The sequence below is a fragment of the Endozoicomonas sp. genome, assembly GCF_965196975.1.
GTDB lineage: Bacteria > Pseudomonadota > Gammaproteobacteria > Pseudomonadales > Endozoicomonadaceae > Endozoicomonas.
In genome coordinates this window covers 4218935-4276605 of the sequence record NZ_OZ239981.1, presented here as the reverse complement: position 1 = coordinate 4276605, position 57671 = coordinate 4218935, and the positions used below count along the sequence as shown (strand labels likewise).

Below are 57671 nucleotides of genomic sequence, written 5' to 3'. Positions count from 1 at the left end.
GTCACCGGAGGTCTGGACGATACTCAGCTGAGAACGCTGGAAGAACGTCTCCGCTATCTAAGAGAACTGGAAGAGCGTCGTGAAGCCATTCTGAAGAGCATTACAGAGCAGGATAAGCTGACGCCTGAACTGGAAAAAGATATCCGTTCTGCAGATACCAAAACCCGTCTGGAAGACCTTTACCTCCCCTATAAGCCCAAGCGTCGTACAAAGGCTCAGATTGCCCGTGAGGCGGGTTTGGAGCCTCTGGCAGATATGCTTTTCAATACGCCAGAAAAAGACCCTGAAGTAGAAGCCGCTGCTTTTGTGGATGCTGATAAGGGTGTTGAGGATACCAAGGCCGCTCTGGAAGGTGCCCGCTATATCCTGATGGAACGTTTCAGTGAGGATGCAGAACTTCTGGGACAGCTGCGTGAGTTGCTCTGGAATGAAGGTATTCTGAGCAGTCGCGGAGTTGAGGGTAAAGAAGAGGAAGGAGCCAAGTTCCGGGATTACTTTGAACATGATGAGCCACTGAAAAGTGCTCCATCTCATCGTGCGCTGGCCATCTTCCGTGGTCGAAATGAAGGCGTATTGCAGGCTAACATCCGCCTTGTCAATGAACCGGAAGACCGTCGTGAAACCCACCCCTGTGAGAAGCTGGTTGCTGATTTCTGGAAGGTTGAACAGAAAGGCCGAGCAGCAGATGACTGGTTGAAGGATGTGGTTCGCTGGACCTGGCGGGTTAAGCTGCTGTCGCAGCTGGAAACAGAGCTAATGACCCGCATTCGCGAAAACTCTGAAGATGAGGCTATCAAGGTCTTTGCCAAGAATCTGAAAGATTTGCTGCTGGCTGCTCCGGCTGGCCTCAGGCCAACCCTGGGTCTGGACCCGGGCTTGAGAACCGGCGTAAAGGTTGCCGTGGTCGATGGCACAGGCAAGCTGGTTGAACATACGACCATCTATCCTCATGCTCCCCAGAAGAAATGGAAGGAAGCGCTTGGTACTCTGGCGACCCTCTGTCTGACTCATCAGGTAGAGCTGGTCAGTATCGGTAATGGAACGGCATCCCGTGAGACAGACCGTCTGGCCGCTGAACTGATGCGCAGTTATCCAAAACTTGGCCTGACAAAAATTGTTGTCAGTGAAGCAGGTGCATCCGTGTACTCGGCATCTGAACTGGCTGCCCGTGAATTCCCGGACCTGGATGTTTCTATCCGTGGGGCCGTATCCATTGCCCGTCGTTTGCAGGATCCTCTGGCAGAACTGGTTAAGATTGAGCCGAAATCCATCGGTGTTGGCCAATACCAGCATGATGTCAGCCAAGTCAATCTATCCCGCTCTCTGGAAGCGGTCGTTGAGGACTGTGTAAACGCCGTAGGTGTTGATCTTAATACGGCTTCCAGCGCTCTGCTGGCTCGCGTATCGGGTCTTAACCGTACTCTGGCAGACAATATTGTTGCCTATCGTAATGAAAACGGTGCATTCAGAAGTCGCCAGGACCTGCAGAAGGTCGCCCGTTTTGGTGCTAAAACCTTCGAACAGGCCGCAGGCTTCCTAAGGGTTATGAATGGTGATAATCCTCTGGACAGTTCTGCTGTGCACCCTGAGGCGTATCCTGTGGTTGAGAAAATTGCCAATCAGTCCAGCCGCGATGTGCGAGCTTTGATCGGTGACTCTGCCTTCTTAAAGGGCCTGAATGCTGCGGACTTTACCGACGAAACATTTGGTCTGCCAACCGTTACTGACATTATCAGCGAGTTGGATAAGCCTGGTCGTGACCCACGTCCGGATTTCAAAGCGGCTGAGTTCAAGGATGGTATTGAAGATATCCGCGATCTGAAGCTGAATATGGAGCTGGAAGGTGTGGTAACCAACGTCACCAACTTTGGTGCGTTTGTTGATGTTGGTGTCCATCAGGATGGCTTGGTGCATATCTCGGCTTTATCGGAAAACTTCGTTAAGGACCCCCGTGAAGTTGTCAAAGCCGGTGATATCGTTAAGGTCAAAGTCATGGAGGTGGATGTTGCGCGTAAACGTGTTGGGCTTTCCATGCGGATGTCGGATAAGGCTGAAGAGCGTGCAGAAGCTCGCCAGCAACCACGGCAAGCCAGAACTGAAAAGCCTGCAGGCCGCAGCAAACCACAGAAAGCCAATCAGTCAGGTAATCGTGGCAAGAAGCAGGACTCAGGCGGCACTTTTGCAGATCTGTTTGCCAATGCGAAACAACTTCGCAAGTAAGCTCTTCTGTGAAAAGTCAATTCTGACAGAGTCAGCAAAGACATCGTTAACGACGATGGTTGCCCGATAAAGAAAAAGCCAGACAACTACTTGTCTGGCTTTTTTAGGGGATTTAGAAAATTCAGGCTGGTATCATACGAATCGCAGGATGTAATCAGATGCTAAGCTGGTTGCTATTTTATCAGGCTCTTTGAAGCTTTCTTGCTCGGTGTGAAGCCGAGTATTCATGAGAGTTCGTTTATATTGTCGATGTTCCTGGCATCAGTATTGCCAGTAAGAATCACCGCTTCGAACGAATGTTAGACCTGTACCTAATTATTATTGGATCTGTACCTTGGCTACTGAGTATCAGGATCGTCTGGAGCTTTTCCAGTCCCGTGCTAACCATTCAGTTCTCAATGGCATTTGTCATGGCATTGAACGTGAAACTCTCAGGATTACCTCAGATGCTCGTCTTTCCCAAAAGCGCCATCCTGAGAAACTGGGGCGTTCATTAACTCACCCTTACATCACCACAGACTATTCTGAGGCACTGCTTGAATTCATAACGCCAGTACATTGTCGAATTGGTGATACGCTCTCTTTTCTTGAGCAGCTTCATCAGTACACTAATCAGCATATTGATGGGGAACTGCTCTGGGCGGGTAGCATGCCTCCTTTGCTGGAAGGAGACGCCAGTATTCCCATTGCTCAGTATGGCAGCTCCAATATTGGCTTAATGAAAACGGTTTATAGAGAAGGACTCTGGCATCGTTATGGTAAGCCAATGCAGACCATTGCTGGTATTCACTATAACTTCTCCCTGCCAGAAGAGTTCTGGGCGTTGTTACAGCAATACTCTGGGCAAGAGGGCATCAAAGCTCAGAGCTTCAGGTCGGCCGGTTACTTTTCTCTGATCCGGAATTTTTTGCGTTACTCGTGGCTGTTAATGTATCTTTTTGGAGCTTCTCCAGTTGTTAGTCGAAGTTTCTTTGCCGACGGAGGAGAGCATTCAGGCCTTAAGGCGCTGGATAAAGACACGCTTTTTCTTCCTTATGCGACATCGTTACGCATGAGTGATATGGGTTACAGTAATCATGCTCAGTCTTCACTGAATATTTGCTACAACACACTGGACGATTATGTGGACAGCCTTTCCAAGGCTATTCGAACACCATACCCTGCCTATGAAGCCATTGGTCTGAAAAAAGAGGGTAAATACCTTCAGTTGAATACCAATCTTCTGCAAATAGAGAATGAGTATTACAGCACTATCCGCCCTAAGCGGATTGCTCGCTCCGGTGAAAAACCAGTGACGGCTTTGCGCAATGAAGGCGTTGAGTACGTTGAGGTGCGCTGCCTTGATATCAACCCCTTTGAGCCACTGGGGCTGAGTGAGTTAGATGCCCATTTTCTGGACGTTTTCCTGGTCTATTGTTCATTGCAGAGCAGCAACCCTATTCATGCAGATGAGTGTGCTGAGGTCAGCAATAATTTCAAAACAGCGGTTACGGAAGGTCGCCGCCCGGGCGTCGAGTTGAGACAGAGAGGTCAATCAGTCGTACTCCAAAACTGGGGGCTTCAGCTTCTGGATGACATGACTCCAATTGCTGAGATTCTTGATCAGGCAAATGAGTCTTCAGCGTTTGTTAAGAGCTTGTGCACCCAAAGAGAAAAGCTGAGAGATGTCTCTTTAACGCCTTCTGCTCAGTTGCTTAGTACCCTTGAAACTAAGGGTTCCGGTTATGTTGAACTGATGATGTCGTTATCGGAAAAACACTCCAAAAGCTTCTCTGAGCATGATCTGAGTGATGAGCGAATATCCTACTTTGAACAAGTTGCTCAGCGCTCTATTGCCGACCAGCTGGCAAGGGAAAGTAATGATCAAATAAGCTTTGATCAGTTTCTTCAGGAATATATGGAAGCAGAGTAATGCGGGTTTAGCGTTATTTATTTCGTAGCCGGAAAAGGAGCTTCTGGCGATTCTGCCTAGAATTATGGCTTTTTATTATTTATCTTGGGTTTTGTTCATTGATTTTAATATCGATTCCTGACCTAAAATGCGCGGTATTTCCGAAAATCATATGACTATTCATAGGTGTGGTTTCTGCCTCTCTAATATTTTGGCGGATTGGTTATGATTGTTCATAGCCAAAATAAGAGCTCACTAGTATCTGGAATGGCAAATTAAAATAATTTTTTTAAATTAAATATATTTTTTTTAGTTAAAAAAGTTGTTGTTCTGTTGAGGTCCTTCGCTGAAACCATTGAATTCATGAACTTCTTTGAAAGCTTGCATTTTAAATCAGGTTGTGTTTTAAAAAAATAAACGCTTGCCGCAAAAAATTCACTGTCATAACCTAGCATCTAAGCTGCCTGACTCAGGCACTTGAGAGGTCCCATTCACGCAGAAGAGATCTAATTGTTAAAGAGGAACTGTCTATCATGCTGGAGGGTTGCCAAACGGCCAGAGAACGTTGGGGAGGTGTGTCAGAAATTATTGATCGCTGGCTCAACGAACGTCAGGAGCTAATTGTCCTTTACTGCTCCATCAATGGAATGGATCAATTTGATGATGACAAGCGCCCAGTGGCAAGTAAGTTGAAAGAGCTGTGTCAAATTTTAGTTGATTATGCCTCAGCTGGTCATTTTGAGGTCTATGAACAATTGATTCAGGAGGCCCGTGAGTTTGATGACGGTGGAGTTGAGCTGGCTCATGCCATGCTGCCAAAGCTCGAAGGAAATACTTCAAGGTGCCTTAATTTCAATGATCGTTGTGAATCAATCAGCTCGCTTCAAAAGCTTCAGGAAGCGGTATCTGAACTGGGAGAAACTCTGGAAGAGCGGTTTAGTCTTGAAGATAAGATGATTGAGACTCTTCATGAGTCTCATAGAGAAAAGTTGACCGCTCAAGATATTTGAATCATAAGATGACAGACTGCACAATTAGCCAATGTTGTAGTCTGCCACCTTGTTGAAGTTAACTACTCTTGCTTACATCTTTAAGCTCTACCTTGAAAATAACAGCCTCATTAGGACCTATTATTCCCGGAATACCATTTGAGCCGTAGGCCATTGTTGGTGGAACGAATAACTCCCATGTTGAGCCTTCAGGCATCTGCTGTATCCCCTCTGTCCAACCTGAAATAACACGATTCAATTGAAAAGTTGCTGGTTGGTTTCGGGTATATGAGCTCTCGAATAAGGTTCCGTCGATTAACCGGCCTTCATAGTGAACAGTTATGTGATCGGTGGCAGAAGGCCTGATGCCGTTACCTTGGGTCAGAATTCGGTATTGAAGGCCACTCTCCAGCACAACTATCCCAGGCCTTTTGCTATTTTTAGCAAGGAAAATCTGACTTTTTTCCAAGCTCATTTTTGCTTCTAGTTGGCGCTCTGTCTGTTGCTTGGTTTCCTTTTTTAACTGAGCCTGACCAATAAAGTATGAGATTTCATCTTGTGACAGCTGCAAGGTATAACTGCCAAGAGAATCTTGTATGCCTTGGTTAACAGCCCTGATATCAATGCCTTCAAATTGTTTAAGCTGCTCTGCCAGAGATACTCCAAGGCTATAGCTCAATTTCTCATCCTCTGTTTCCAAGGCAGCAAACGAGCAGAGGGAGTAAGTTAGCAGGGTAACGCTAATCAGCGTTCTAAATCTCATATAAATACTCTTTCTGATGATTTTTTATGCTGTTTCCAGCATATTAAGCTCCGAGGCCTATCATTTAGTAATCCTGTTTTCTTGGCAACCCTGGTTTATCGTTTTGACATACAAAAAGTGCCTTATTTAAAGTGATTTCACTCAAAATAAACGGCTTATTGTTTCTATCTATTAAGATAATTGGAAATAAAACATTAAAAAAAATAGAAAGAAAGCTAAAAAAAAATTTGCAGATGACGAATAAGCACTCTATGTTGGAATTAAAACTGGGTATAAATTATTCAGTTTTTATTACGATGTACTAACTACTAGTAGATTGGTTAAATTAGAACGAGGGACGACCCAATGCCTGCAACAAGGAAGACTGCAGCTAAAAAAAGCACAGCCAGGAAGGCTCCTGCTAAAAAAGCGACTGCCAAGAAGACTGTTAAAAAAGTCGACATGGTGAAAAAGTGGGAAAAAGAAATTGATGCGCTGAAGAAAAAGCTTGAGAAAGCTAAGGAAGCGCTGAAAAAAGCCAAGGCCAGTGCGAAGAAGGCTGCTGCTAAAAAAACTACTGCCAAGAAAAAGGTAGCTGCTAAGAAGAAAACTACGGCTAAGAAAACTACCGTCAAAAAAACGGCAGCTAAGAAAAAGACAGTAGCTAAGAAAAAAGTTGCAGCTAAAAAGAAGGCTCCAGCTAAAAAGGCGGTAGCTAAAAAGAAACCAGCAGCTAAGAAAAAAGTAGCAGCTAAGAAGAAGCCCGCTGCTAAGAAAAAAGTTGCTGCTAAGAAGCCAGCAGCCAAGAAAAAAGTAGCTGCCAAGAAGAAAGCACCTGCCAGAAAAGCAGTGGCTAAGAAAAAGCCAACAGCTAAGAAAACCGTAGCTAAGAAAAAGGCACCAGCCAGAAAGGCCGCTCCTAAAAAGAAAGCTCCAGCCAGGAAGGCAGTAGCTAAGAAAAGAGCTCCAGCCAGAAAGGCAGCTGCAAGAAAGTCTCCTGCTAAGAAGAAGTAAAGTAGCTGGCAACTTGATGTTTTAAAGGGGGAATTCTATTCCCCCTCATTATTTTTGATAATTCACAACTTTCTCCTCTAAAGATATTCGATTTCATCGGGCTCGCTACATATAATGCCCGCCATGATCACATTGAATTCCATCAGCCTTTTAAGGTCTGGCAAGCTCCTGCTGGAGAATGCATCAACAATAATCCATTCTGGTCAGCACGTTGGCCTTGTGGGTGCTAATGGGTGTGGCAAATCAAGCCTGCTTGCGTTGCTTACAGGGGATTTGCAGCCTGATAAAGGTGAACTCGCGTTTGATAAGGGGCGTGGACTGGCGCATATGGCTCAGGAAATTGATGTCCTGGACCGGAATGCTGTGGACTATGTATTGGATGGTGATGCTGAACTACGTCGGATAGAGCACGCAATTGCTGATGCAGAAACATTAGGAAAACACGATAAGCTGGCAGATCTACATGAGCAACTGCTGAGTGCTGATGGCTACACGGCCCGCTCTCGAGCAGAGCAACTGTTGCATGGATTGGGCTTTAATCATGATGTACTGAAAAAAAATGTCCGCGACTTTTCCGGTGGGTGGCGGATGCGACTGAATCTGGCAAAAACATTGATGTGCCCATCAGACATCATGTTACTGGACGAACCAACCAATCATTTGGATCTTGATGCCATAGTCTGGCTTGAAAACTTTCTGAAGCGATACCCGGGAACATTGCTGGTTATTTCCCATGACCGGGATTTTCTCGATGCCATTACCGATTACACACTCCACATAGAGCATCAAACGCTGTTTCAGTACCGTGGAAACTATTCGGCTTTTGAGCATCTTAGAGCGCAGAGACTTCAACAGCAGCAGGCTGCTTTCGAGAAACAGCAGAAGCTGCGGGCTCATATGGAAAAATTTGTTGAGCGCTTCAGGGCAAAGGCGACAAAGGCCAAGCAGGCTCAAAGTCGCTTGAAGGCTTTAGCAAGGCTTGAAGATATTTCAGCAGCCCATGTAGATTCACCATTCTCTTTTACTTTTCCAGAAGCCGATAAGATGTCTGCACCATTATTGGTTCTGGATACGGCTGAACTTGGCTATGGCGATAAGCCCTTATTAAAACTTGGCATCAACATTCAACCTGGCAGCCGCATTGGGCTGCTTGGAGCAAATGGTGCTGGTAAATCGACCCTGATCAGAACACTTGCCGGGGAATTGCCACTGATTTCAGGAAAGGTTCACCTGGGAGAGCACTTAAGCATTGGCTACTTTGCACAGCACCAGCTGGAGAGTCTGGATTTTAGTGCAAGCCCTTTGCTTCACTTGCAAAGGCTTTCTCCTGAGGCTAGAGAGCAAGAGTTGAGAAACTTTCTTGGCGGGTTTGGTTTTCATGGAGATAAGGCTCTGGAGTCGATCCAAGGGTTTTCCGGCGGTGAGAAAGCGAGACTGGCTCTGGCAATCATTGGTTGGCAGAAGCCAAACCTGTTGTTACTTGATGAGCCAACCAACCATCTTGATCTTGATATGCGTCTGGCCCTGACCATGGCCTTACAGTCATTTGAGGGGGCCGTGATTCTGGTCTCGCACGATCGTAACCTGATTCGAAGTACGACCGATGAGCTTTATCTGGTTCATGATGGTCGAATGGAAGAGTATTCAGGTGACCTTGACGATTACAGTCAATGGCTGGTTCAGCTTCGATCTAAGGAACGTAATGAATCCCGTAGTGTCAGGAGTGTAGAGAATACCGGTGAAGTAGTTGGCTCTTCACAACAGAAGAAAGACATGCGACGCCAGGAGGCTGAAAGGCGTAAGGCACTACGGCCTTTAAAACAAAAAGCGGAGAAACTTGAAAGTCAGTTGGAGAGCCTGCAATCCTCTCTTGCGAATGTGGAAGAACTGCTCTCGGATCCTTTGGTATATGAAGAGAAGGCCAAAGAAAAACTAAAAGAACTGCTAGCTCAACAAACAGGACTTAAACGTCAGATTTCAGAAGCTGAAGAAACCTGGATGGAAGCTCTGGAGGCCATTGAGAACGCTGAAATTGATCTATGAAATGTGGGGCAGGGATGCCCCGCAATCATATGCCAACAGAGCTTAAGCGACAGCTTCCTGCTCGCTGGTTTCTTCCTCTGTTATGATATCCAGTTTACCCAAAAGGGCGGTCACACGTTCACCCCATGCGGTAAGCTCCTGCTTAAGCTGGATATTCTCTTCTTCAAGGCGGGTATTAGCAGACCTTAGGTCTTCTACTTCCATTCTTGATAGTTCCAGTTTATCAATCAGGTTCTGGAGTCTTGATTCAAGCTGGCCTAGGGATTCAATAGACATAACGACATTTGCACCGAGAGGTCTGTGAAAAGTATTTAATAGTTTGCACTATTGCGGGAAGTTACGATAGCACGTTTTTATCTGAACAGTTTGCTACCAGTAAGAATACTTCAGTAAAGCCTGACTATACTAGGTTTAATTCAAGATAATCGTTGAATTTATCTGTATCGGTACGATGCATTCTCAAGCAGAGTAATCTGTTGCCTTGCGGGCTCATTCCGAATGAAGCTTCATTGCAGGATGGTCCTTCATAGGAAGACAAGTACCCAGAAGCCAATTGCTTCGGGAGTTCCAAATGAGCAAGACTTTTCAGCCATGTGCCAGAATTATTTCAGCCTTGAATGTTGAAGATGAGGCGATTCGGGCTTTCTATATTTCCCTGATCAACAATCAAAGTGTTGATGAATACATTAATGATCGACACCTGCACTTTTGCTCGCGACAGGTTGAAGGCTACTTTTTGAGTCATGTCCTCGCATTGACCGAACTGGCTTTGGAGTTACCTGTAGTCAGGACATAATTGCCTGAGGTTAGCCAGGTCATCGTCAGAGAATCAACTCCGGATAAGCTGACAAAAAAAAATGAAGAAGATAAACTGCCTGCAATTTTCGCTGCTCTCGTTGTTTCTGTGAGAGAGTTCTTTATTGATTAATAACAAGCCTGAAGAGCCATAGTGAATAACCTTCAGTAAAGTTGAGATAACTTTACTCCGGATCGAGAATGTAGAAAAGCACTTCCGGAGAGGTGTACTGTGGCTAAGAAAGAGAAACAGGAAGTTTATGCCTGAAGTGATTCCTGCCGATTCGGTCGGGCTCGTAAAGCCCAGAGCGATACAGTTTAATCAGTCTCTGTCGTTGAACTGTGGAGAGCTGCTGGATGGATTTCAGCTGATGGTTGAAACCTATGGTGAACTGAATCAGTCTCGCTCCAATGCGGTACTGATCTGCCATGCCCTCAGTGGACACCATCATGCGGCGGGTTATCACAGTATGGACGATCGTAAGCCTGGATGGTGGGATAACTTTATTGGCCCGGGAAAGCCCATCGACACCAATCGGTTCTTTGTAGTTTCTCTTAATAATCTGGGGGGCTGCCATGGCAGTACAGGCCCAACCAGTATTCATCCCAAAACTGGCAAAGCTTATGGGCCAGACTTTCCGGTGGTCACTGTAGCAGACTGGGTAAACAGTCAGGTCATGCTGGCTGACCATTTGGGTATTCAGCAATGGGCTGCGGTTATCGGAGGGAGCCTTGGCGGGATGCAAGCCCTGCAATGGAGCATTGCTTATCCTGAAAGACTTCGACATGCCGTCATCATTGCTTCAGCCGCCAGGCTTTCTGCCCAGAATATTGCCTTTAACGAAGTAGCCCGACAGGCCATTATGTCGGATGAACAGTTTTTGGATGGCCGTTACCTAGAAGAGAACAGCATACCCCGCAAGGGTTTAGGGCTTGCCCGTATGATTGGGCATATCACTTATCTGTCTGATGATGCCATGGGAGCCAAATTCGGCCGTGAGCTGAAAAATAAAGGCTTCAGTTACGATTACAATGTTGAGTTCCAGATAGAAAGTTATCTTCGTTATCAGGGCGAGAGTTTTTCCGGAAGCTTTGATGCTAATACTTACCTGTTAATGACTCGTGCACTGGATTACTTTGATCCAGCCAGTAATTATGAAAACAGCCTGCCAGATGCGCTAAGCAGAGCAACAGCCAGATTCTTTCTTGCTTCATTCTCAACAGACTGGCGCTTCTCACCCGAACGCTCAAGGGAGATTGTCGATGCACTGATGAGGGTGGATAAGGATGTGACTTATCTAGAAGTGGATGCTCCTCAGGGCCACGATGCTTTTCTGATGAATATTCCCCGCTACGTGCGTGGTTTGTCGGCCTATTTGAACCGGGTGGCGGAGGAGTGCTTATGAGCCGGGGGGACTTTGAGATTATCAGGAACTGGGTTGCACCGGACAGCCGGATTCTCGATCTGGCCTGTGGTGATGGGCAGCTGTTGCATGAGCTGCAGCGAGAGAAGCGGGTCAGTGGCTATGGTCTGGAAATTAATTCCCAGAATATTGAAGCCTGTATTGAGCGGGGAGTAAACGTCATCGAACAGAACCTGGATCGCGGTCTGGGGAACTTCAAGGATGGTAGTTTCGATACCGTTATTATGACGCAGGCACTTCAGGTTATGCACTTCCCACACCTTGTGCTGGAGGAGATGCTCAGGGTTGGGCGGGAATGCATTGTTACTTTTCCTAACTTCGGGCACTGGCGTTGCCGCCTTTATCTTGCTGCTCATGGCCGCATGCCGGTCTCGAAGTTTATGCCTTATACCTGGTATGACACACCCAATATTCACTTTTGTACCTTCAGGGACTTTGAAGCTCTTTGTCAGGAGAAAAATTACCGGGTATTGAACCGAATGGTCGTGGATCAATCGTATAACAGTGGGTTGGCAGGTAGAGTCTGGCCAAATCTGATGGGTGAAGTGGCCATTTATCACTTAACAAGCGGGAAGGGGGAGGCTGCATAATGTCGATACTGCACAGTATAATGTCCATGACTCAGCGTTTGATGGCATGCCTGGCCTTGCTGGTGCTGGGCGTTATTGGGGTAGTGAGTCCCGTGATCGCTGAAAGCCAGATTCCGGAAGCCCGGGTGATGAACCAGGAACCCATCCAGATGGGCAACTATCAGGTTCATTTCAGCGCATTCAATAGTACATTTGTACCGCCCGGTGTTGCAGAGCTATATAACCTCCGCCGAGGTAGCCGCTACGGTATCGTCAATATTGCGATTCGTGATGTTTCATCTGATGAGCTGGGCACGGCAGTAACCGGTGTTGTCAGTGGCCATACGATGAACCTGCTCACTCAGAAAAGTAGCTTGAAATTTTCTGAGGTCAAAGACGGCAGTGCGATTTACTATCTGGCCGACTTTAAGTTTTCAGATGAAGAGCTGCTAAAATTTGCCATAGATGTTAAGCCCCAGGGAAGCTCGCAAAGTGAGACGCTTCGCTTTGAGCAGACCTTTTACCAGTGATTGATGAACAGTGTTATGACCAAGGATATTCGTCAGGTAGTACTTGCCAGTGGCAATAAAGGCAAGCTGGCTGAATTCCAGCAGCTGCTGGAACCCCTGAACATCAGGATGATGCCACAAAGTGAGTTTGGCATCGGTACTGCTCTTCCGGAAGCGGAGGAGACGGGCCTGACCTTTATTGAAAATGCCATTATCAAAGCCCGTTATGCTGCCAGGGTATCGGGCCTCCCGGTTATTGCCGATGATTCAGGCCTTGAAGTTGATTCTCTCAATGGTGAGCCTGGTATCTATTCTGCCCGCTATGCGGGACCAGAGGCTTCCTCTGCAGATAATAACCAGAAGCTGTTGAATCGGCTGCAGGGGATCAAGTCTGCTGAGAGAACCGCACGATTTCACTGTGTGCTGGTTTACCTTCGTCATGAGCACGACCCTACTCCGATCATTGCTCATGGCCAGTGGGAAGGTTATATCATTGAAGAGGCTCTGGGAGATCATGGATTTGGCTATGACCCACTGTTTCTGGTACCCGCGGAGCACCGTACAGCGGCAGAACTGCCCTCTGAGTTAAAGAATCGGCTGAGTCATCGAGCTCAGGCGCTACAGCAGCTGTTAGCCCGCCTCAAGGAGATAAAACACTGAAGCCAGGCAGGCTGCTTCCGTGTTGTTAATATGCTCAAACTTCCTCCTCTTAGTCTTTATATTCATGTTCCATGGTGCGTGAAGAAGTGTCCTTATTGTGATTTCAACTCGCACAGGATCACTGGCGATATACCTGAAGATGCCTACATCAAAGCATTGCTGCATGATTTTGAAAACGAACTGCCAAGCGTCCAAGGACGTCCAATACACTCGATTTTTATTGGCGGTGGGACACCCAGCCTGCTGACAGCAAAAGCTTACCAGAACCTGTTTAAAGGCCTTCAGGCGCGGGTGGTGTTCTCGGATGATATCGAGATCACCATGGAAGCTAACCCAGGCACCTATGAGCACGATCGTTTTCAGGCTTACCTGGATGCTGGGGTGAACCGTTTGTCATTAGGCGTGCAAAGCTTTCAGGATGAAAAGTTAGCGGCTCTGGGGCGTATTCACTGTGCCGATGAAGCCCGAGAAGCCATTGCTTCAATCACCAGCCATGGCTTCAGCAATATCAATATCGACCTGATGCACGGTTTGCCTGGTCAATCTTCTGACGACGCCCTTTATGACCTGAAGCAGGCCATTGACCTTAAGCCAGCACATATCTCCTGGTATCAGCTGACCATTGAGCCAAATACGGTCTTCTACTCTAAAACACCGGCATTACCACCTGATGATACGCTCTGGGATATTCAGGAAGCAGGACAAGCCTTGCTGGCATCAGCGGGGTTTCAACAGTATGAAATATCGGCCTACAGTCAGCCTGGTCGACGTTCAAAACATAACCTGAACTATTGGCAGTTTGGTGATTATATTGGCATTGGCGCGGGAGCCCATGGCAAGTTAACAGATACATCGACGGGACAGATTTATCGAAACTGGAAAACCCGGATGCCGGCTGATTACCTCGCCGCTGATCGTTATATTTCCCATGCCTTTGAGGCAGGGCGACGAGTGCTGGAAGCTGATGAACTGCCCATCGAGTTTATGATGAATGTATTGCGACTTCATGAGGGTGTTGATGCCCGACTCTATCCAGAGCGAACTGGACTGGAGCTGGATGGAATTATTAAGCAATTGGTGTTGGCTCAGCAAAAAGGGTTGCTTGAGTGCATGGGGCCTGGAACAAACAGGCTTCAGCCTACCTCAACAGGCAGGCTATTCTTAAATGACCTTCTGGAGTTTTTTGCGTAGGGTTGAGTTTAATAGTGAGTTTGCTTCTAAACAGGAGTGGTGGATTTCTTAGGCGAAAAACCACCAAGTTTCGCGATTTCTAATGCTACCAAAGCCTTGGTCTTACCGGCTATTGGGAGCTCCATGAAAGTACAAACTCCCATTAATTTTTCGGAGAACGCTTGAGGGTTTCGTGGTGGATTCGCTTTAAAATGAAGTGTCCACTGGTCAATGTTGCATAGAACTCTAGACATCTCGCTCTGTGAACCGTGGTCATTCACACCGACAGTAAAACACTGTCTCAGTTTTGGGAGGAGGTTCTCACACCAATTTGTAATGAAGACATCTTGACCATTATTGTTAATAAAGAGCGAAAGGGCGAATAAGTTAATCATTGACCTGACGGTGTCTTTAATATGGAGAGGGGAATCCTCTCTGGAAAAAAAATCGTCTGTTTTACTCTCATCCCATTCAAGAATTGATTGTTCTAATTTACAAAATCTTTCATGGGCTGTAAGACCATTATTGGGGCTGTCATTTTTTTGTTCTACGCCAATGTTTTTATAATGCCAGGAAGCTTTATTTACTCTAGATCTGAAGTAGTGGATCGGGGCTTCGGTTTCTATGGTAGTAATTCGCTTCAAAAGTTCTTTGGTCTCAGGTATTTCATGAGGCGGGCGTGTTGCACAATAGCTACTAACCATCTTATCAGCGACCCACATAAGATCCTGATTTTCTAGATTTGCTATCTCTTTGTTAGCTGTAGGTAACAGCCTTTCATCACTCACACTACTCTCCTGATGAAATGTTGAATGAAAGCCGGATTGATCAAAATAGCCCGAAGCGTCTGTGCGATGAACAACTTCCCTGTTTTTGTTATAGGTGCCAATAGTGGTTGTAGTCGTCCATGTCGTTTCACACCTTCCATGAATTACTTGACAGCCTTGTTGGGTATAACCGGAATTATGGAAGAAGTTAGCCCAAACTTGTTGGTTATCAGGAACAATAATTGGAAATATTGGTGGGTGGCCCCCAGCATTTCTCATCTGGGGTAGCAGGGTTTTCATGTCTTCTAGCATGTTAAGATCACGGGATAGAGTACCTTTTTCTGGAGTCCACGTCTCCAATGCTGTTGTGATAAGTTTTGCCTTTGCCTGACAGGAAAGGTTTGGTAGGTCATTGCGCAAAAAAGATTTAAGATCAAACGGGGTTGCTCTTTGAGGTTGGGTTACTTCACTTGTTTCGCTTATATCGCGGTCATAAAGAAGAGGGCCAGAGAATGGTTGCTCTCCTGTATGAGCCGTTTTTTGTAATTCCATACTAGGCGGGACTTGCCTCCAGGGGGAGGTTGTTGGAGTGCTGGGGATAGAATTCTCCTTGGATGAATGTGCAGGAGAGACGGGTGGTGAGTTAGCAAAAGAGCCATATTTCTCGAGGTCAATATTCAATGGTGGAGAAGGATATTGATATCCACTGGTTAAACTACTGTGACCGTTACCATCCATAATCGATATACTCACTTAAAATAATTCGACCCGTATATAGATGGCGATTTAAAAGAATAGTTTCATTCCGAGTAGCAGATATTACTCGAAATGAAACAGTCATGAGTGTAATCAGTGATCTAATTGCTTCGTGGGTTCTACTTTTTTTTCTTTAAATATTAAATTTGATGGCTATCAATCAATTCGTTCGCTTGAACAGCAAGTCCCAAACTCCATGTCCTAATCGATGACCACGCTTTTCAAATTTGGTTAGTGGCCGGAAATCTGGCCTTGGTGAATAACTATGGTCGGAGGCCAGATTCTCGAAACCTTCTGCTGAACTCATTACTTCCAGCATCTGTTCGGCATAATTTTCCCAGTCAGTTGCCAGATGAATAATGCCGCCAATTTCCAGCTTGGGACGAATAGACTCAATAAAAGCGGGCTGAATCAAGCGGCGTTTATGGTGACGCTTCTTGTGCCATGGATCCGGGAAGTAAATCTGTACCCGCGCCAGGCCGCCATCAGGCACGCATTGTTTCAGCACTTCAACAGCGTCGTCGCAGTAAGTTCTCAGATTGTTGATACCCGCCAGACGAGCTTCGTTAAGCAGGCTACCTACACCCGGACGATGTACTTCAATACCAATAAAGTGCTTGTCGCTCTCCTGGCTAGCCATGGTGACCAGGGAATGTCCCATGCCATAGCCAATCTCCAGAACCCGTGGTGCTTCATCAGTAAAGGTATTCAGGAAACCCTCTGTGCCCTGCTCCAGAGTCAGTCCCCAGTCTTGCCAGCATTCGTCCCAGCCTCTCTGCTGGCCCGTAGTCATACGGCCAGCACGGAGCACAAAGCTCTTGATCTGACGCTTGTGGGGGATTTCCTGTTGTGGGTCGTCAGTCTCGTCGACCGGTTTCACAGTATCGTTCATGGACATCTGAGTTCGTAGAAAATGATCGGCGTAAGATACTGCTCAGGGCGTAAAATGCAAATTTCAGCTTTATGAATAATCTCTGACAGCAAAAAAGGCCAACATCAACCAGCCAAGAATAAATGAAACACCACCAAAGGGGGTCACCACCCCCAACCAGCGAATACCGCTCAAACTCAGCAGATATAGGCTTCCTGAAAACAGGACAATGCCTGCAGTAAAGAGACAAGTACTCCACTTCAGCTTTTTAGAAGCGGGGTAACTTATTCCCAGCAAGGCGACGAATACGAGTGCCAGGCTGTGGTAGAACTGATAATCAGCGGCGGTTTGAAACACTTTCATCGCTCGTTCAGTGAGCGTTCCCTCTAGTGCATGGGCGCCAAAGGCGCTCAGTGCTACCGCAGTCATACCACTGATGGCACCAACAAACAGGGCGTTCATTGTTTATGTATCCTTGGCAGATTAGTGGCACTGTCGGCAGCTAACAACAGGCCTTCCTGGAAATAGCGTGAGCTGTTTTCAAACTCATCCAGGTGTGCGAGAAGGTGGCCAAGTTCGTTATAAACATCAACGCTTTTACGGAGTCTGAGGCTGGCTTCAAGATATTCTCGAGCTTTGCCCCAGAGTTCATTACGAAGTGACAGGCGACCCAGAGCCAGTAAAAGCTCAGGATCGTTAGTACGCTGATTAAGGAGTGATTCAGCAAACAGGAGTTGCTTTTTCAGATCCCTGGCTGGCGTCTTACCGTAAAGACGGATTAACTTCTCACTGTAGCAATGGTTCAAATTTTCTCGCAGCAGAAGTTCTGTTTTTTCTTCGGCGCCCAGCCGAACCAGACAGTCACAGTAACGGTAGAGAATAACCGGGTCCTTTCTCTGGCTGTGGCTCAGGCCTGACCAGATATCATCAGCCGGTTTGGTTTTCTCTTCAGTAGAAAAGCGGTTCCGGCCATAGTTATAAGCTTGTTCGAAGAGGGCTTTGAATGCCTGTTGTTCCAGCTGGTGGTATTCGTCGTCCTTAATCACTTTTTGCTTACGCAGTCTGGGCAGCAGTTTCTCCAGCGATTGCCAGTCATTCAGACGAATATAGACCTGCTTGAGCATTTTCAGAATGTAGCCATGACGTGGGTATTTCTTATGCAGGTGTTTCAGCGTCGCGAGGGCCTGCTCCAGGTGGTTACTGGCCAGCTGAAGCTGGGCCTGGGTAATGCCAATTGCCATTTCTGCACCAGGCGCTTTACTGTCAGCCTGCCTCAGCCAGTTAGCACTGGCCTCATAATTTCCTGCTTCGTGGGCCGCTCTGGCGGCAGCCAGGTAGTTAATCAAGGGGGACTCACCACTTTTTGCTGCCTGGCCAAGGAGTCGCTCTGCTTTACGCCAATGACCTTTGGTAAACTCAGCCAGACCTCGATCAAACAGCTTTCTAGCTTTTGCTTTTCTGGCGTTAGATGAGAGCGGATAAATAAAGCTAAATGTGCCCAGTAGTAATCGAAAAGCAATGACTGTCAGCCATATCAGGCCTAAAGAAATGGCAATCAGGAGCAGCAGCCCCCAGAGGCTGCTTTCAAAGGTCATCTGATCATAAGCAATCAGAACATAGCCATGGTCATTCACCATGATATTGGCAAGTAGAAAACAGGCGGAAACAATAACCAGAAATAGTGCAAACCCTTTCATGAAATTTGCACTCCCCGTTCTTGCTCTGCTGACCGATCTGGATCAGTCACTGGTTTACTGTTTTTTTCATCGCCTTTTCCCGGAGCGGCTGGCTCGGCCTTTTTTTCGGACTTGGTTGGTGCAGATTCCTCCCTTTGAATTGTGGGAGACATGCTGGACTGATGCTCTTTCAGCGCCTCCAGAGCACGATGAATACTTGGTACTTTAGGGGTTACTGAAAGCCCCTCTAAATCTGCAAGTTCTGTAACCAGCTGATTACTTACCTCACCACCTAACATAAAATAGCGATTAAGCCAGTCACGGGTTTGTTTGAGACTGTTCTGATAAATCGACTGCTGCCCTGTGATCAGTGCCAGTTTACTCTGTTCTATCAACAGCAATATCTTCTGACGGATTAACTGATCCTGCTCCGGTGCCAGTAATACTTCAATGGGTTGTTCGCGCTGGGTGTTGATACGGAAGAGGCTGGTGAACCGATGCCAGGTGTCCAGCAACATCGCCTGAATAGTTTCCTGCCAGGTTCTTTCAGCAGGTGGGTTGGTTCCATCCGTGACAGTTGATCCGGGTTTCAAGGCAGTGGCCACATTCGCAATATGGCTATCATCCAGGATAACAAGGTCAGGGATCAGATCTGAAATTGCCTGGAGTCTTAGCCAGATGCTTTCCTGGTTCAATATAGCGGTAGATTTCAGAACCGCCATATCTTCTGCCAGGGCTTCTCTGACAGGAAATAGAGTGTAGTCGTCCAATTGCCCCAGTATCTGCTCTGCACTGGCCATAAGCTCGAGGGCGCCGGTGACGTCATTGACCGTCAGTAGCCGCTGATTGGCAAGACGTATGAGGTATTCGATCTCAGCAACACGCCATTGGTTACGTGTAGAGCCTTCAAGCTCTCTGACTTTGGTAGAAAGCGTATCAATTCGGGACAAAAGCCTGGCTTCGCGTTGTTGCAGAGCTTGCAACTGTTCTTTTTGTCTCTCAATGTCAGTTGAGGTGTTTTGTGCCACCGTCGTCAGCCTGGCTTGTTGACGTGCAATCTGAGTCTGCAGCTGGTCCATTCCCTCGCGAAGAACCGGTTGGCTCTGTTCCAGCGGCATGGCACGCCAGCCAATGTAGCCACTAAGGCCCAGGGCACAGGCGGATATCAACAGGGCAAATCCTGCCAAGCCTTTACCTGAACCGCTGGTTTTTTTCTTTTTGTTAGCTTGCTTTTCTGAATTGGACGCGGTCGCTGAAGTGATGTCTGTTTTCTGCTGAACATCTTCAGGTGTATTTTCTGGTAAACGGTTGTTCTGGTCTGTATCGCTCACGCTTGGGCCTTCCGATCGTTCTAGAGGATGGTCCGAGAAAGTGTCGCGATCATTTTCTGCATCTTTTAGGACTCGTGATCACTTCTTCAGGGGATCCCATTCTCTTTTCAAAAGAGTCTGATTTGAGGTGGTAGGGAGTCAGAAAACAGGCCTCCACCCTCACTACGGACGCTATGTCGGGATAGCCTCCAGTGCCAGCAACATCATTTCGTTGCTGGCTCCACAGGTATTGGTTACCTGTTGGAAACCCAGACTATGGGCCTGTCTGGCAACCCGTTCACTGGGAACAAGCAGCCGGTAGTCAGCTCGATAGGACATGGGTAGGTAGTACCCAAGATTTGTCAGGGTTTCTCCACTACCACAGAGGATGACATTGATTGAATGGCTTTCCAACTTTTTTACGACCGCATTGCGCTCATAGGCTGGGCAGGAACGTTGATAAACGTCCACAGTGTGAACACTGGCACCTGAGCTACTGAGTTGTTCCTCCAGTACCTCTCGTCCCCCCACTCCTTTGAGAATAAGGACCTTCTTATCCTGCACATTGTTAAATGCTTCCAGAGTAAGAAGGGCTTCACTGTCTACGCCGGTTTCCGAATATTGAGCCCTGATATCAAGCTGCTCAAGTTCAGCCGCTGTACTGCTGCCAATAGCAAACCACTGGCAGTGAACCGGTAGCTGTGGCCAGTATCGTTCGATCAGCTCAACTCCCAGACGGGCAGCCGGGCGGCTGGTAACAATAACATGGTCGAACTGGTCGAGCATCAGCAGGCAATCTCTCATTGCCTGTGTTTCTGCCAGGGAATCAATACCCAGCATGGGCAGCGGCCAGGCCAGGCCACCTGCCTCCCTGATGGCTTCTGTCAGTGCCTGAGCCTGCGGCTCAGGACGGGTCACCAGTGCTCGGATATGTGGCAGGTTCATTGTTCTCTAATTACCCGATAGTCAGTGATGAGACAGCTCAGCAAGTATCTTGTCCGCACCCTGTTTCAGGAGAGATTCAGCCACCTGAATACCTGCAGATTCATAATCTTCAGCGGCGCATGTCACTTCACTACGATAGATGGTTTGTCCATCAGGGCTGCCGACCAGACCTCTGAGAAACAGTCGATCTCCATCCAGTTCAGCAAATCCGCCAATAGGTACCTGGCAACCACCATTCAGGCGTCTATTCATGGCTCGTTCAGCACCAACCCTGATTGCTGTTTGCTCATCGTGCAAAGGGGCAATAAGCCGCCTTGTTTCTTCATCACCCATACGCAGCTCAATACCTACGGCGCCCTGTCCAGCAGCCGGCAGGCTCAGGCCTGTATCCAGATAATCACGAATACGATCGGCCATCTCCAGTCGAATCAGCCCGGCGGCTGCCAGTATGATAGCGTCATACTGGCCATCATCCAGCTTGGCCAATCGGGTATTCACATTGCCTCGCAGAAACTGAATCGTCAGGTCAGGACGGGCGGCCAGTATCTGACACTGCCGGCGAAGGCTTGAAGTGCCTACAACGGATCCCTGTGGCAGTTCATCCAGAGAGGCATAGTGATTTGAGACAAAGGCATCCCGTGGGTCTTCGCGCGGACAGATAACCCCGAGCCCAAGACCTTCCGGAAACTCCATGGGGACATCCTTCATGGAGTGCACAGCAATATCTGCACGGCCTTCCATCAGCGCATTTTCCAGCTCTTTGACAAACAGCCCCTTGCCACCAATTTTTGCCAGTGGAGCGTCTAGAATGCGATCACCCTGGCTGGTCATTTTGACCAGTTCTACCTGAATATCCGGGTGGTGGTATTCCAGCTGCTGCTTGACATACTCTGCCTGCCACAGGGCAAGGGCACTTTTACGGGTCGCAATACGAACGGTTTTCACAGGAATGACGGCTTCTGTTGTTGAAATAGTGCTCAAATTGAGTGCCAGTCAGCTACTGGCAAAGTAGTTGTTAGGGATAATACGACAGACGGGCTTTAAGAGACAGTTTTGCAGTTAGGCCAGGCATGTCCCTGTTGTTACAGGGACTGCATTATCTTCTTGATCTGTGGCACATGACGTCGGCTGATGGACAGAGGCTCTGGTACTTCCCTGAGATGGATAAAGCAGTGGCCCTTGTCATCACGGGACAGGCTTTCAATAGCATCGCGACGAACCAGTGCGTTTCTGTGAATCCTTACAAAGTGCTGGCTGTGGTCTTCTTCCAGGGTTTTGAGCGGGTCATCGATCAGCACTTCACCATGACGGTGATGAACCGTCACATATTTATTATCCGCCATAAAATAGAGCACATCATTCAGAGGAACCAGTTCAATACCACGCAATGTTTTGGCTGCGATATGGCCCTGTTCTTTATTCTCTGGTAGATGGTCATTCAGCCAGGCCAGTTGCAGGCGATTCAGCTTACTGGCACGTTGCAACGCCTGATTCAGGTCTTCCTGACGAATTGGTTTTAGCAGATAACCCACGGCCTGGGCATCAAACGCTTCAAGAGCGTGATTGTCATAAGCGGTACAGAAAACGACGGCTGGTGGCTTGTCCATGGAACTGATATATCTGGCTGCCTCCAGCCCGCCCATAACGGGCATGCGAATATCCATCAGCACGATATCCGGATGATATTGGCCGCAGAGATCAATGGCATCCCGTCCATTGCTGGCCTCATGTTCAAGCACCATAAAGTTATCAATTCGGCCAATCAGGTGTCTCAGCCGTTCCCGGGCCAGTGGCTCATCATCAACAATCAGGACATTCATTGTTCAGTGATCGGTTCCATTCAGCAAATTATCAATTGTGTTGTCCCATCGGCAGGGATATTGCACCTGCGCCGTGAACCATTTGGCACCGGAATGTTCCCGGATATCCGTAGTCAGACTGGCCCTGCTGCCATAGAGCATTTCCAGACGTGAGCGGATATTGTTCAGAGCAATCTGGTTGCCTTTTGAAATGGTCTCTGTATATGGCATCGGATTTTCTACAGAAATCTGAACCATTTGGTCGTCAATTTTGATGGAGATCGTAATGCAGCCACCGGCCTCCAGAGGCTGAATGCCATGATACACGGCGTTTTCAACCAATGGCTGCAATGTAAAGGGAGGAATGGCCAGTCGCTCTGGAAGTTCGCCAATCTGCCATTGGATCTCAAGGCGATCGCCCAGCCTTTGCTGCTCGATTCTAAGGTAACTTTCGCTGATCTGTATCTCTTTCTGGATGGGAACGACAGCACTTCTATTCTGCAGGCTGGCTCTGAAGAGATCCGAGAGGTCTTCCACTGCCTGTTCCGCCTTTTCAGGGTTAACCTGAATCAGGCTGGCAATGATGTTCATCGAATTAAACAGGAAATGAGGGCGGATATTCGCCTGCAGTGAGTCGAGGCGGGCATTGTGGATAACGTGTTGCTGCAAATTGACTTCGTATTGGATGTAGAAATAGCGCAGCAGCATCGCGGAGATAATCAATGCAGCCAGCAGATTGCGGTTGACCTGCTGCCAGTCAGGTTCAAAGTGAATAGGGGATAGTAAAGCCTGAGAGAGCAGAGTAAGCAGCAGCGTGATGATCTGCACTCCCAATAGAGAGATCATGACAGACTGCCAGGTGGGAAGCTTCTTCAGGAAAGGTCTGGCCAGATAAAGAAAGGCGCTGCTGGAAAGCACAATCCACTGAACAAACAGTGATAGCATAGCCAGTCGTGTCCAGCTGAAGTCGATATCGCCGGGCAGGGCAAGGACCTGAACCAGAACAAACAGTTCTGAAATCAACACCAGCATAAACACAGACTGACCAGAGCCAAGGTCGGGTAGGAAAAAGTCATCTTTGTTGTGTTGGGTTTGGATCATAATGCTGTGGCTCTTGCTCTCACATCGATTGTGAGAATCCTTACTTCTCAGGGGATTTTCGTCTCAGACAGCCTCTCAAGAATGAGAAGCGATTCATCATTGTTATCGGAAGCATGCCTATTCTCTTGCCCGGAAGGAGACTGTGAGCGATGCAATCAATTCATGACACCGATATAATGCCTCAGCTCTCAATGCCCAATGACGGATCGGCATTGATTGTACGTTCGTCTTTAAAAAATGAGAACCGGGTGGGGAAGAGATCAATGTCGTCAGACCATTCAGCAGAGAAGGGTGAAAAGAGCAGCAATCAGCAGTGGGGTGGGCGTTTCAGTGAAGGTGTTGATGCCTTTGTTGCCCGTTTTACCGCTTCCATTGATTTCGATCGACGCCTGTACCGGCATGATATCCAGGGGTCCATGGCTCATGCTCAGATGCTGCATCAAGCGGGTATTCTGAGTGAAGATGAACTGAATGCCATTACCTCCGGCCTGGAAGGTATTCTTGACGATATTGAGCAGGACCGTATTGACTGGTCCATAGAGCTTGAAGATATCCATATGAATATCGAGGCTCGCCTGACGGACCGTATCGGCGCTGCCGGCAAAAAGCTCCATACCGGGCGTTCCAGAAATGACCAGGTCGCTACCGATATTCGTTTATGGCTACGTGATGAGATTGACGCTCTATCAGAAGAGCTCAAGCGCCTTCAGAGAGGGCTTTTGGATGTTGCCGAGCGTGAAGCAGACACCATGATGCCGGGTTTCACTCATCTGCAGACAGCGCAGCCGGTGACGTTCGGCCATCATCTTATGGCCTGGTATGAGATGCTGGTACGTGACTATGAGCGCCTGCAGGATTGCCGCAAGCGTGTCAATATCAGTCCTCTGGGTGCTGCCGCACTGGCGGGAACCACCTACCCTATCGATCGGGCATTCACTGCATCAGCCCTTGGTTTTGATCGTCCTTCCCGAAACTCTCTGGACTCTGTAAGTGACCGGGACTTTGCCATTGAGTTCTGCGCAGCTGGTGCCCTCATCATGACCCATTTGTCGCGCATGTCTGAAGAGCTGGTACTCTGGACTTCTGCGCAGTTTAACTTTATTGATCTTCCCGACCGCTTCTGTACCGGCTCTTCCATTATGCCTCAGAAGAAGAACCCGGATGTGCCTGAACTGGTCAGAGGCAAAACAGGGCGGGTTAATGGTCACCTCGTGTCTTTGTTGACATTGATGAAATCCCAGCCGTTGGCTTACAACAAAGACAATCAGGAAGATAAGGAGCCACTGTTTGATACGGTGGATACGCTCAAGGATTGTCTGCGGGCCTTTGCTGATATGGTGCCGCATATTCAGGCGCGCAAAGAAAGCATGCTGGAAGCGGCTCGCAGAGGTTTCAGTACCGCTACCGATCTGGCTGATTACCTGGTGCGCCGTGGAATGCCATTCAGGAATGCCCATGAAGTGGTCGGTAAGGCTGTAGCCTTTGGTATTCAGGAAGGTCGAGACCTGTCTGAGATGACATTGGCTGAGCTTCAAGTCTTCTCTGATACTATTGAGCAGGACGTATTTGATGTCCTGACGCTGGAAGGTTCTGTGAGTGCCCGTAATCATCTCGGTGGCACGGCACCAGAGCAGGTTAGACTGGCAGTCTTGAATGCCCGTAAAACATTTTAAAGAGTGGTGGTTGTTCTATTCCCATGGAAATAGAACAACCACCATGGTTGATATACTTTTGAGCCGTTTTTAAACCCATGAGCTTGTTGTTACACCAGATTGTTTTGCGGCAGGCAGAGCGTTCGCCTTCCTCAAAAGCCCTGGGCTGTAAAGACCAGTGGTTTGATTATCAGACTGTTTCCCGCCAGATTTGTTCGGTTGCAGCCGGGTTGCAGAAGCTGGGGCTGGCCCAGCATGAACGGGTGGCGATCTACCTGCCTAAAACGCCCGAGGCTGTCTTCAGTTTCTTCGGTGCAACCGCCGCTGGTGGCGTCATGGTACCCGTCAACCCGGTTCTGAAAGCACCGCAGGTTTTTCATATTCTCAAAGACTGCAACGTTCGAGTCCTGATAACGAACAAGGCACGCTATCAGCAGTTAGAAGCTGAAATCCACCAGTGTCATGACTTGCTTCATATCATTCTTGTTGATGCTGAGCTTGTATTTGATAGCTATGCCGATGCGGACTCTTTGAATAACAGTTCTCTGGATGGTGCTTTTGCAAACAGGCAGTCAGCAAATATGCTCAGCTGGGCGAATTTCCTCAAGCCCTGCGCCTGGTGGGAACCTGTGTCGTCTATTGATGCGGATATGGCGGCGATTCTTTATACCTCTGGCAGTACTGGAAAGCCCAAAGGTGTTGTCCTGTCTCACCGGAATATGGTGACGGGTGCCAGCAGTGTTGCAGAGTATCTCGGCAATACACAGGAAGATCGCCTGCTCTGTGTTCTGCCATTCAGTTTTGATTACGGTTTCAGTCAGCTGACAACGGCATTTCTGGTCGGTGCCAGTTGTTACCTTCTGGAATACCTTCTCCCAAGGGATGTCATTAAAACGGTTGAGAAGCAGCAGATCACCGGGCTTGGCCTGGTTCCTCCTCTCTGGGTTCAGATTGCTGACTTGCCATGGCCTGAAGGGGCTGGTGACAGCCTGCGTTACTTTACCAATACCGGCGGCGCCATGCCGACGGCTACGTTGGCTGTACTGCGAAAGCGTTTTCGTTATGCCAAACCGTATCTGATGTATGGTTTAACCGAGGCATTCCGTTCCTGCTTTCTTCCTCCCGAGCAGGTTGATTTGCGGCCTGGTTCTATGGGTAAAGCCATTCCCAATGCGGATGTGATGGTGATCAATGAGCTGGGTGAGATCTGTGGACCCCATGAGCCTGGTGAACTTGTTCATCGAGGAGCCCTGGTCAGCATGGGGTACTGGAATGATCTGGAGAGAACCGCTGAACGCTTCAGACCTGCCCCCTGCGCTATCCCAGAAATTCCCAATAAGGAGCTGGCTGTCTGGTCGGGTGATATCGTGCGCAAAGATGACGAAGGTTATCTTTATTTTGTCGGGCGTCGCGACGATATGATCAAAACATCCGGTTATCGGGTCAGTCCAACGGAAGTGGAAGAGGTGGTCTACTCATCCGGGCTGGTGGCAGAAGTGGCTGCCATCGGTGTCCCTCACTCCCGTTTGGGGCAGGCCATTGTACTGGTGGTGGTAAGCAGTGACAGCAGTGCGATTGATGAACCATCACTGATTCGCCATTGTCAGCAATGCCTGCCCGCCTATATGGTGCCCATGCGTGTTATTCAGCAACCTGCTCTTTCCAGAAATCCCAATGGAAAAATTGATCGCAAGCCATTACTGGAAGAATACCGAAGGCTTTTTCAGGATGATCATGAGGAGGCACTTTTTTCGTGAATAGCCTTGTGAAGAGCCCTGTGAAAGAGAATATGAGTAAAGGACATCATCGGCTGGAGGCTATCCAGTCCAGAAACAATCAATTACTGATTGCCGGGCGTACTGCTGCTGAGCTGGTGAATATTGCAGGCTCTTCACCCTGCTACATCTACGACCGACAGGCTCTGACACAAAGAGTTGCTCAGCTCCGACAGCAAATGCCAGCAGAGTTGAAGCTTCACTACGCCATTAAAGCCAATCCAATGCCTGCGGTTGTTGGTCATATGGCGCAGTGTGTTGATGGGCTGGATGTGGCTTCCCATCGAGAAATGCTGGTTGCCCTGGGCGCGGGTATGGATGCTGCTAATATCAGTTTTGCTGGGCCAGCAAAGGGCGAGCATGAACTGAGAGCCGCCGTTGCTGCTGGTATTACCATCAACATTGAGTCTCCCCTTGAGCTGCAAAGGCTGTACCTTTGTCATCAGGAAGTGGGTATTCGCCCGCGCATAGCCTTTCGTGTGAACCCGGATTTTGAATTAAAGACCTCTGGGATGAAAATGGCTGGTGGTCCCAAACAGTTTGGTATCGATGCTGAACAAATGCCGTCTATTTTATCGGCACTTGATTTGGATAAACTGGACTTTCAAGGGTTTCATATTTTCTCTGGATCGCAGAACTTAAAAGCGGAATCTTTGATAGAGTGTCATCAGCAAACTTTTGAGCTAGCCGCGAGGTTAGCTGACCAGGTTTCTGCCCCGGTAAAGCATATAAATATCGGTGGGGGCCTGGGAATTCCCTATTTTCCCGGAGAACAGACGCTGAACATCGAAGGTATTGCAGAAAACCTGCAGCAGCTTCTGGATCATCGTCCTGAGTCTCTCAAGTCATCAGAGATTGTGATGGAGCTTGGGCGCTGGCTGGTGGGTGAGGCGGGGTATTATATTTGTCAGGTGACGGATAAAAAGGAATCCCGTGGGCAGACTTTCCTGATGACCAATGGAGGGTTACACCATCACCTGTCAAACTCGGGCAATTTTGGCCAGGTAATCCGTAAAAATTACCCTGTTGTTCTGGCTCACAGCTTGGAAAGTGAGGATCAGGAGGTGGTTGAGGTGGTTGGGCCGCTCTGCACTCCTCTGGATATAGTGGGGGCAAAACTGGCGTTGCCAAAGGCAGAGGTGGGAGACTTTATTGTTGTTCTGCAGTCCGGCGCGTATGGCGCGACAGCCAGTCCACAAAAATTTCTCGGACACCCAGAAGTGGTTGAGCTGTTAATCTAACCAGAGAAAGCCAGGCCGGAATCATTCTGGCCTGGAAATAAATAGCTGGGACAATCAGGCTCTTGCCCCAGCAGTGTCTACATACGAAAGAACAGAGCCAACGGTTTCAAATAGTTCGGCATCCAGATCATCGTCATTGACTGCAATTCCAAACGTTTCTTCCATTGCAGTAATCAACCCTACCACTGCCATCGAGTCGAACTCCGGAAGGGCTCCCAGCAGCTCAGTCTGTTCGTTGAACGCACTGGTGTCCAGCTTGAGAAGATCTGCCAAAATGGCGTTCATTTGTTCCAGCTTGGTCATTTATCATCCCGAGGGTTTGTTTCAATCGCAGATTCAAATCGACTGCCGGGCAGGGTATCTGAATTAAAATCCATCGTTGAACCTCCTCATCACAGCTCAGGCTATGACTCGTTACTTCGCCTTACCTTTTAATCCAGCCTCGTGGCGTGGTTTGAATCTTTGATTGATTAAAAATCGGCAACTTTAGGCATTTTCCGACGATGGCGCAACTGTGGTAGTCATCATCGAATAAACGGAAACTTCTATTTTGAGATAGATGGTTAACGCTTGATCTGTGAGTCCAGTGCCTGCCAGACAACACCCGGTGTCATCGGTGCAAAAATTTCAGGATCTGTTTTAGGAAACTCACCGGTTGGACACTGCTCAAGGGTCAAATGCTTCTGACCCATGCCATAAGCACCGACTTTTACTGGGCTGGTAGGGCCATAGAGAGAGACAGCGGGTGTTTCCAGTGCTGCCGTTAAATGCCCGAGGCCGGTATCAACAGCAACTGCAGCCTGAGCTTCACAAATGACACCGGCAACGTCGGCCAGTGACAGTTTCGGGAGCACTGTTGCCTGGCTGCTTGCACTGGCAATGCGCTCTGCTCTGGCCTTTTCATTTTCATTACCCCAGGGCAGTACGACATGAAACCCAGCCTGGTTCACTTTCTGAGCCAACTCACACCAGTAGTTTTCAGGCCAGTGTTTTGTGGGCCAAGTAGTGCCATGAATAAACACCACATAAGGCTTCTCATTCACCAGCCCCTTGGGAAACTTGTCTTTATTAAGCAGAAACTGGCCTGGTGCTTTTGGCAGTACATAGGCCAGAGATTTGGCAAAGAGCTGTCGAACACGTTCAACGGCGTGCTGTTCCCATGCGACTGATTGAGGGAACTGGTAAAAACGGCTGGCAATGGGTTCACGGGCAGAATGTTTATCCAGCCCAAATCGAGGACCCCTGGCTTTACTGGCAAGGAAAGCGCTTTTTAACAAGCCCTGGGCATCAATCACTGCATCGTATTGGTTGCTAGCAATGGTTTTTTTGCACTGCTGCCACTCCCCGGACTTCCAGGTTTGAATCAAAGACTTGCGCCAGCGGCGAACAGCGACGGGAATAACCTGATCAACAGCGGGATGCCAGGCTGGAATCTCGGAAAAACTCTCCTCCACGACCCAGTCAAAACGGATGCCGGGCAGTGCTGATGCAGCATCCGTCAGTGCTGGAAGGGTGTGGATTACATCCCCCATGGAGGAGGTTTTTACCACCAGAACACGCTTTGGTTGAGTCAACGAGAATCACTCCCTTCTTCTACCAGCTTCATTTCAGGATTATCTTCATGCTTATTTTCCTGATGGGCTGTCAGATGAGCGATGGCTGCCAGAACCCTATCTGGAGACAGTTGCTTCATGCAGTTCATATGCCCAAGCGGGCACTCCCTTTTGAAGCATGGGCTGCAATCCAGCTTCATTGACAGCGTTTCACTGTTTTTGTTCATTGGCGGCGTATGATCGGCAGTGGTGGAGCCGTAAACGGCAACCAGTGGCCGATTCAGTGCTGCGGCAATGTGCATCAGGCCAGAGTCATTACTGACCACTGCGCTGGCATAGGAGAGCAGGTCGATGGCATCGGCCAGAGAGGTTTCGCCAGCCATGTTATGACAGTGGTGCTGTAATGAATCAGGCAGGCAGTTTTTGATTTCTGATGTGACCGCTTTGTCTTTGGCTGAGCCAAATAGCCAGACCTGCCATCCCTGTTCGGAAAGGGATCGGGCTACTTCCGCATAGTATCCGGTTGGCCACTGCTTTGAGGGGCCAAACTCAGCACCCGGGCAAAGTGCCAGAATGGGCATGTCGGTATGCAGGTCATAGTGGCGGAGGACTTTGCTAACCGTATTATCATTTACCTGAAGTGCTGGAATTGGCAGGGGCTTTGGTAGTGAGTCACCGTCCGGATAGGCGAGGGCGACAAATCGCTCAACCATAAGAGGGTATTTGCTTTTATCCAGTTTGCGAATGTCATTCAGTAGCCCGTAGCGCATTTCTCCGCGCCAGCCAATGCGGTGTTTGATGTGTGCCCACAGAGGAGCCAGCGCCGATTTGAACGAGTTGGGCAAAGCGATGGAGTGTGTGTAGCCTTCCGCTCTCAGGCTTTTGCCGAGCTGGTAGCGGGCTTTAAGCCCGAGTTTGCCATGTCCCAGAGGCATATCAATACCTCTGCGAACTTCGGGCATGCGCTCAATGATCGGCAGGCTCCAGGCTGGCGCAAGTACATCGATTATGGCATCAGGATGTTGTTGTTTTAGGGCAATGAACAGCGTTTGTGCCATTACCATGTCCCCAACCCATGAGGGACCGACGATGAGATATTTCATCCCGTCTGGAATTCCTTGTATTGAATGGGGAGGAATTATAAGCGGTGTTTGGAATATGTAAAAAGTAGGAGGCGATGCCAGCCTACTTTTTGCCCGCTAATGAGGAGGGCCCTCCGGGCTTGGAGAGCCTGATTTAGCTGAATTAAGCTTCTGGAGCGGCCTTCAGCGTAGCAACTAGCAGATCCCAGAACCTGGCAACGCTCTGGATATGTACTTTCTCATCCGGAGAGTGCGGGAAGCGGATGGTGGGTCCAAAGGAGATCATGTCCCACTCTGGGTATTTGCTGCCCAGCAGGCCACATTCCAGACCGGCATGAACCACTTTTACACCGGGTGCCTGGCCGTAAAGCTCAGCATAAACCCGCTTCATTGTGGCCAGAATCTGAGAGTCAGGGTCTGGCTTCCAGCCTGGGTAGCTGTCGGAGAAGATAACTACGGCGTCCAGCATTCTGAACAGACCGGCTACCGCATCACTCAGAGCGTCATTACAGCTGCCTACCAGGCTTCTTGGCAGGATATGGGCTTTGATCTTACCTTCATTGATGGTCAGAACACCCATGTTCAAAGAGGTTTCTACCACGCCTTCAATGGAGTCACTCATTCTCTGAGCACCATTTGGACAGGCATCCACTGCCGCTACCCACTTGTTCTGATCCTGGATAGACATCAGCTCAGCAGCAGGTGCTGAATCACTCAGGGTCAGTTTCAGGTTTTGCTCCACAACCGCCAGTTCTGCAGTCAGTTCATTGCTGCACTGATCAATAATGTTGTTACAAGCGACCAGTGATGACTCAGGGATGGCAATGGTGGCAGACGCTTCACGGGGGATGGCATTGGCCAGAGAGCCGCCGTTCAGGCTGGCGATACGGACACCTTCTGCCTCCAGGCGATGAAGGGCACGGATCAGCAGTTTGATCGCATTGCCTCTGCCCAGATGAATATCACATCCGGAATGGCCGCCTTTGAGTCCGGAAATGGACAGTGTTTTGAAGACCAATCCATCTTGGGCTGATTCAGTTGAATAATCACCATTAATTTCGATACGGGTACCGCCAGCACAGCCAATATAGAGCTCACCCTCATCTTCAGTATCCAGATTCAGAAGAATCTTGCCTTCCAGAATACCTTGCTGAAGTCCTTGAGCGCCGATCATTCCGGTCTCTTCAGTAGCCGTGAACAGGGCTTCAACAGGACCATGCTGCAGATCTTTGGAAGCTAATACCGCCAGCGCTGCAGCCATGCCGATACCATTATCGGCACCCAGGGTCGTGCCCTCTGCAGTAACCCAGTCACCATCGATATACGCTTTAATGGGGTCAGTCGGGAAGTCATGAACCGTGTCGTTATTTTTCTGAGGCACCATATCCATATGGCCCTGAAGAATAACACCAGCACGGTTTTCCATACCGGGAGTCGCATTCTTGCGAATGATAACATTGCCTACCGCATCGGACTGCCACTCAAGATTGTGCTCTTTGGCAAAGCCAATCAGGTGCTCACGAATCTGTTCTTCATGGAAAGAAGGGTGAGGTATGTCACATATGGCGGAAAAGTGCTGCCATAGCGCGTGAGGCTGCAGTTCGTGGATAGCGCTCATTTAAGACTCCAGTGCTAATTATGTTGACTGCTGTGTCGGAATATTTATTCGCAGTTTTCTAATAGTGGGGATCTTGAAGACAAACATCAATGAGGGTTTTCTACTTTGTTGTTCTGTAACGTGTAAAACAGTCGTCAGTTGAGGGGCAGCAAAACTGTGGCGGGATCTCTTTTTTCTCCTATGCTTCCAGTTGAGATATAAGTCAATGTCATGGTGTTTTGGCGATGAAGCTTTACCATATTTGTTTTAAGCAGAAGTTCTTCTGCTGGCTTTCCGCGGCTCTACTTTCATCCACTGTGTTTGTTGCTGAAGGGGCTTATACTGGCCCAGGCTCAGATGTTGGCAATACAACGGTATCGGCTATTCTGAAGAAGCCTCAGGATGATATGCGGGTTGTTCTTAAGGGGAATCTGGTTCGTAAGATAAAGCATGAAACCTATATGTTCAGTGACGGCACCGGTGAGATCATGGCGGACATTGATGATAAGGACTTCCCATCGCAACCGGTCAATGCAAAAACCAAAGTAGAGATTATGGGTGAGGTGGATGTTGATCGGAGGTCAGGCGTTGAAATAGACGTAAAGTCACTGCGCATCATCAGTCAGTAGGGTAAAGAAAGCACACAGTGTGAGCATCAGGCTAACTGTCACTTTCCAGACAGTTAGCCATCGTCTTTTACTTTAGCAAAGGCTTAACCACTCAGGGTTTTCCTGGCGCTTGCCACGAACCTGGTCAAAGTACATGGACTGAAGCTTTTCGGTAATCGGACCACGTTTGCCGCAGCCAATCTTGCGCCCATCGTGTTCACAGATAGGCATAACTTCGGCAGCCGTACCGGTAAAGAATGCTTCTTGAGCAATATACACTTCATCACGGGTTATACGCTTTTCCCGGACTTCCAGTCCAAGCTCTCTGGCAAACCGGATGATGGTATCCCGGGTGATGCCTTCCAGGCAGGAAGTCAGTTCCGGTGTATAGAGAATGCCATCCTCTTTCACAATAAAGATATTCTCTCCACTGCCTTCAGCGACATAACCTTCATTATCCAGCAGCAACGCTTCTTCACAGCCACTGTCCAGTGCTTCCCGCAGGGCCAGCATGGAGTTCATGTAATTACCATTGGCTTTGGCTTTGCACATGGTGATGTTTACATGGTGTCGTGTATAGGAAGAGGTACGGATTTTGATGCCACGCTCAAGCGCTTCTGGAGACATGTAAGATGGCCAGTTCCAGGCAGCAACCATGGTATGAACCTGAAGACCTTCAGCTCTTAATCCCATGCCTTCGGAGCCCAGGAAACACATTGGGCGCAGGTAGGCTTCGTCCAGCCCATTCTCGCGAACGACGAGCTTCTGTGCTTCGTTCAGCTCTTCCTTGCTGTAGGGGATTTCCATTCTCAGGATATGGGCACTGCGAAACAGGCGGTCAGTGTGTTCCTTCAGGCGGAAAATGGCTGGCCCTTTTGGCGTGTTATAGGCTCTGACGCCCTCAAAAACCCCCATCCCGTAATGAAGGGTGTGGGTCAGGACATGAGTTTTGGCTTCACGCCAGGGAACTAACTCCCCATCTAACCAGATAACGCCATCACGATCGGCGAAAGACATCGGGAAACTCCAGTTTTAAATTGTTTTATGGCTTGTTCTTTTGGGAAGGTGTTCCGTTTGTTGTCAGCGGTCACCGCCCTGGAAGCTGCCTGAGAGTAATCTATCCTCGGGCAGCCTCCCAGGCCCTGCTGTTTTCGCTTCAGTTGCTTTATCACTGAAAAGCGGGGACATGCATGCTTAAGTGGGCCTGGCTATATGAATCAACTTCTCGTGTCAGGGTGTGACACGGAATGAAATCTTCGATTCAGGAGGCTGTCTTCTATCATCGTTTTCCCTGTGGGTTTTGGTGACAATGACCTTACAGGGTGACATCAATCAGCATCCGTTGGTAACAGAGTTCTGACTAGTCGCTATTGGATCATAAAAAGCGCAGGATGCCAAAGCTCAGTTTAGTCGGGATACTCGTCTCTTCATGATTCTTCCACATCCATACATCCATCCCAGATGGAAATCACATTTTGGCGAAGGCTTTCTGCAACGGCTTCTTCTGCTAAAGGCTCTTCATTCTGCAATGCTTTTTGATGAATGCAGAGCCGGAAGGTTTTGTAGGCCTCCCGGAGCTGGTAGGCATCGTCTTTGCTGAGAAGTCCCACGGTTTCCAGTTCTTCAGAGATCCGCACATTATCGGTCCACTTCAGCAGTGAAGGGTGCTGGCTTGAGTACCTTAGAACAGCAAACTGCATCAGGAACTCAATATCCACGATGCCACCCGGGTCATGTTTTAAATGGAACACTCCACCGCTATTAGATGAAGAGGAAGTTGGTCTGGTGCCCAGGTGCTCCCGCATTTTCTGACGCATGTCCACAACATCATCACGCAGCTTTTTAATATCCCGTTGCTGGCCGAGAATATCTGATCTCAGACTTTCAAATTTCTTTACAAGCTCAGGGTCTCCAGCAATGACGCGTGCACGTACCAGGGCCTGGTGTTCCCAGGTCCAGGCATCCTCTTTCTGGTATTTCTCAAAGTAAGTGAAGGAATTGACCAGAAGGCCTTTTGAGCCGGATGGGCGCAGTCTCATGTCCGCATCGTAAAGGATTCCGGAGGGTGTCTGCGTCGTCAGAATATGGATAATTCGCTGGCCAAGGCGGGTATAGAACGTTGTGCTGTCAATGGATCTGGGGCCATTGGTCTCTTTATTGGTTCCCCCATTATGGATGAATACCAGGTCAAGATCAGAGCCAGGTCCTAACTCGATACCGCCAAGCTTGCCGTAGCCAACAATAATAAAGTCAGGATCACACAGATTGCCGTCAGCATCCTGAGGCATTCCGTGTTTTTCGACTAGATTTCGCCAGGCTATGGCAAGAACGGAGTCAAGAATCACTTCAGCAATCCAGGTCAGGTAGTCACTCTCTTTCATCAGAGGCAGTGTGCCCGATACCTGGGCAGCAGTTACCCGCAGAACATGGGCCATTTTGAAGTGACGCAGCACTTCCATCTGGTTTTCAAGGTCATCTTCCGGAATATGGGCCAGTTGCTGTCGCAGTTCACCAGCCAATGCTTCTTTTTCCGGAGGGTTGTAGAGGTCACCAAGGTTGAGGAACTCATCCAGAAGCGCTGGGAAGCGGGCAATCTGTTCTGCAATCCATGGGCTGGCAATACAGAGTTTGCCAAGATGCTCCAGAGCGGCAGGGTTTTCGATGAGTAGAACCAGATAAGCCGTTCGACGCAATACGGCCTCAATCAGCGGAAGAATTCGCAGTAAAAACGTATCAGGTTCAGTGGAATTGGCGGCCACTCTCAACAGCAAAGGAATGAACTTATCCAGCCGGTCACGGCTCTGCCTGCGTACCCGGGTGATGGCCTTTCCATCTCGTAGAGAAACCAGACGTTTCCAGGAGGCGTCAATATCCTTGAAGCCCTCCTGTACCATCAGCTGTTGCTCTTCTTCCTCACTGAGCTGGCCAAGCCATAGGGCTTCCCACTGGTCGCTATGAGGCTCTTTGGTATTTGCGGTTTCAGGGTCGGCAATAACCGCATCGAAGTGAGTCGTGACGTGCTGTCGGTGTTTTTCCAGTGTGCTGAGCAATTCGGACCAGTCTTTTTGCTCCATACTGAAGGCGACACGCGCCTGAGTCTCTGAGGCTTTCGGCAGGTCCTGAGTCTGTCGGTCGGCAATAGCCTGGATAGCATGTTCAAGGTTGCGAAGGAAGATATAAGCGGCTTTCAACTCACTGGCTTCGTCAGGAGAGAAATAATGTTTGTCCAGCAGGGTTGAAAGAACACTCAGCAGGTTTCTTTCCTGAAGGCTGCGATCACGTCCCCCGTGGATTAACTGAAAAGACTGAATGATGAACTCAATCTCGCGAATGCCACCGGGTCCAAGCTTAATATTGCTCTCCATTCCTTTGCGTTTTACTTCACGCCGGATCAGCTGCTTCATTTCCCGAAGAGCGCTGATGGAGCCAAAATCAATATAGCGACGATAAACAAAAGGGCGCAGCTGGCTCAGCAGTAACTGGCCTGCAAGGATATTGCCGGCAACCACTCTGGCCTTGAGCATGGCGTAACGCTCCCAGTCCCGCCCCTGGTCCTGATAATACTGCTCCATTGCAGCAAAGCTCATGGCCAGGGCTCCACTGGAACCATAAGGCCGCAGTCGCATATCAACCCTGAATACAAAACCATCGGCACTCTGACAATCCAGCACCTTGATCAGTCGCTGGCCAAGGCGGATAAAAAACTCCTGATTGGTAATGACCTTCTTGCAGCCACGGGTTTCCCCCTGGCAGGGGTAGGTAAACATCAGATCGATGTCTGAAGAGAGGTTAAGGTCTTTGGCACCGAGTTTGCCCATACCCAGTACCACCATTTTCTGGGGAACTGGCTCTTCACCCGGTATGTTTGTGCCATAGGGTGTTCCCATGGCCTCGCAGCAGTCCTGATAAAGCCAGTTGAGCGCACTATCAATACAGGCATCAGCCAACGCAGACATATCCGCTGTGGTTTCCTGCATGCTGACCCGACGGTTCAGATCGAGCCAGATAATTCGAAGCATTTCCCGGTTTCGGTAAAGTCTGAGAGACTTGATCAGATCCTGCTCATTCTCAACAGTTTCAAGCACTTTTTGCAGACGTTCTGGATGGGTTTGGGCGAAATCAGGGAGTTTGTCATGGTTTTCCAGAAGGCTGGAAAGCCACTCAGGGTGACGAATACACTGCTGTGCGGCAAAGTCACTGCCTGCCCAGCAGTGGATCAATTCATCCATTAGCTTAGGGCTTAACTGGTCATTCTTGTCAGGAAAAAGGCTGACAGGAAGAGTTAATGACGGGTTGTTATCAACAAACTGTTGCCAGTGAGCAGTGACAACGTTCCTGACCTCTTCAGGAATAGTTTCAGGTGACCCGGAGGCAGTTAATTGTTGACTGAATTGTGCCTTGAGTGACTCCATAAACCCGCTCTCTTCTGGTTGCTGGAGCCATTTTATGGGAATGGCATTACTATAGCCATATCTCAGTTTTTTAAGATGGTGTCGTTTGAGTTAAGCACTTAGACAGCATCGTGTATATAGGATAGAAACAGCTAATAACTTAAGATGCTTGTATTACAGGCGCGCTTTTTGAAGGCCAAACAATAAAGCTGGTAAAAGCTGGCTTTACATCAAAGTCTCTCATTTCCTTAACCTCTTTTTGAGTAAAATGCTGACAGCCAAATATTTGGCAAAGCGGGCTCTTGAAATGCTTTGAGATGGCAACAACTTTATCCCCTTTTTTAAAAGCTCTTTTGGCGGCAAAAGCTGAAAGTTCACTTGATTTTTCTAAATCTGTAAATTGACCATAAGTCCAGCTTTTGTTTTTCTCCAAAATTTCCAGTGGAATAAGGCCAAAAGTTGGCATTGTAAAATATTTCTTAATTTCTAATATGTCGTAATGATGTTCCAGAGCAATAACATGCTCTAGCAGTTGGATATTTTGAGCAGCCTGTAAGAGCCTTTCTGGAGTAATTTCCTCCTGAAAAGCTCGAGTAAATAGGGAGTGCTCAGAAGCCGAGAGTTTATCAAATATTTCTGCAACCTGCTGAAGGGTTGAAGAAATTTGGCCTGTGCATAGCATTTCCTGAAATGCAAAAGGGTTAAATGGACAGGTAAATGGATTTCGATTGTGAATCAGGAATTCATGATTGCCCAACTGTTCGATATCTATTTCTGCGTATGGGCTATGGTCTAAAAGATCATTCCATAAGCCATGGGTTACGACTGCTTTTAGTGTTGATGCCGTTAGATGGGCTTCTCTGCTAAGAAACGCAAGTGCCAGCAAGTGTGAATATTTACCATGCAGGAAGTTGGCTGACCAGTTGCTGTCCGTAAAACCTGATTTTGCTGCTAGTGGATTGGCTATCTCAGAAGGTACATAACCAATAAATTCTGGGGCATCTCGCAATTGAATACCTGCCTGAGACAAGTTTCCCAAAACTTTCAACAAAGCTCCCTGGGTTTTAGGGGCTGTGGCTTTGACAAATTTTTCGCCCTTTGCACCGTCTGGTTGAGAATATCTATATTTCTGGGAGTTGCATACAGTTTCTGCATCATTTCTGGCGCTTGGTTTGACTTGCTTTTGAATATTTACTTTCTGTGGTGCTGTAAGTTGAAGGTTTATAAAGCCTTCCTTTACAGATAAGTAATCCAGAGGCTGTTTTGAGTCTAATTCTTCAACCAATTTTTGAGGTAACAAACGTCTAAGCTTTGTTCCAACCAGATCAAAAAAACTCAATTGAGCGGGATAATCGAGCATTTTAAGTTTGCAAAGCTTGTATTGAATTTGTTGAAAAGCATTAAGTGGTTTAATGTCAGCCTCTTTCAACGTTGTGCCTCTAGATGAAATCTCGGCAATATGCTGACCAAGTTGTAAACCAACTATATGTTTAGATCGTTCCGTCAAAAAGGTTCCTGGAAGGAGTAGCGATTTAAGATCAATGCGTGATAAGTCCCAGAATAAATTTTTATTGCACTTTACAAGAATGGGACCAGGGTCACTGATTGACCTTTTACTGATAGGAATCTCTCCCAATGGGCTATAATCTGTGCCAATAGCGTGATACCTGTCCTTACGGATTCCCCCAATTGAGGGCTCTGATTTATCAAGGCTTACAGGAAATGCTACTTTTTTTTCTGAAGATAATGCTAGCTGGTATTTCTGATTATCAGTGAATGAAACCCTATCCATAGCTTTAGCTTTTTTTCTCTATTGGTTAAAACGATTTTGATTATATTTAATCTGGAAAGTTCATGTTTTTTGCAAACTATCGATTTTTTTCAGGTTGATGTTACCGGAAAGAGTTTGTGCTGATGTTTTTTGCAAAATTTATTTCTCGTATTCCTTTTAAAGTGATTTATATCATTTCCTATTTCCTCTATTTGTTCATGTTTTATCTTTCCAAATATCGAACAGGAACTGTTCACAAAAATTTGCGACAGGCTTTTCCAGAAAAGAGTGAAAAGTATATTTCTTATGTGGCCAGACAGTTTTACCGTCACCTGTCGGACCTTTCTCTTGAAGTGATTAAAGCCCATAAGATGAGTGCAGAAGAGTTTAAAGAACGTTGCTCAATTCTTGGTGCTGATGCTCTGGAGGCTGTATCAAAAGGAAGGTCCAAGCCAGTCATAGTGTTAACCATACATCAGGGAAACTGGGAGTGGATGCTCCATGCCGTTTCACAGCACCTTGGGGTGCCAATTGACCCGGTTTATAAGCCTTTACACCACAAAGGCTGGGATCAGTTTATCCATGAGATTCGCAGTCGCTTCAACTCCCGTCCCATTCCAATGAAACAGGCTGGACGGGACATCCTTAAGCGCAAAAATGGTTTCCGGCTTTTTGTGATGCTTGCTGACCAGACCCCGGTAGAAGGGGAGCGAAGTTACTGGGTCTCTTATCTCAATAAAGAAGCGCCTTTTTATCTGGGCGCAGAAAAAATTGCTTATTTGACCCAATACCCTGTCTTTTTTGCCCAATGTCGGCGACTGAAGCGTGGCTACTATGAGCTTGAGTTCAAAGAACTTGCAGTGCCTCCTTATGAAAACACCAAAGGCAAAAACAATCATCAGATTATTGATGCTTATGTGAAGGCTGCGGAAGCAGCGATCTATGAACAGCCGGAAACGTTTCTCTGGAGTCATCGTCGTTGGAAAAGAAGCCGGAAACGTGATCAGTGAAACGCGGCTCCGCAGGGCTTGGTCCAGTAGGGAATTCCTCTTAGTTCAAATTCCTTTTTATAGGTAATTAGCTACTTGATGGTGCCATGTATTGACTAATATCAAATTTTCTCTCGACAGAATCTGAGGTAGTTCGGTTTTTAACCAATAAACTCCATAATTGACTGAGCATGGGCTGAATTGTTTGTTTTTGTTACTGGTGTCGCGAGATTTTTCCTGAAAAATCAATACTTTTTGTAAAAAAACTACACGTAAGTACTGGTACTCATTGCGGGAATTGCTTATCTTGTAGTTATATTACATTTGATTAATATCAATTTTTTTTTAAGCTTGGGCTGTTAGACGAAATTTGTTCGGTATGCTTGATGTTGCAAGTGATCAACCATTAACAATAGCGAACACAAAGTTTGGTGTGGCAGTTTGATACGTCAACAGGCGTAGGGGTCAGCAGAATTGCTACTCGCTTGGCAGGGTAACTGGGCATCAGACTCACCTGTGAAGCTGGCGAGATAAAGAGCATTACCTCATATGGGAGGGGCTGTCTGATCCATTCCGACCATTATGTCCGGAAACTCTGATCCAGGTTCAGGGCAGGATTCGTATTCCTGCCCTGACTTTGTTTCGTCTGCGCCTGACCTGGGAGTTTGGCTGAGAATAGATTGCCCTGTATTGTTGGCAGTCTATTCTCAGTCAGGTTCCCAGCTCTATCGATCTTGGAGCCGATTTGTATGCATGATATCGACCCTATAGAAACCAGGGAATGGCTGGAAGCACTGGATTCCGTACTTGAGCAGGAAGGTGAAGACCGTGCTCATTTTCTGCTGACCCGGCTTTCCCAGCACGCTCGTGCCAAAGGCACGCAGCTGCCATACGCTATTACTACCCCTTATCGCAATACGATAGCTCCTGAAAAAGAAGCCCGTATGCCTGGCGACCTGTTCATGGAGCGCCGTATTCGCTCGCTGGTTCGCTGGAATGCGCTGGCCATGGTTATGCGCGCCAACAAGAAGGACAGCAGCCTGGGCGGCCATATCTCTTCCTTTGCCTCCAGTGCCACTCTGTACGACATCGGTTACAACTACTTCTTCCACGGCCATGAAAGTGATCGTGAAGGCGATCTGGTGTATTACCAGGGTCACGTAGCACCTGGTATCTACTCTCGAGCCTTTCTGGAAGGCCGTCTGGACGAGAGCCAGCTGGATAATTTCCGTCAGGAAGTGGATGGCAATGGCCTGTCTTCCTACCCACACCCTAAGCTGATGCCCGACTTCTGGCAGTTCCCGACCGTATCCATGGGCCTTGGCCCACTGCAGGCGATCTATCAGGCTCACTTCATGAAGTACCTGATTAACCGCGGCATGTCTCAGGATCAAAACCGTAAGGTCTGGGCATTCCTTGGGGATGGTGAGATGGATGAGCCGGAATCTCTCGGTGCCATCTCTCTGGCCGGTCGTGAGAAGCTGGATAATCTGATCTTCGTGGTCAACTGTAACCTGCAGCGTCTTGATGGCCCGGTACGTGGTAACGGTAAGATCATTCAGGAACTGGAAGGCGTCTTCCGTGGCGCTGGCTGGAATGTCATCAAGGTTGTCTGGGGGCGTCATTGGGATCCGCTGCTGGCCCAGGACAAGCATGGCAAGCTGCAGGAAGTGATGGATAAAGCCGTTGATGGTGATTACCAGAACTGTAAGGCGAAAGGCGGTGCCTGGACCCGTGAGCACTTCTTTGGCCGTGACCCTGAAGCTCTGAAGCTGGTTGAACACCTGTCTGATGATGATATCTGGCGTCTGAACCGTGGTGGTCATGACCCATACAAAGTCTTCGCTGCGTACCACGAAGCTGTTAACCATAATGGCCAGCCTACCGTCATTCTTGCCAAGACGGTTAAGGGTTACGGTACCGGTGCCACCGGTGAAGCGGCCAACGTCAGCCACAATGTTAAGAAGCTGCCGGTTGATGACCTGAAGCACTTCCGTGATCGCTTTGACTTGCCCATCAAAGACGAAGATATTGAGACTCTGCCTTACTTCAAGCCAGACGCTGACAGCCCTGAAATGAAGTACATGCGCAAGCGTCGTGAAAAGCTGGGTGGCTTTATTCCACAGCGTCGTGTGGAAACCGATGTTAAGCTGGAAATTCCTGGCCTTGAGGCTTTTGAAGCCGTGACCAAGGGCAGTGGTGAGCGTGAAATTTCCACCACCATGGCTTACGTTCGTATTCTTGGCGCACTGGCCAAAGACAAGAGCCTTGGCAAGCACATCGTGCCGATCATCCCTGATGAAGCGCGTACCTTTGGTATGGAAGGTATGTTCCGTCAGCTGGGTATCTACTCTGCGGAAGGCCAGAACTATGAGCCGGTAGACTCCGACCAGGTCATGTTCTACAAAGAATCCAAGCAGGGCCAGATTCTGGAAGCGGGCATTAACGAAGCGGGTGCTCATGCTGCGTGGATTGCTGCTGCAACGTCTTACAGCAGTAACAACGTTCCGATGATCCCATTCTACGCGTTCTATTCTATGTTTGGTTTCCAGCGTACTGGCGATCTGGCATGGGCAGCGGGTGATATCCAGGCTCGTGGCTTCCTGATTGGTGCTACTGCTGGTCGTACCACTCTGAACGGTGAAGGTCTGCAGCATCAGGACGGTCACAGCCATATTCTGGCATCCACCGTACCGAACTGCATCAGCTACGACCCGACCTACGGCTACGAAATGGCTGTGATTATCCAGAATGGTCTGCAGCGTATGTATGGCAACGGTGAGAATGTCTGGTACTACATCACCGCCATGAATGAAAACTACCGTCAGCCAGCGCTGCCGGAAGGTCCAGAAGTGATCGAAGGCATCATCAAGGGGCTTTACAACCTGGAAGAAAACTCCCGTAACCAGGGACCTAAGGTCCAGTTGATGGGTTGTGGCACTATCCTTGAAGAAGTCCGTGCTGCTGCCGGTATTCTGCGTGATGAGTTCAACGTTGAATCTGATATCTGGAGCGCAACCAGCTTTAACGAGCTGGCCCGTGATGGTCAGGATGCCAAGCGTTACAACATGCTGAACCCTGAAGCCGAGAAAAAAGTCAGCTGGGTTGAGAAGCAGCTGTCTGGTCGAAAAGGTCCTGTTGTTGCCGCTACTGACTATATGAGCCTGTACGCCAACCAGATCCGCGAGTTTGTGCCTGCAACGTTCGTGTCTCTGGGTACTGACGGATTTGGTCGTTCCGACACCCGTGAACAGCTGCGTCGCTTCTTCGAGGTAGATCGTTACTTCATCGTGGTCGCTGCCCTGTATGCGCTGGTTCAGGATGGTGAGCTGGATGCGTCTGTTGTCAGTCAGGCCATCAAGAAGTTTGATATTGACCCAACCAGAGCTAACCCTCTGTATTGCTGAGTCTGGAACTGAAGAGAAGGTATGAGGAATGAGTGACGAAATCATCAAGGTTCCAGATATCGGCAGTGGTGAGGCAGAAGTCATCGAAATCTGCGTCAAGCCTGGTGATACGGTATCGGCCGAAGACTCCCTGATTGTTCTGGAGTCTGACAAGGCAACCATGGAAGTCCCGGCACCACGCGATGGCGTGGTGACCGAAGTGCTGCTGACGGTTGGTGACAATGTCAGCGAAGGGGCTCCGATGGTTAAGATGGCTGCTGCAGGCACTGCCGCAGCAGCACCTGAGGTTGTTGAGCAGGCAGCAGAAGCTCCTGTTGCGGCGGCTCCGGTAGCTGACGTTGCACCAGCACCAGCGGGTGGATCCCATATTGAATCTGTGCATGTGCCTGATATCGGTGCTGAGAATGTGCCGGTTATTGAGGTTTGTGTGAAGGTTGGGGACACCGTTGCCCTGGAAGACTCATTGATTGTTCTGGAGTCGGACAAAGCAACCATGGAAGTGCCTTCCCCGGTTGAAGGCGTTGTGAAAGCCATTCACGTCAAGGAAGGTGATGCCCTGAATCAGGGTGACCTGGTGATTGACGTTGAAGTGAATAGTGGTGCTGTTACTGTCTCTAATGAGCCGGCATCGGTTTCTGCAGCGGCTCCAGAGCCTGCTGCTGCCGCACCAGCGGCACCTGCCCCTCAGGCTGGACCTCGTATTGAGAAAGTAACCGTACCGGATATTGGTGCTGAGAATGTTCCAGTCATTGAGGTCTGTGTCAGCGTTGGCGACCAGGTTGAAGAAGAAACTTCACTGATCGTGCTGGAGTCTGACAAGGCGACCATGGAAGTACCTTCGCCGTTTGCCGGTGTTGTGAAAGCCATCATGGTCAAAGAGGGAGACACCCTTAGTCAGGGCGACCTGATTCTGGATATTGAAGTGTCTGGTGGGGTTGAAGTACCCGCTGTCATCCAGCCTGCTCCAGCGGCTGCTGCGCCTGCTACTGCACCACAGAAACAGGAAACTGTTTCCCGTGCACCATCAGCGCCACCACCACGTGCCGAAGCACACCCTGTGGAACTTGAGCGTGCCAACCGTAAGTTCCATGCTGGCCCTGCGGTGCGCAAACTGGCCCGTGAGTTTGGTGTTGACCTTGCGGAAGTAACCGGCACTGGTCCACGTCGTCGCATTCTTAAAGAAGACGTGCAGAAGTACGTCAAGATGCGTCTCAGTGAAAAGCCTCAGGCTGCTCAAGGTGTTTCTTCTGGCCTGGGTATTCCTGCCATGCCAGAGATCGACTTCAGCAAGTGGGGTGACATTGAGAAGGTTGCCCTGAACCGTCTGCGCAAAGTGGCGGCTCAGAACTTCCAGCGCTCCTGGTTGAACGTGCCGCACGTTACCCAGTTTGATGAGTGTGACATCTCTGAACTGGAAGCGTTCCGTAAATCTCAGAAAGCGCTGGCAGAGGCCCGTGGTACCAAACTGACACCATTGCCGTTTATCCTGAAAGCCGTTGCTTATGTGCTGAAAGAGCTGCCACAGTTCTGCACTTCCCTGAGCCCGGATGGCGAAACGCTTATCTACAAGAAGTACATCAATATTGGTGTCGCGGTAGATACTCCAGATGGCCTGCTGGTTCCGGTCATCAAGAATGTGGATCAGAAGAGTCTGTGGGAGCTGTCTGCTGAGTGTATTGAGCTGGCTGGCAAGGCTCGTGGTAAGAAGCTGAAGCCTGATGAAATGCAGGGTGGCTGCTTTACGATCTCCAGCCTTGGCTCTATCGGTGGTACGGCGTTTACTCCGATCGTCAATGCGCCAGAAGTGGCCATTCTTGGCCTGTCCAAGGCTTCCATGAAGCCGGTATGGAATGGCAAGGAGTTTGATCCGAAGCTGATGCTGCCTCTGTCCCTGTCTTATGACCACAGAGCAATCAATGGTGCGGATGCTGCACGTTTCACCACCATGCTGGGTGAACTGTTGACGGATATTCGTAAATTGTTGTTGTAATGCAGATGCCTCAGGGAAGTTTTTCCCTGAGGCTTTTCATATGATTTTTTCTGCTGGAGTCTTTGTTTTATTTCCTTACTCTAACCATCTTTGCCTGAGCAGATGTTTTTTGCTCTTTCTCAGACCTTGCATTTTCTTTTTCTTCGGGCTTCACCCAATCATGGTCAAATAGAAGTTTTTCGATTTTTCTAAAATCTTCCATATCTTCCATATCTTCCATATCTTCCATATCTTCCTGTTTCCTGGGCTCAGGTAATTCTTGTATCTGTTGAACGTCTGCTCCGTGCTTAAGTAAGAGCTCGGTCAATTCGGGAGACCTTAGAAAGCTGACCGCATTTTGTAACGCCGTCATACCTAGACAATCTTTAAGGCTTAGATCAGGCCCATGAATCAAAAGCAACCTAATGATCTCAATATAAGCCGCTTCTGTATCATCACTCATCATTGCTCTAATGAGTGGAGGGTCATTTTCAAAATTAATAGCGTTAATATCTACATATGCTCCTTCTAGCAGGAACTTTAATAGGTATTTATTGTTATACTCAATGACTAAGTGGATGAATGGATTTTTATGATCATATTTATTGGGGTTGAAAATGCCATTCTCAATCAAAAATGCTACTGGACCATTTAAATTTTGAGATAAGCAATAATCAATAATCCGTTTTATAGTGCTTTGATCGAGATCGGGGGATAGTAACGATAGCTTTTCTCCAAAATTATCGAGTAAATAATAAATACCAGAACAGTCTCTTTGCAATTTAACTTGATCACTGACTTCTGAATCAGTAGCCAATATGCCAGATGAAACAGAATCAGTTTCAGAGACCTCTGATTGTGACGGGGTTAATCTCTGTATATCCAATCTGGATGGTGCTTCTATTAACTGGCCAGGTATAAAGCCAGAAGGTGGCTTCCTTATCGAAAGTCTACAGGAAATATTGCGCTCAAGCCTGACCGGAGAAGAATATTTAGGTCTGTACTTTGTGCCCTTTTCGTCCATTAGGAAGTTATCAAGCAACCACTTTGTTACTTTGTCATGTGGACTTGTGCGACGTATTCCATGTTTGCCAACTTTGCTTAAATTTCTATCTGGCTGTCCTGTCTGATCATGTTCTGGCTGTATTATCTCTTCTCGCCGTTTGGTTAAGTTAGAAGACATCATATTCTTAATATTTCCTGATATTTGAAGATTGGATTCATTTGGCAAAAATATGATTGATGTTGTTTTATTAATAAAGTTATATTTCTAGATTGTTAATATATAGCTTTTGAGGTGGGTTTTTGATTTTATTTTTGGTTGATGATCTTTAAATAGATCATTTTGCGTATATCAATCATGTCTTTATTGGTTAGTTCAGACGCAATCAACCATTCATTAGAGATGAGTTCTGATATGCCAGCCAAAGTGTTTTCAAATTTTGGATTGCTTAAAGATTTATCCTTAAGCAATTGTATCAATCTAAGATCAATGGTTGCTTCATGTAAATCAAGAAAACGACGATGGATATCCAATGATTTCGGACATTGGTTTGCTGAAGGATAGATATACATAACATCACCCTCTCTACCATCCGTCGGATCAAACGGATCGGCAGTGGGCATACGACCATGCCATTGTAAATAGCCTTCAGCACTCGATCTCCAGAGGAAAAGACCGGCGGCTAATCGAGGCTCTGGCATATTGTACAGCCAGACTGAGCTGTTTTTCTGCAACTGCTTAATACTTTCTTCAGTAACCTCTATGCCATGGTTGATCAGGAGAAGGTCTGTTGTTTCTGCCAGTTCAGCCTGGCTTTCATTGTTTAGATGACCTGCGGTCTTAAATTGTAGAGAACCATCTTTCAGAAGTCTGGCAGTGCTCTTTATCTGTGAAAACGTGTCATTGGCAGGTTCATCAAAAATTGACCAGTAAATCTCTGGCAGTTCCTGATCTTTCAATAATTGCTGAAGCTTCATTAAGTCAGCACCTGCACTGAGTTCGCTCTTTTGCTGCAACAGACGTTTCAGTGGCGAATAGGCTAATATTTTACCATCGAACCCAAAGCGCTTTACCTGCTTCAGTTGTTGAATAAATTCTTGTCGACTCGCTTCTGTATCGGGTGTTGGCAATGCTGGTGCAACGGTACTGAAACCATGGGAGGCCAATAAAGAGAGGTCACAAGAAGTGGCAGTCGAGGTCTGGCCTTCCAGTGACTTGAACCATTGGTAGTAGGGTGTTGGTTCCAGGTAAAGGCCCACTGGTGTTTCCAGCTTCGGAAGAACGACCGGAAGTACTCGTACTTTGTAGTCCAGGAGTTTCAATTCACCTCGGCTGAACAGCTGAATTTTGCCAGAGTAGTCACCAGAAAATGCTTCAGAAGGAACATTCACCTGGACATAAAGGCGCCTCGGCTTCTTATTGGATAGCTGAATGCTTTCCATATCCGCCCGAAGATAACTGTCATCCAGTATCAGTGAGGTTGCATTAGGTGCTGGCCTTTCAAAGCGCCAGTGTCCATAGCGAGTGGTTACCTTTAATGACTTCCCATCCGATGATTTTGGAGGGGATACAACGATAACCGGGGCGATATCATCAACAGGGCTCTCTATTTCAAAGGTCAGGTTAAGAATGGTGTCTCTTGCTACAAGATAATATGCTTCATCATCTTTTACCTGTTGACTGATATCCTCCAGTGAGAGCCCGTCTGGAGGGCTGTATTGCGGATTATGTACAGACCATTGATTAAGAAAGCGTTCACGGCGTTTTTCCTGTGTGGCCTGGGCAAAGATTCCATCAAGTGGTTCTAATACCAGTGCGGATATATATCGGGCATCATAATCACCTTTCAGGTCAATGTTGAGCATCCCGTCAGAGACCTGAATATTCTGGCTGATAAAGCCACTTCGGCGTTTTCCAACCAGAGACCATAGGTCTCCATCGATACCTCCCTCTTTTTTCCTGCCAGCCAGATAGACATTGTTGATCCACTGCTCTCTGGTGAACTTCTCATCAATGATCGTCGTTCCATTGGCGATAATTTGTCGTGTAAGAAAGTGTGGCAGGTATTCCCACTCCCCCTGATCTTGTGTCCACAGACTGAGCTTCCATTGCCCGTCCGACCAGGGTATCTGGAGGCTTGTCACGCCACTGATACCATCACGAATCAGTGAGTCGCCTGATGTTCGGACGCGCTCGGTTATTTTACCCTTGAGATATGAGCTGTTCTTGCCAATGGATTCAAAGCCAGGGAAAGCCGCGCTGTTGCCTGAACCAAAATCCAGTGCAAGCGTTTGTTCCGGAAGCTTACTCGCGGCACTGATAAGAATTTTCTCAAGTTGGATACCTGCCCACATGTCGGCACCAAACACGAAGAGTTTGGAGTAGGGCTGTTTAAATGGCTTACCACTGGACGCTTTCAAACCGGAGAGGGGCAAGATCAGTTCAAAGGAGCCTGGGGATAATGTAAATTCCTGGTTGACTCGTGACCGATAATCCGAGGAGTCTTCATTATCGAGACGAACAATCAGTATTTGCTGTTTTTTCGACTCATTCTGGCCGCTGATAATCAGTTCAGAGCCATTCTCGAAACGGCTCTGATCGAAAGTATGAATAAAAGGAGGCGAGCCTGCTTCGGTCAGTAGCAGCTGCTCACTGTTGGCAACTGTAGTAAAAAAACTAAAGCTTAAGGCACAGGCGGTTAATGAAAGTTGTTTCACTGCCGTTTTTTCAATGAACCTTACAACTGGCCATAGGTGCTTTTGAAGGGTGTGCTCAATAGCCTGTCCCATGGTACTTTCAGCGGCCTCATCGTTATTGGAGGAATAGCCTTAATATCGACGGGAAAGAGGTTGGTTAAAGCCACTAAACAGGATACGAAGGAAACGTTACCGGCTCTGATCTTGATATTAGAGCCGGTATTGAAAACTCATGGTCAGGCCAGTGCAGCCAGGAAGTTCTTCAAAGTGATAATAATAATCACCAGAACCATCAGAGAGAAATCCAGCCCGCCGAGCGGTGGAATCACTTTACGGATTCGGCTGGTGAGCGGCTCGGTAATTTGCAGGAGCAGCATTAGTCCCGGATTATAGCTGTTTGGGGCAACCCAGCTGGCAATGGCGATAATGATCAGGCTGAACATATAGATATTCAGGAATTCTATGCCCAGTTTAATCAAGCCACTGATCAAGACACTGGGGAAAGGAATGGTTGCCAGAGAGTAGCCACCCATCAATAGCAGTACATAGAGCAGTATGATCTGAAGTATTAGCGCCAGAACCAGAGAAGCCATATCCACGCCACCATAACCGGGAATAATCTTGCGGATAGGGTTTAGTAGTGGTGATGTAGCCTTCACTATGGCTTGAGAAATAGGGTTATAAAAGTCGGCCCGAACGAGCTGAAGCAGAAAGCGAATCAATACAGCCATGATATACAAACCGCCTAGGGTTTGGATCAGGAAGCTGAGACTCGAAGAAAGTGCAGACATAGAGCGTATTGGATACCCGTCATGTAAAGGTATAAGGGAATAATAGCCTTATACTTAAGTTAATAATCTTTACGCATAATACAATAAAGACTCGCCATCTCACGTCAACAGGATGAAAATCAGTCTTTTAACGATTCTGCCAGTTCTATCGACCGGTTTACGGCCGCATTCATAGCCTTCTCAACCAGCTCGGGGAGCCCCTGCTCCTGAAAAGTCTTTATTGCCTGCTCAGTCGTGCCATTTGGAGAGGTAATACGGCGGCGCAGTTCCGCCGCGTCAACATCACTTTCCGTTGCCATTCGGGCTGCACCAAGAGCGGTTTGCAGGGTCAGCTGTCGAGAAGTTTCCACATCAAGGCCGAGGCGGGAACCCACCTGTTCCATAATCTCCATCAGGAGGAAGTAGTAGGCTGGGCCGCTGCCAGAAACAGCAATAACGGCATCAATCAACGACTCCTGATCAACCCATTTGGCAATGCCAATTGCATTGAAGATGTCATCAGTCAGTGTTTTATGATCAGTGCTGACATTGTTGTTGGCATACAGACCGCTGGCACCACACTGCAGAAGAGACGGTGTATTCGGCATGCTGCGAACAATAGAAAGGTGCTCCCCACCCCACTTTTGTAGGCTTTCCATGGTAATGCCAGCAGCGACGGAGATGATCAGGGCATTCGGTTTTATGGACGGACTTAAGTCCATTAGAACTTCTTTCATCACCTGTGGTTTCACGCAAAGCATAATGACGTCAGCTTTGCCAACGGCCTGATGGTTATCCACAGTCGTTTCAATGTTAAATTTTTCGCGGATATTGGAAAGCGTTGCTTCCGTTCTTGCGGTAGCAATCAGCTGGTAGGTTGGCCAGCCATTATTGATCAGACCTCCAATGATGCTGCTGGCCATATTGCCAGCGCCGATAAAAGCAATGGTTGATTCGTTCATGAGTTGTTATCCGTTGGAGTAGTTTCTGGAACCAAAAAGAGCAGTTCCTATGCGAACGATGGTTGAACCTTCCTGTATAGCCGCCTCAAGGTCATCCGTCATACCCATGGACAGGGTATCCATATTCAGAGAGAACTCTTTATTCAGAGCGTGTAAGGTATTGTTTAATACCCTGAAAGGTTCACACTGTTTTTCAGTATTTGCTTCAGGGGCTGGAATAGCCATCAGACCACGCAGCTTAAGGTTGGGTAAGTTGGTAATGGACTGAACCAGTGAAGGAAGTGCTTGAAGATCGATTCCTGCCTTGGTGCCTTCCCCACTGATATTGACCTGCAGGCAGATATTTAATGGTGGAAGCTCGTCAGGGCGCTGATCATTTAGCCTCTGCGCGACTTTCAGGCGGTCAACACTGTGAACCCAGTCGAAGTGGTTACTGATATCCCGGGTTTTGTTTGACTGAATCGGGCCGATGAAATGCCAGTGGATGTCCGAAAGGTCACGGAGCTCATTAATTTTGCCTAAAGCTTCCTGAAGATAGCTTTCGCCAAAATGCTTTTGACCCAGATGCCATGCTTCACGCACCATAGAGGCAGGTTTGGTTTTGCTGACGGCCAGCAGTTGCACTTGTCCATCGCGATTGCAGGCTTGCTCAGCTTGATGAATTCGGTCATAAACCCGTTGAAATCGGTTTTGTAATAAGGTCATCAGGTTGTACATTACCGGGTAAATAAATTGGCTATTTTACCTGCTTCCTGGTGTAAGGGGGATAATAAATGGATATTACTGAGCTGTTGGCATTCAGCTTTAAACAGGGGGCTTCGGATCTGCATCTGTCAGCAGGGCTTCCGCCAATTATTCGCATGGATGGCGATGTGCGTCGTATTAATCTGCCGCCCATGGATCAGAAGAAAATTCATGGGTTGATCTACGATATCATGAATGACAAGCAGCGAAAGGACTTCGAGGAACATCTGGAAACAGACTTCTCCTTTGAGGTACCTGGTGTTGCCCGTTTCCGTGTGAATGCCTTCAATCATAACCGGGGTACAGGTGCTGTATTTCGTACCATTCCCAGTAAAGTGCTGACCATGGATGATTTGAGCATGGGGCAGGTGTTTAAAACCATTGCCGACAAGCCCAGAGGGCTCGTACTGGTTACCGGCCCTACTGGCTCTGGTAAGAGTACAACGCTGGCTGCCATGCTGGATTACATCAATGACACCAAATACCACCATATCCTGACCATTGAAGACCCTATTGAATTTATCCACACTCCGAAGAAATGTCTGATAAACCAGCGGGAAGTACACCGGGATACCCATAGCTTCAGTAACGCTCTGAGGTCGGCGCTGCGTGAAGACCCGGATATTATTCTCGTTGGTGAGATGCGAGACCTGGAAACTATCCGTCTGGCGATGACTGCGGCTGAAACCGGTCACCTGGTGTTTGGTACTCTGCACACCACTTCGGCAGCCAAAACCATTGACCGTATTGTCGATGTCTTCCCAGCGGAAGAGAAGTCGATGGTTCGTGCCATGCTTTCTGAATCGCTTCAGGCTGTGATCTCGCAAACACTTTTGAAGAAAAACGGTGGAGGCCGTGTTGCGGCCCATGAGATCATGCTCGGTACTGCAGGTATTCGAAATCTGATTCGGGAAGATAAGGTTGCCCAGATGTACTCGGCCATTCAGACTGGTGGTGGGTTAGGCATGCAAACATTGGATCAGTGTCTGATGAACCTGATGAAAAAGGGACTGATCACCCGTGATGTTGCTCGTGAAAAGGCCAAGGATCGAGACGCATTTTAAGTGTCCCGGAGGCTTTTGAGTTTATCTTTCCATTGTGCTCTCAGGCTGCTTAGCCGTCTGGGAGCACATACATTCTCCTGACTGGATGAGTATCGCATATAACCGTTTACCAAGAGTGAACGACGGGCTGTATTTTAACGTCAATGTGATGATGAATGGATATTGAAAAATTATTAAAACTGGTCTCCGTTAAAAAAGCATCGGATCTGTTTATCACCGCAGGTTTTCCTCCCAGTGTAAAGCTTGATGGACGTCTGATGCCTGTCACAAAGACACCACTGACTGCCACAGAGGCAAAAGATATGGTGCTTGGTGTCATGGATGAAAAGCAACGTCTTGAGTTTGAGTTGAAGCAGGAGTGTAACTTTGCCATAGCCAAGGTGGGCATTGGCCGCTTTCGAGTCAGTGCTTTCCAGCAAAGAAACCAGTCAGGCATGGTCTTGAGGCGAATTGAGGAGAAAATTCCCAGCTTTGAAGATTTGAAGCTACCTCATATCCTTAAAGATCTTACCATGACCAAGCGCGGGCTTGTTATCCTGGTGGGCGCTACTGGTACGGGTAAGTCAACAACACTGGCCGCGATGCTTGGCTATCGAAATGAAAATGAAACGGGACATATCATCAGCATTGAAGACCCGATTGAGTTTATCCATCAGCATAAGAAGTGCATCGTTACGCAACGCGAAGTGGGAATCGATACCAAGTCCTATGAAGTGGCGCTGAAGAACACGCTTCGTCAGGCTCCGGATGTCATTATGATCGGTGAGATTCGAAGTCAGGATACCATGCAGTACGCCCTGAACTTTGCAGAAACCGGTCATCTTTGTCTGGCAACACTTCATGCCAACAATGCCAACCAGGCATTGGATCGCATCCTGCATTTCTTTCCCCCGGAGCACCATCATCAGGTCTGGATGGATCTGTCCCTCAACTTGAAAGGGATTGTTGCCCAGCAGCTGATTCCTTCACTGGATGGAACCGGACGCCGTCCAGCTATAGAGGTGCTTCTGAATACACCACTGGCTCAGGATATGATTCGCAAAGGTGATGTTCATGCATTGAAAGAGCTGATGAAAAAGTCCCGGGAGCTGGGTATGCAGACCTTCGATCAGGCGTTGTTTGACCTCTACAACAGTGGAGAGATCAGCTATGAAGAAGCAATCCGGCATGCGGATTCTGCAAACGACCTGCGCCTGATGATTAAGCTTGGCTCTGAAGTGGATGGGGATTATCTGACGGAGCGATCAGGCAAACTGACTTTGCAAATGGATGAGGCTTAAGTCAGTGCATGGCAAGCGCTTTAGGAGCTTGCCGGATGACAGGTTTAACTATTCATAAGGTGCTCATTTTGTGGATCATTCAACCAGGCTTCCAGGATAATCTGGGCGGCCATTGCATCCACTGGGTTTGATCCATAATGCCCTTTATGCCCAAGCTTACCGGCCCACTCTTTGGCTTCAAAAGAGGTGAGTCGCTCATCGGCTTCATAAAATGGCAGGTTGAAACGCCCATGAATCCGGTTACCAAACTTTCTGGCTCGTCGTGACATTTCCGACTCAGAACCATCCATATTCAGTGGAATGCCTACGACGATGGCATCGGGCTTCCACTCTTTGATAAGAGCCTCGATCTGGTTCCAGTCCGGGATTCCGTCCCTGGCTTTCAACGATGGCAGGGCAGAGGCTGTTCGGGTAATCACCTGCCCAGCAGCAACACCGATGTTCCGGGTTCCAAAGTCAAAACCCAGTACCGTACTTAATTTCTTATCTGTCATCGATTTCTTTTCTATGCATGACCAACCTGATCAGAAATCAGGTTGATATTAACGCCCAGTGTATTAGCAGCCGCACTCAGCCGCTGATGGTAAGGTGTATTGAAGACAATGGATGGATCCGCTTCACAGGTCAGCCAGGCGTTTTCGGATATTTCCTTTTCCAGCTGACCTGCCCCCCAGCCAGCGTAACCAAGCGCAACCAATGCCTGCTTTGGTCCTTTACCTTCTGCCATTGCCACCAGCACGTCGGTTGATGTCGCCAGTTGCAGCCCCGGGCATATTTCCATGCTGGCATCCCAGCTGGACTCCCCTGAGTTCAGGACAAAACCTCTCTCCTGAGATACCGGACCTCCAGAATATACGGCGTGCTGACTCACTTCTGATTGCTCATGATTATCAATGCCAACCTGGCGGAAAATCTCACTCATCGGCAGGGTACTTGGCCGATTGACGACAATACCCAGAGCACCTTCAGGGCTGTGCTCACAGATAATAGTCAGCGTTTCAGCAAAGGAAGGATCTGCCATGCTGGGCATGGCAATCAGGAAGTGGCTTTTGAAATTCTGGAAAGGAACACTGCTCATAGCGGCAGTATTAGGGTAAAGATCACTTATGGCAAGTCTTGATGCTTAGATTCGCTCGATACACTATAGCTTACTGGCTGAAAAGTCGGTCCCCAGGTTCAAAGCGCCAGGTACGTATAATTTCAACCATGTCATAGCTCTTAAGAGTGTCGTCGAATGGCGCAAAGGGTGAGGCCATTCTCACAATACGAACTGCAGCATCATCCAGAACCTGATAGCCAGATGAGTCCAGTATCTCAACATTTGACAATGTACCATCCCTGTTGATCGCTACCATCAGGCGCAGTTCGCCATAAAGCTGATCCTTACGGGCCTTTTCTGGATAGTTCAGGTTACCGACTTTTTCTACCTTACGTCGCCAGGATTCTTTATAAAATGCTCCGGCTTCCTGCAGGGTGGATGCTGCCGTCAGACGCTTGATTCGAGGGCGCTTTGCGTATTCCTGTCGTTGCTGGTGGAACTGGGCTTCAAGGCTGGCAATTTCGTTTTTCAGGTCAATGTGCTTACGTGGCTTATCTTTTTCGACTGCCACGGGCTCCTGTTTTTCACTGTCATCGGTTGCAGAAACTTTCTGATTGCTCTTTGCCTGTGTGGTCACTCTTGTCTGCTGGGTTAGAGTCTGATCAGGCTGGGCTGCCGTTTGTGACTGCGGCTGGACTTCCTTAATGGTGTCTTCCTGAAACTGTGCCTGCTGGTCACTGGATGGCAGCGCCTTTTCCTCCAGTGTGCCACTGCCCTGTTGATTGATCTGGGCAAGATAGTCAGCTTCCTTTGGCTTTTCCTTGCTTTGATAGGTTGCCAGGGTGACTTCCAGAGTTGGTGGTGGCGCAGGTTTTTCTTTGTAGCTGAAAGATATACCCAGCACGATCAGAACGTGCAGGGCAGCAGCCATAAAGAGGGTAAATCCCAGACGGTCTGACGTTGATACGGCTGCTGATGAAATGGTCGCTGGCTGAGTCATAGCTTTCTGGTTACTGCTTTCCTTGGTAAAGCACTGTGGCAGAGCCGTCCTGATAAACACTGGTATGAGCCCTTTTTACTTGAGGGCTCTGTACTTACAGATCAAGCTTCATATTTAAGACTATATGCAAGATCCCAGTGGAAAAAAACCGTCTACAAGATAATCGTCTACTCAGTCCCTGGCCTTGAGCTTTTCCTCGATCTTATCCATCAACTGACCGGCGATGTTGAGTGTAAACTGGTTGTCCAGCTCACGGATACAGGTGGGTGAGGTAACGTTGATTTCTGTGAGGTAGTCGCCAATTACATCCAGTCCAACAAAGATCAGGCCTTTCTTGCGAAGTTCTGGCCCTACCTGGCGGGCAATCCAGAGATCCCGTTCACTCAGGGGACGGCCTTCTCCTGTACCCCCTGCGGCCAGATTCCCTCTGAGCTCACCGGCAGCAGGAATGCGTGCCAGACAGTAGGGCACGGGCTCCCCATCAATCATCAGGATGCGCTTGTCACCTGATTTAATGTCCGGAATAAACTTTTGAATCATGGCTTGGCGCTGACCCATTTCCGTCAGGGTTTCAATGATCACGCTTAAGTTCGGATCATTTGGTTTCGTGCGGAAAATAGAACTGCCACCCATACCATCCAGAGGCTTCAGAACCACGTCACCATGTTCTGCTGCGAACTCTTTCAGTAGCCTTGGACTGCGGGAAACCATAACGGGGGGCGTGCACTGTGGAAAAAGAGTGGCAAACATCTTCTCATTACAGTCACGGATACTGCGGGGATTATTTACAATCAGCGTACCAGCCGCCTGAGCCTGCTCCAGCAGATAGGTGCTGTAGATAAACTCCATATCAAAGGGAGGATCCTTGCGCATCAGGATGACGTCCAGCGCATCCAGCGGCATCTCCTGACGGTCTTCCAGTTTGAACCAGTCCTCAGGGTCAGCAGTCACTGTTAATGGCTTAACGCTGCCCATGGCAATACCTTCTTTCTGGTAAAGGTCGGCCTGTTCCATGTAAAACAGCTGCCAGCCTTTCTGACTGGCAGCCAGCAGCATGGCGAGGGAGCTGTCTTTTTTGTAATTGATGGAGGCAATAGGATCCATCACAATGCCGAGTCTGATACTCATGGTTTCTCTACTTCCCCGGTTATTTTTCTGCAGAAGGCTCTTCAGAAGATGTGGTCTCTGAACTTATACCGTTACCACGAGCCATCGCTTCACCCATCTTGATAGACAGGCCAGGCTGCCAGTTTTCCAGCCATTCAATTTGATTTTTGCCAAAGAGTACGATTGCGGTAGAACCCAGTTTGAAGCGGCCCAATTCATCACCACGACTTAATTCAACCGACTGACTCGCTTCACCATAGGTGGTGGTAGCAACCTGACCCCTTTGCGGTGTAACCAAACTGGCCCATACAGTCTCAATACTGGCAACATTGATTGCACCAACCATGATGACCGCCATGGGACCATATTGTGTATCAAAGATACTGACCACCCGTTCATTCCGGGCAAAGAGGTTGGGGATGTTTTCAACAGTACCCTGGTTTACGGAAAAAAGTCGTCCTGGCACGTGAACCATCTTATGCAGGGATCCTGCCGCAGGGGTATGGACTCGATGGTAGTCTCTTGGGGAGAGGTAAATGGTGGCAAACTTTCCGCCCATAAACTCCTGCCCAAGTTCCAGGTCACCACCGAGAAGTTCGACCAGGCTGTAGTCATGACCTTTGGCTTGAAAAATTCTGCCGTTCTTGATGTCTCCCATCTGGCTGATGACTCCATCGGCCGGACTGACAATCATTTCCGGATCTTCTGGTAAAGGACGGG

Annotated in this window: 48 protein-coding genes (2 of these 48 running past the window's edge); 20 read left to right on the top strand and 28 right to left on the bottom strand. The window is 48.3% G+C overall.

What is annotated here, in order from left to right; all coding sequences use genetic code 11:
* The 3 genes from ACOCLE_RS19230 to rsd all read left to right on the top strand — a co-directional run.
* On the top strand, positions 1-2220 hold the 3' portion of the coding sequence (locus ACOCLE_RS19230; protein WP_419533833.1) for a Tex family protein. 123 nt of this gene lie to the left of the window's left edge; the window shows 2220 of its 2343 coding nt (coding positions 124-2343); its start codon lies off the left edge, out of view; its stop codon occupies positions 2218-2220.
* A 334-nt stretch (positions 2221-2554) separates the two neighbouring features.
* Positions 2555-4132 carry a glutamate--cysteine ligase gene (gene gshA, locus ACOCLE_RS19225; RefSeq protein WP_419533832.1) on the top strand — a complete coding sequence of 526 codons (1578 nt, stop codon included), beginning with the start codon at positions 2555-2557 and terminating at the stop codon, positions 4130-4132.
* 512 nt (positions 4133-4644) lie between these two features.
* The gene (gene rsd / locus ACOCLE_RS19220) at positions 4645-5121 is read left to right on the top strand and encodes a sigma D regulator (protein WP_419533831.1); all 477 of its coding nucleotides are present in this window, start codon (positions 4645-4647) and stop codon (positions 5119-5121) included.
* A 58-nt stretch (positions 5122-5179) separates the two neighbouring features.
* On the opposite strand, the gene ACOCLE_RS19215 is transcribed toward rsd, so the two are convergent.
* Positions 5180-5863 (bottom strand): FKBP-type peptidyl-prolyl cis-trans isomerase, encoded by a 684-nt coding sequence (locus tag ACOCLE_RS19215; protein WP_419533830.1) that lies wholly within the window; start codon positions 5861-5863, stop codon positions 5180-5182.
* 345 nt (positions 5864-6208) lie between these two features.
* Between ACOCLE_RS19215 and ACOCLE_RS19210 the strand changes: the two genes are divergently transcribed.
* Complete coding sequence (locus tag ACOCLE_RS19210; protein ID WP_419533829.1) at positions 6209-6856, top strand: hypothetical protein; 648 nt, start codon at positions 6209-6211, stop codon at positions 6854-6856.
* Between the two features lie 114 nt (positions 6857-6970).
* Positions 6971-8899, top strand: a complete 1929-nt coding sequence (locus ACOCLE_RS19205; RefSeq protein WP_419533828.1) for an ATP-binding cassette domain-containing protein — start codon at positions 6971-6973, stop codon at positions 8897-8899.
* Positions 8900-8941: 42 nt separating this feature from the next.
* On the opposite strand, the gene ACOCLE_RS19200 is transcribed toward ACOCLE_RS19205, so the two are convergent.
* Positions 8942-9175, bottom strand: coding sequence for a cell division protein ZapB (locus ACOCLE_RS19200; protein ID WP_419533827.1), 234 nt, complete (start codon positions 9173-9175; stop codon positions 8942-8944).
* Between the two features lie 295 nt (positions 9176-9470).
* On the opposite strand from ACOCLE_RS19200, the gene ACOCLE_RS19195 reads away from it, so the two are divergent.
* The 6 genes from ACOCLE_RS19195 (at position 9471) to hemW (ending at position 14047) form a co-directional block, all read left to right on the top strand.
* Positions 9471-9695 carry a hypothetical protein gene (locus tag ACOCLE_RS19195; protein WP_419533826.1) on the top strand — a complete coding sequence of 75 codons (225 nt, stop codon included), beginning with the start codon at positions 9471-9473 and terminating at the stop codon, positions 9693-9695.
* A gap of 259 nt (positions 9696-9954) precedes the next feature.
* Positions 9955-11100, top strand: a complete 1146-nt coding sequence (gene metX / locus ACOCLE_RS19190; RefSeq protein ID WP_419533825.1) for a homoserine O-succinyltransferase MetX — start codon at positions 9955-9957, stop codon at positions 11098-11100.
* Positions 11097-11708, top strand: coding sequence for a methionine biosynthesis protein MetW (gene metW / locus ACOCLE_RS19185; RefSeq protein WP_419533824.1), 612 nt, complete (start codon positions 11097-11099; stop codon positions 11706-11708). The genes metX and metW overlap by 4 nt, the downstream gene beginning before the upstream one ends.
* Positions 11708-12217: a DUF4426 domain-containing protein gene (locus ACOCLE_RS19180; protein WP_419533823.1), complete on the top strand. Its 510-nt coding sequence runs from the start codon at positions 11708-11710 to the stop codon at positions 12215-12217. The genes metW and ACOCLE_RS19180 overlap by 1 nt, the downstream gene beginning before the upstream one ends.
* A gap of 3 nt (positions 12218-12220) precedes the next feature.
* Positions 12221-12856, top strand: a complete 636-nt coding sequence (rdgB, locus tag ACOCLE_RS19175) for an RdgB/HAM1 family non-canonical purine NTP pyrophosphatase (protein ID WP_419533822.1) — start codon at positions 12221-12223, stop codon at positions 12854-12856.
* Positions 12857-12934: 78 nt separating this feature from the next.
* A complete protein-coding gene (hemW, locus tag ACOCLE_RS19170) occupies positions 12935-14047 on the top strand; it encodes a radical SAM family heme chaperone HemW (protein WP_419533821.1) in 1113 nt (370 codons plus the stop codon).
* Between the two features lie 26 nt (positions 14048-14073).
* On the opposite strand, the gene ACOCLE_RS19165 is transcribed toward hemW, so the two are convergent.
* The 9 genes from ACOCLE_RS19165 to ACOCLE_RS19125 all read right to left on the bottom strand — a co-directional run bounded on the left by ACOCLE_RS19165 (position 14074) and on the right by ACOCLE_RS19125 (position 23251).
* Entirely contained in the window at positions 14074-15345 is a 1272-nt protein-coding gene (locus ACOCLE_RS19165) for a hypothetical protein (protein ID WP_419533820.1), read from the bottom strand.
* Between the two features lie 364 nt (positions 15346-15709).
* Complete coding sequence (gene trmB / locus ACOCLE_RS19160) at positions 15710-16441, bottom strand: tRNA (guanosine(46)-N7)-methyltransferase TrmB (RefSeq protein ID WP_419533819.1); 732 nt, start codon at positions 16439-16441, stop codon at positions 15710-15712.
* A gap of 69 nt (positions 16442-16510) precedes the next feature.
* Entirely contained in the window at positions 16511-16882 is a 372-nt protein-coding gene (locus tag ACOCLE_RS19155) for a DUF423 domain-containing protein (RefSeq protein ID WP_419533818.1), read from the bottom strand.
* Positions 16879-18117 carry a heme biosynthesis HemY N-terminal domain-containing protein gene (locus ACOCLE_RS19150; protein ID WP_419533817.1) on the bottom strand — a complete coding sequence of 413 codons (1239 nt, stop codon included), beginning with the start codon at positions 18115-18117 and terminating at the stop codon, positions 16879-16881. The genes ACOCLE_RS19155 and ACOCLE_RS19150 overlap by 4 nt, the downstream gene beginning before the upstream one ends.
* Positions 18114-19427, bottom strand: a complete 1314-nt coding sequence (locus tag ACOCLE_RS19145) for a uroporphyrinogen-III C-methyltransferase (protein ID WP_419533816.1) — start codon at positions 19425-19427, stop codon at positions 18114-18116. Before ACOCLE_RS19145 ends, ACOCLE_RS19150 begins: the two co-directional genes overlap by 4 nt.
* 171 nt (positions 19428-19598) lie before the next feature.
* A complete protein-coding gene (locus tag ACOCLE_RS19140; RefSeq protein WP_419533815.1) occupies positions 19599-20351 on the bottom strand; it encodes a uroporphyrinogen-III synthase in 753 nt (250 codons plus the stop codon).
* A gap of 21 nt (positions 20352-20372) precedes the next feature.
* The gene (hemC, locus tag ACOCLE_RS19135; protein ID WP_419533814.1) at positions 20373-21332 is read right to left on the bottom strand and encodes a hydroxymethylbilane synthase; all 960 of its coding nucleotides are present in this window, start codon (positions 21330-21332) and stop codon (positions 20373-20375) included.
* Between the two features lie 101 nt (positions 21333-21433).
* Positions 21434-22171 carry a LytR/AlgR family response regulator transcription factor gene (locus ACOCLE_RS19130; RefSeq protein ID WP_419533813.1) on the bottom strand — a complete coding sequence of 246 codons (738 nt, stop codon included), beginning with the start codon at positions 22169-22171 and terminating at the stop codon, positions 21434-21436.
* Between the two features lie 3 nt (positions 22172-22174).
* Positions 22175-23251 carry a sensor histidine kinase gene (locus ACOCLE_RS19125; RefSeq protein ID WP_419533812.1) on the bottom strand — a complete coding sequence of 359 codons (1077 nt, stop codon included), beginning with the start codon at positions 23249-23251 and terminating at the stop codon, positions 22175-22177.
* A gap of 263 nt (positions 23252-23514) precedes the next feature.
* Between ACOCLE_RS19125 and argH the strand changes: the two genes are divergently transcribed.
* From argH to ACOCLE_RS19110, 3 genes are all read left to right on the top strand, one after another.
* On the top strand, positions 23515-24924 hold the full coding sequence (gene argH, locus ACOCLE_RS19120) for an argininosuccinate lyase (protein ID WP_419533811.1): 1410 nt from the start codon (positions 23515-23517) through the stop codon (positions 24922-24924).
* A 77-nt stretch (positions 24925-25001) separates the two neighbouring features.
* Positions 25002-26660: an acyl-CoA ligase (AMP-forming), exosortase A system-associated gene (locus ACOCLE_RS19115; RefSeq protein WP_419533810.1), complete on the top strand. Its 1659-nt coding sequence runs from the start codon at positions 25002-25004 to the stop codon at positions 26658-26660.
* Complete coding sequence (locus tag ACOCLE_RS19110) at positions 26657-27919, top strand: pyridoxal-dependent decarboxylase, exosortase A system-associated (protein ID WP_419533809.1); 1263 nt, start codon at positions 26657-26659, stop codon at positions 27917-27919. The genes ACOCLE_RS19115 and ACOCLE_RS19110 overlap by 4 nt, the downstream gene beginning before the upstream one ends.
* Before the next feature lie 54 nt (positions 27920-27973).
* Here the strand turns inward: ACOCLE_RS19110 and ACOCLE_RS19105 are convergent, their stop codons facing one another.
* The 4 genes from ACOCLE_RS19105 to ACOCLE_RS19090 all read right to left on the bottom strand — a co-directional run bounded on the left by ACOCLE_RS19105 (position 27974) and on the right by ACOCLE_RS19090 (position 32172).
* Entirely contained in the window at positions 27974-28222 is a 249-nt protein-coding gene (locus ACOCLE_RS19105) for an acyl carrier protein (RefSeq protein WP_419533808.1), read from the bottom strand.
* 260 nt (positions 28223-28482) lie between these two features.
* A complete protein-coding gene (gene waaC / locus ACOCLE_RS19100; protein WP_419533807.1) occupies positions 28483-29493 on the bottom strand; it encodes a lipopolysaccharide heptosyltransferase I in 1011 nt (336 codons plus the stop codon).
* Positions 29490-30575 (bottom strand): lipopolysaccharide heptosyltransferase II, encoded by a 1086-nt coding sequence (gene waaF / locus ACOCLE_RS19095; RefSeq protein WP_419533806.1) that lies wholly within the window; start codon positions 30573-30575, stop codon positions 29490-29492. The genes waaC and waaF overlap by 4 nt, the downstream gene beginning before the upstream one ends.
* A 142-nt stretch (positions 30576-30717) precedes the next feature.
* A complete protein-coding gene (locus ACOCLE_RS19090; RefSeq protein WP_419533805.1) occupies positions 30718-32172 on the bottom strand; it encodes an aminoacyl-histidine dipeptidase in 1455 nt (484 codons plus the stop codon).
* 224 nt (positions 32173-32396) lie between these two features.
* On the opposite strand from ACOCLE_RS19090, the gene ACOCLE_RS19085 reads away from it, so the two are divergent.
* Positions 32397-32780 (top strand): NirD/YgiW/YdeI family stress tolerance protein, encoded by a 384-nt coding sequence (locus tag ACOCLE_RS19085; protein WP_419533804.1) that lies wholly within the window; start codon positions 32397-32399, stop codon positions 32778-32780.
* 72 nt (positions 32781-32852) lie between these two features.
* On the opposite strand, the gene ACOCLE_RS19080 is transcribed toward ACOCLE_RS19085, so the two are convergent.
* The 3 genes from ACOCLE_RS19080 to ACOCLE_RS19070 all read right to left on the bottom strand — a co-directional run bounded on the left by ACOCLE_RS19080 (position 32853) and on the right by ACOCLE_RS19070 (position 38942).
* A complete protein-coding gene (locus tag ACOCLE_RS19080) occupies positions 32853-33776 on the bottom strand; it encodes a branched-chain amino acid transaminase (RefSeq protein ID WP_419533803.1) in 924 nt (307 codons plus the stop codon).
* Between the two features lie 410 nt (positions 33777-34186).
* Positions 34187-37171: a bifunctional [glutamate--ammonia ligase]-adenylyl-L-tyrosine phosphorylase/[glutamate--ammonia-ligase] adenylyltransferase gene (gene glnE / locus ACOCLE_RS19075; RefSeq protein WP_419533802.1), complete on the bottom strand. Its 2985-nt coding sequence runs from the start codon at positions 37169-37171 to the stop codon at positions 34187-34189.
* Between the two features lie 139 nt (positions 37172-37310).
* Complete coding sequence (locus ACOCLE_RS19070; RefSeq protein ID WP_419533801.1) at positions 37311-38942, bottom strand: hypothetical protein; 1632 nt, start codon at positions 38940-38942, stop codon at positions 37311-37313.
* 122 nt (positions 38943-39064) lie between these two features.
* Between ACOCLE_RS19070 and ACOCLE_RS19065 the strand changes: the two genes are divergently transcribed.
* The 3 genes from ACOCLE_RS19065 to aceF all read left to right on the top strand — a co-directional run bounded on the left by ACOCLE_RS19065 (position 39065) and on the right by aceF (position 45307).
* Complete coding sequence (locus ACOCLE_RS19065) at positions 39065-39931, top strand: lysophospholipid acyltransferase family protein (protein ID WP_419533800.1); 867 nt, start codon at positions 39065-39067, stop codon at positions 39929-39931.
* Positions 39932-40659: 728 nt separating this feature from the next.
* A complete protein-coding gene (gene aceE, locus ACOCLE_RS19060) occupies positions 40660-43317 on the top strand; it encodes a pyruvate dehydrogenase (acetyl-transferring), homodimeric type (protein ID WP_419533799.1) in 2658 nt (885 codons plus the stop codon).
* 28 nt (positions 43318-43345) lie between these two features.
* Positions 43346-45307: a dihydrolipoyllysine-residue acetyltransferase gene (gene aceF / locus ACOCLE_RS19055; RefSeq protein WP_419533798.1), complete on the top strand. Its 1962-nt coding sequence runs from the start codon at positions 43346-43348 to the stop codon at positions 45305-45307.
* Positions 45308-45374: 67 nt separating this feature from the next.
* On the opposite strand, the gene ACOCLE_RS19050 is transcribed toward aceF, so the two are convergent.
* The 5 genes from ACOCLE_RS19050 to ACOCLE_RS19030 all read right to left on the bottom strand — a co-directional run bounded on the left by ACOCLE_RS19050 (position 45375) and on the right by ACOCLE_RS19030 (position 51422).
* Positions 45375-46472, bottom strand: coding sequence for an ankyrin repeat domain-containing protein (locus tag ACOCLE_RS19050; protein WP_419533797.1), 1098 nt, complete (start codon positions 46470-46472; stop codon positions 45375-45377).
* A gap of 125 nt (positions 46473-46597) precedes the next feature.
* On the bottom strand, positions 46598-49078 hold the full coding sequence (locus ACOCLE_RS19045; protein WP_419533796.1) for a glycoside hydrolase domain-containing protein: 2481 nt from the start codon (positions 49076-49078) through the stop codon (positions 46598-46600).
* Between the two features lie 143 nt (positions 49079-49221).
* Positions 49222-49716: a YggT family protein gene (locus ACOCLE_RS19040; RefSeq protein WP_419533795.1), complete on the bottom strand. Its 495-nt coding sequence runs from the start codon at positions 49714-49716 to the stop codon at positions 49222-49224.
* A 179-nt stretch (positions 49717-49895) separates the two neighbouring features.
* Positions 49896-50717 (bottom strand): pyrroline-5-carboxylate reductase, encoded by an 822-nt coding sequence (gene proC, locus ACOCLE_RS19035; protein WP_419533794.1) that lies wholly within the window; start codon positions 50715-50717, stop codon positions 49896-49898.
* A gap of 6 nt (positions 50718-50723) precedes the next feature.
* Positions 50724-51422 (bottom strand): YggS family pyridoxal phosphate-dependent enzyme, encoded by a 699-nt coding sequence (locus ACOCLE_RS19030; RefSeq protein ID WP_419533793.1) that lies wholly within the window; start codon positions 51420-51422, stop codon positions 50724-50726.
* 68 nt (positions 51423-51490) lie between these two features.
* Here ACOCLE_RS19030 and ACOCLE_RS19025 point away from each other — a divergent pair, with 68 nt between their 5' ends.
* Together ACOCLE_RS19025 and ACOCLE_RS19020 are read left to right on the top strand one after the other, a co-directional pair.
* The gene (locus ACOCLE_RS19025) at positions 51491-52525 is read left to right on the top strand and encodes a type IV pilus twitching motility protein PilT (RefSeq protein WP_419533792.1); all 1035 of its coding nucleotides are present in this window, start codon (positions 51491-51493) and stop codon (positions 52523-52525) included.
* Positions 52526-52680: 155 nt separating this feature from the next.
* Positions 52681-53805: a PilT/PilU family type 4a pilus ATPase gene (locus ACOCLE_RS19020; protein ID WP_419533791.1), complete on the top strand. Its 1125-nt coding sequence runs from the start codon at positions 52681-52683 to the stop codon at positions 53803-53805.
* A 44-nt stretch (positions 53806-53849) separates the two neighbouring features.
* Here ACOCLE_RS19020 and ruvX read toward each other — a convergent pair whose 3' ends face one another.
* The 5 genes from ruvX to asd form a co-directional block, all read right to left on the bottom strand.
* The gene (gene ruvX / locus ACOCLE_RS19015; RefSeq protein WP_419533790.1) at positions 53850-54299 is read right to left on the bottom strand and encodes a Holliday junction resolvase RuvX; all 450 of its coding nucleotides are present in this window, start codon (positions 54297-54299) and stop codon (positions 53850-53852) included.
* A gap of 11 nt (positions 54300-54310) precedes the next feature.
* Positions 54311-54883 carry a YqgE/AlgH family protein gene (locus tag ACOCLE_RS19010; protein ID WP_419533789.1) on the bottom strand — a complete coding sequence of 191 codons (573 nt, stop codon included), beginning with the start codon at positions 54881-54883 and terminating at the stop codon, positions 54311-54313.
* Between the two features lie 70 nt (positions 54884-54953).
* The gene (locus tag ACOCLE_RS19005) at positions 54954-55844 is read right to left on the bottom strand and encodes an energy transducer TonB (protein WP_419533788.1); all 891 of its coding nucleotides are present in this window, start codon (positions 55842-55844) and stop codon (positions 54954-54956) included.
* A gap of 171 nt (positions 55845-56015) precedes the next feature.
* Complete coding sequence (gene gshB / locus ACOCLE_RS19000; protein WP_419533787.1) at positions 56016-56972, bottom strand: glutathione synthase; 957 nt, start codon at positions 56970-56972, stop codon at positions 56016-56018.
* Between the two features lie 19 nt (positions 56973-56991).
* On the bottom strand, positions 56992-57671 hold the 3' portion of the coding sequence (asd, locus tag ACOCLE_RS18995) for an archaetidylserine decarboxylase (RefSeq protein ID WP_419533786.1). 223 nt of this gene lie beyond the right edge of the window; the window shows 680 of its 903 coding nt (coding positions 224-903); the start codon falls outside the window, past its right edge; its stop codon occupies positions 56992-56994.

Excerpts from the sequence above, each read along its gene's own strand:
- rsd (WP_419533831.1), top strand. The coding sequence starts at position 4,645 with ATGCTGGAGGGTTGCCAAACGGCCAGAGAACGTTGGGGAGGTGTGTCA.
- ACOCLE_RS19215 (WP_419533830.1), bottom strand. The coding sequence starts at position 5,863 with ATGAGATTTAGAACGCTGATTAGCGTTACCCTGCTAACTTACTCCCTC.
- ACOCLE_RS19210 (WP_419533829.1), top strand. The coding sequence starts at position 6,209 with ATGCCTGCAACAAGGAAGACTGCAGCTAAAAAAAGCACAGCCAGGAAG.
- ACOCLE_RS19205 (WP_419533828.1), top strand. The coding sequence starts at position 6,971 with ATGCCCGCCATGATCACATTGAATTCCATCAGCCTTTTAAGGTCTGGC.
- ACOCLE_RS19200 (WP_419533827.1), bottom strand. The coding sequence starts at position 9,175 with ATGTCTATTGAATCCCTAGGCCAGCTTGAATCAAGACTCCAGAACCTG.
- ACOCLE_RS19195 (WP_419533826.1), top strand. The coding sequence starts at position 9,471 with ATGAGCAAGACTTTTCAGCCATGTGCCAGAATTATTTCAGCCTTGAAT.
- metX (WP_419533825.1), top strand. The coding sequence starts at position 9,955 with ATGCCTGAAGTGATTCCTGCCGATTCGGTCGGGCTCGTAAAGCCCAGA.
- metW (WP_419533824.1), top strand. The coding sequence starts at position 11,097 with ATGAGCCGGGGGGACTTTGAGATTATCAGGAACTGGGTTGCACCGGAC.
- ACOCLE_RS19180 (WP_419533823.1), top strand. The coding sequence starts at position 11,708 with ATGTCGATACTGCACAGTATAATGTCCATGACTCAGCGTTTGATGGCA.
- rdgB (WP_419533822.1), top strand. The coding sequence starts at position 12,221 with ATGAACAGTGTTATGACCAAGGATATTCGTCAGGTAGTACTTGCCAGT.
- ACOCLE_RS19165 (WP_419533820.1), bottom strand. The coding sequence starts at position 15,345 with ATGGAATTACAAAAAACGGCTCATACAGGAGAGCAACCATTCTCTGGC.
- trmB (WP_419533819.1), bottom strand. The coding sequence starts at position 16,441 with ATGAACGATACTGTGAAACCGGTCGACGAGACTGACGACCCACAACAG.
- ACOCLE_RS19155 (WP_419533818.1), bottom strand. The coding sequence starts at position 16,882 with ATGAACGCCCTGTTTGTTGGTGCCATCAGTGGTATGACTGCGGTAGCA.
- ACOCLE_RS19150 (WP_419533817.1), bottom strand. The coding sequence starts at position 18,117 with ATGAAAGGGTTTGCACTATTTCTGGTTATTGTTTCCGCCTGTTTTCTA.
- ACOCLE_RS19140 (WP_419533815.1), bottom strand. The coding sequence starts at position 20,351 with ATGAACCTGCCACATATCCGAGCACTGGTGACCCGTCCTGAGCCGCAG.
- ACOCLE_RS19130 (WP_419533813.1), bottom strand. The coding sequence starts at position 22,171 with ATGAATGTCCTGATTGTTGATGATGAGCCACTGGCCCGGGAACGGCTG.
- ACOCLE_RS19125 (WP_419533812.1), bottom strand. The coding sequence starts at position 23,251 with ATGATCCAAACCCAACACAACAAAGATGACTTTTTCCTACCCGACCTT.
- argH (WP_419533811.1), top strand. The coding sequence starts at position 23,515 with ATGTCGTCAGACCATTCAGCAGAGAAGGGTGAAAAGAGCAGCAATCAG.
- ACOCLE_RS19115 (WP_419533810.1), top strand. The coding sequence starts at position 25,002 with ATGAGCTTGTTGTTACACCAGATTGTTTTGCGGCAGGCAGAGCGTTCG.
- ACOCLE_RS19105 (WP_419533808.1), bottom strand. The coding sequence starts at position 28,222 with ATGACCAAGCTGGAACAAATGAACGCCATTTTGGCAGATCTTCTCAAG.
- waaF (WP_419533806.1), bottom strand. The coding sequence starts at position 30,575 with ATGAAATATCTCATCGTCGGTCCCTCATGGGTTGGGGACATGGTAATG.
- ACOCLE_RS19090 (WP_419533805.1), bottom strand. The coding sequence starts at position 32,172 with ATGAGCGCTATCCACGAACTGCAGCCTCACGCGCTATGGCAGCACTTT.
- ACOCLE_RS19085 (WP_419533804.1), top strand. The coding sequence starts at position 32,397 with ATGAAGCTTTACCATATTTGTTTTAAGCAGAAGTTCTTCTGCTGGCTT.
- ACOCLE_RS19080 (WP_419533803.1), bottom strand. The coding sequence starts at position 33,776 with ATGTCTTTCGCCGATCGTGATGGCGTTATCTGGTTAGATGGGGAGTTA.
- glnE (WP_419533802.1), bottom strand. The coding sequence starts at position 37,171 with ATGGAGTCACTCAAGGCACAATTCAGTCAACAATTAACTGCCTCCGGG.
- ACOCLE_RS19070 (WP_419533801.1), bottom strand. The coding sequence starts at position 38,942 with ATGGATAGGGTTTCATTCACTGATAATCAGAAATACCAGCTAGCATTA.
- ACOCLE_RS19065 (WP_419533800.1), top strand. The coding sequence starts at position 39,065 with ATGTTTTTTGCAAAATTTATTTCTCGTATTCCTTTTAAAGTGATTTAT.
- aceE (WP_419533799.1), top strand. The coding sequence starts at position 40,660 with ATGCATGATATCGACCCTATAGAAACCAGGGAATGGCTGGAAGCACTG.
- aceF (WP_419533798.1), top strand. The coding sequence starts at position 43,346 with ATGAGTGACGAAATCATCAAGGTTCCAGATATCGGCAGTGGTGAGGCA.
- ACOCLE_RS19050 (WP_419533797.1), bottom strand. The coding sequence starts at position 46,472 with ATGATGTCTTCTAACTTAACCAAACGGCGAGAAGAGATAATACAGCCA.
- ACOCLE_RS19045 (WP_419533796.1), bottom strand. The coding sequence starts at position 49,078 with ATGGGACAGGCTATTGAGCACACCCTTCAAAAGCACCTATGGCCAGTT.
- ACOCLE_RS19040 (WP_419533795.1), bottom strand. The coding sequence starts at position 49,716 with ATGGCTGTATTGATTCGCTTTCTGCTTCAGCTCGTTCGGGCCGACTTT.
- proC (WP_419533794.1), bottom strand. The coding sequence starts at position 50,717 with ATGAACGAATCAACCATTGCTTTTATCGGCGCTGGCAATATGGCCAGC.
- ACOCLE_RS19030 (WP_419533793.1), bottom strand. The coding sequence starts at position 51,422 with ATGACCTTATTACAAAACCGATTTCAACGGGTTTATGACCGAATTCAT.
- ACOCLE_RS19025 (WP_419533792.1), top strand. The coding sequence starts at position 51,491 with ATGGATATTACTGAGCTGTTGGCATTCAGCTTTAAACAGGGGGCTTCG.
- ACOCLE_RS19020 (WP_419533791.1), top strand. The coding sequence starts at position 52,681 with ATGGATATTGAAAAATTATTAAAACTGGTCTCCGTTAAAAAAGCATCG.
- ruvX (WP_419533790.1), bottom strand. The coding sequence starts at position 54,299 with ATGACAGATAAGAAATTAAGTACGGTACTGGGTTTTGACTTTGGAACC.
- ACOCLE_RS19010 (WP_419533789.1), bottom strand. The coding sequence starts at position 54,883 with ATGAGCAGTGTTCCTTTCCAGAATTTCAAAAGCCACTTCCTGATTGCC.
- ACOCLE_RS19005 (WP_419533788.1), bottom strand. The coding sequence starts at position 55,844 with ATGACTCAGCCAGCGACCATTTCATCAGCAGCCGTATCAACGTCAGAC.
- gshB (WP_419533787.1), bottom strand. The coding sequence starts at position 56,972 with ATGAGTATCAGACTCGGCATTGTGATGGATCCTATTGCCTCCATCAAT.